The sequence below is a fragment of the Thiohalophilus sp. genome, assembly GCF_034522235.1.
In the GTDB taxonomy this organism is placed as follows: domain Bacteria; phylum Pseudomonadota; class Gammaproteobacteria; order UBA6429; family Thiohalophilaceae; genus Thiohalophilus.
Genome location: NZ_JAXHLN010000003.1, coordinates 115,343 through 170,186, shown reverse-complemented (window position 1 = coordinate 170,186; position 54,844 = coordinate 115,343). Strand labels below are relative to the sequence as shown.

61 protein-coding genes (1 of these 61 only partly in view) are annotated in these 54,844 nt (G+C 59.1%); 34 read left to right on the top strand and 27 right to left on the bottom strand.

Translation table 11 applies throughout. The features are described 5' to 3' along the window. From trxC to U5J94_RS03645, 5 genes are all read right to left on the bottom strand, one after another. Positions 1-323, bottom strand: partial view of a thioredoxin TrxC gene (gene trxC / locus U5J94_RS03665; RefSeq protein WP_322564281.1) — the 5' portion only. It extends 112 nt beyond the left edge of the window; the window shows 323 of its 435 coding nt (coding positions 1-323); the start codon lies at positions 321-323; its stop codon lies off the left edge, out of view. A 10-nt stretch (positions 324-333) separates the two neighbouring features. Continuing rightward, positions 334-597: a glutaredoxin 3 gene (grxC, locus tag U5J94_RS03660; protein WP_322564280.1), complete on the bottom strand. Its 264-nt coding sequence runs from the start codon at positions 595-597 to the stop codon at positions 334-336. A gap of 21 nt (positions 598-618) precedes the next feature. Beyond that, the gene (locus U5J94_RS03655; RefSeq protein ID WP_322564279.1) at positions 619-1,056 is read right to left on the bottom strand and encodes a rhodanese-like domain-containing protein; all 438 of its coding nucleotides are present in this window, start codon (positions 1,054-1,056) and stop codon (positions 619-621) included. A 23-nt stretch (positions 1,057-1,079) separates the two neighbouring features. Beyond that, complete coding sequence (locus U5J94_RS03650) at positions 1,080-1,292, bottom strand: DUF2892 domain-containing protein (RefSeq protein ID WP_322564278.1); 213 nt, start codon at positions 1,290-1,292, stop codon at positions 1,080-1,082. Between the two features lie 119 nt (positions 1,293-1,411). Further along, on the bottom strand, positions 1,412-1,735 hold the full coding sequence (locus U5J94_RS03645; protein ID WP_322564277.1) for a metalloregulator ArsR/SmtB family transcription factor: 324 nt from the start codon (positions 1,733-1,735) through the stop codon (positions 1,412-1,414). Positions 1,736-1,983: 248 nt separating this feature from the next. On the opposite strand from U5J94_RS03645, the gene gpmI reads away from it, so the two are divergent. The 6 genes from gpmI (at position 1,984) to U5J94_RS03615 (ending at position 8,696) form a co-directional block, all read left to right on the top strand. After that, positions 1,984-3,555 carry a 2,3-bisphosphoglycerate-independent phosphoglycerate mutase gene (gene gpmI, locus U5J94_RS03640; RefSeq protein WP_322564276.1) on the top strand — a complete coding sequence of 524 codons (1,572 nt, stop codon included), beginning with the start codon at positions 1,984-1,986 and terminating at the stop codon, positions 3,553-3,555. Between the two features lie 31 nt (positions 3,556-3,586). Further along, positions 3,587-4,879 (top strand): murein hydrolase activator EnvC family protein, encoded by a 1,293-nt coding sequence (locus U5J94_RS03635; protein WP_322564275.1) that lies wholly within the window; start codon positions 3,587-3,589, stop codon positions 4,877-4,879. Between the two features lie 112 nt (positions 4,880-4,991). Beyond that, a complete protein-coding gene (locus tag U5J94_RS03630; RefSeq protein ID WP_322564274.1) occupies positions 4,992-6,317 on the top strand; it encodes a S41 family peptidase in 1,326 nt (441 codons plus the stop codon). Between the two features lie 8 nt (positions 6,318-6,325). Further along, a complete protein-coding gene (locus tag U5J94_RS03625) occupies positions 6,326-7,162 on the top strand; it encodes a divergent polysaccharide deacetylase family protein (protein ID WP_322564273.1) in 837 nt (278 codons plus the stop codon). After that, positions 7,108-7,665, top strand: a complete 558-nt coding sequence (locus tag U5J94_RS03620; protein ID WP_322564272.1) for a DJ-1 family glyoxalase III — start codon at positions 7,108-7,110, stop codon at positions 7,663-7,665. The genes U5J94_RS03625 and U5J94_RS03620 overlap by 55 nt, the downstream gene beginning before the upstream one ends. A gap of 269 nt (positions 7,666-7,934) precedes the next feature. Then, positions 7,935-8,696 carry a hypothetical protein gene (locus U5J94_RS03615; protein ID WP_322564271.1) on the top strand — a complete coding sequence of 254 codons (762 nt, stop codon included), beginning with the start codon at positions 7,935-7,937 and terminating at the stop codon, positions 8,694-8,696. Between the two features lie 175 nt (positions 8,697-8,871). Here U5J94_RS03615 and U5J94_RS03610 read toward each other — a convergent pair whose 3' ends face one another. The 3 genes from U5J94_RS03610 to U5J94_RS03600 form a co-directional block, all read right to left on the bottom strand. After that, complete coding sequence (locus tag U5J94_RS03610) at positions 8,872-10,293, bottom strand: GGDEF domain-containing protein (RefSeq protein ID WP_322564270.1); 1,422 nt, start codon at positions 10,291-10,293, stop codon at positions 8,872-8,874. A 174-nt stretch (positions 10,294-10,467) separates the two neighbouring features. Beyond that, on the bottom strand, positions 10,468-12,126 hold the full coding sequence (gene ubiB / locus U5J94_RS03605) for a ubiquinone biosynthesis regulatory protein kinase UbiB (RefSeq protein ID WP_322564269.1): 1,659 nt from the start codon (positions 12,124-12,126) through the stop codon (positions 10,468-10,470). Positions 12,127-12,319: 193 nt separating this feature from the next. Next, positions 12,320-13,243 (bottom strand): SDR family oxidoreductase, encoded by a 924-nt coding sequence (locus tag U5J94_RS03600; protein WP_322564268.1) that lies wholly within the window; start codon positions 13,241-13,243, stop codon positions 12,320-12,322. A gap of 44 nt (positions 13,244-13,287) precedes the next feature. On the opposite strand from U5J94_RS03600, the gene U5J94_RS03595 reads away from it, so the two are divergent. Next, a complete protein-coding gene (locus tag U5J94_RS03595) occupies positions 13,288-14,304 on the top strand; it encodes a CDP-6-deoxy-delta-3,4-glucoseen reductase (RefSeq protein ID WP_322564267.1) in 1,017 nt (338 codons plus the stop codon). Between the two features lie 79 nt (positions 14,305-14,383). Further along, the gene (locus U5J94_RS03590; protein ID WP_322564266.1) at positions 14,384-14,650 is read left to right on the top strand and encodes a hypothetical protein; all 267 of its coding nucleotides are present in this window, start codon (positions 14,384-14,386) and stop codon (positions 14,648-14,650) included. On the opposite strand, the gene U5J94_RS03585 is transcribed toward U5J94_RS03590, so the two are convergent. Genes U5J94_RS03585 through hemC form a run of 4 tightly spaced genes read right to left on the bottom strand, consistent with a single transcriptional unit; the run spans position 14,633 to position 18,656 of the window. Further along, positions 14,633-15,805, bottom strand: coding sequence for a heme biosynthesis protein HemY (locus U5J94_RS03585; protein ID WP_322564265.1), 1,173 nt, complete (start codon positions 15,803-15,805; stop codon positions 14,633-14,635). The genes U5J94_RS03590 and U5J94_RS03585 overlap by 18 nt on opposite strands. Then, entirely contained in the window at positions 15,802-16,953 is a 1,152-nt protein-coding gene (locus tag U5J94_RS03580; RefSeq protein ID WP_322564264.1) for a uroporphyrinogen-III C-methyltransferase, read from the bottom strand. The genes U5J94_RS03585 and U5J94_RS03580 overlap by 4 nt, the downstream gene beginning before the upstream one ends. 7 nt (positions 16,954-16,960) lie before the next feature. Continuing rightward, positions 16,961-17,740, bottom strand: a complete 780-nt coding sequence (locus tag U5J94_RS03575; RefSeq protein WP_322564263.1) for a uroporphyrinogen-III synthase — start codon at positions 17,738-17,740, stop codon at positions 16,961-16,963. Continuing rightward, positions 17,730-18,656 (bottom strand): hydroxymethylbilane synthase, encoded by a 927-nt coding sequence (gene hemC / locus U5J94_RS03570; RefSeq protein ID WP_322564262.1) that lies wholly within the window; start codon positions 18,654-18,656, stop codon positions 17,730-17,732. The genes U5J94_RS03575 and hemC overlap by 11 nt, the downstream gene beginning before the upstream one ends. 115 nt (positions 18,657-18,771) lie before the next feature. Here hemC and U5J94_RS03565 point away from each other — a divergent pair, with 115 nt between their 5' ends. Next, positions 18,772-19,278, top strand: coding sequence for a thioredoxin family protein (locus U5J94_RS03565; RefSeq protein WP_322564261.1), 507 nt, complete (start codon positions 18,772-18,774; stop codon positions 19,276-19,278). Between the two features lie 8 nt (positions 19,279-19,286). Here U5J94_RS03565 and U5J94_RS03560 read toward each other — a convergent pair whose 3' ends face one another. Beyond that, positions 19,287-20,039 carry a LytTR family DNA-binding domain-containing protein gene (locus U5J94_RS03560; protein ID WP_322564260.1) on the bottom strand — a complete coding sequence of 251 codons (753 nt, stop codon included), beginning with the start codon at positions 20,037-20,039 and terminating at the stop codon, positions 19,287-19,289. Beyond that, positions 20,020-21,114 carry a sensor histidine kinase gene (locus U5J94_RS03555; protein ID WP_322564259.1) on the bottom strand — a complete coding sequence of 365 codons (1,095 nt, stop codon included), beginning with the start codon at positions 21,112-21,114 and terminating at the stop codon, positions 20,020-20,022. The genes U5J94_RS03560 and U5J94_RS03555 overlap by 20 nt, the downstream gene beginning before the upstream one ends. 206 nt (positions 21,115-21,320) lie before the next feature. Between U5J94_RS03555 and argH the strand changes: the two genes are divergently transcribed. Beyond that, on the top strand, positions 21,321-22,724 hold the full coding sequence (gene argH / locus U5J94_RS03550) for an argininosuccinate lyase (protein ID WP_322564258.1): 1,404 nt from the start codon (positions 21,321-21,323) through the stop codon (positions 22,722-22,724). A gap of 193 nt (positions 22,725-22,917) precedes the next feature. Here the strand turns inward: argH and U5J94_RS03545 are convergent, their stop codons facing one another. From U5J94_RS03545 to U5J94_RS03535, 3 genes are all read right to left on the bottom strand, one after another. Next, positions 22,918-23,811 (bottom strand): sensor domain-containing diguanylate cyclase, encoded by an 894-nt coding sequence (locus U5J94_RS03545; RefSeq protein ID WP_322564257.1) that lies wholly within the window; start codon positions 23,809-23,811, stop codon positions 22,918-22,920. 228 nt (positions 23,812-24,039) lie between these two features. Beyond that, positions 24,040-24,489: a DUF302 domain-containing protein gene (locus tag U5J94_RS03540; protein WP_322564256.1), complete on the bottom strand. Its 450-nt coding sequence runs from the start codon at positions 24,487-24,489 to the stop codon at positions 24,040-24,042. Then, a complete protein-coding gene (locus U5J94_RS03535) occupies positions 24,489-25,559 on the bottom strand; it encodes a c-type cytochrome (RefSeq protein WP_322564255.1) in 1,071 nt (356 codons plus the stop codon). Before U5J94_RS03535 ends, U5J94_RS03540 begins: the two co-directional genes overlap by 1 nt. A 131-nt stretch (positions 25,560-25,690) precedes the next feature. Between U5J94_RS03535 and U5J94_RS03530 the strand changes: the two genes are divergently transcribed. Next, the gene (locus U5J94_RS03530; RefSeq protein WP_322564254.1) at positions 25,691-26,290 is read left to right on the top strand and encodes a DUF938 domain-containing protein; all 600 of its coding nucleotides are present in this window, start codon (positions 25,691-25,693) and stop codon (positions 26,288-26,290) included. Here U5J94_RS03530 and U5J94_RS03525 read toward each other — a convergent pair. From U5J94_RS03525 to U5J94_RS03495, 7 genes are all read right to left on the bottom strand, one after another. Beyond that, entirely contained in the window at positions 26,287-27,561 is a 1,275-nt protein-coding gene (locus tag U5J94_RS03525; RefSeq protein WP_322564253.1) for a DNA polymerase IV, read from the bottom strand. The genes U5J94_RS03530 and U5J94_RS03525 overlap by 4 nt on opposite strands. 15 nt (positions 27,562-27,576) lie before the next feature. After that, positions 27,577-28,176, bottom strand: coding sequence for a transcriptional repressor LexA (gene lexA, locus U5J94_RS03520; RefSeq protein WP_322564252.1), 600 nt, complete (start codon positions 28,174-28,176; stop codon positions 27,577-27,579). Between the two features lie 154 nt (positions 28,177-28,330). Beyond that, positions 28,331-29,650, bottom strand: coding sequence for a tetratricopeptide repeat protein (locus U5J94_RS03515; protein WP_322564251.1), 1,320 nt, complete (start codon positions 29,648-29,650; stop codon positions 28,331-28,333). Between the two features lie 97 nt (positions 29,651-29,747). Beyond that, entirely contained in the window at positions 29,748-30,080 is a 333-nt protein-coding gene (locus tag U5J94_RS03510) for a hypothetical protein (protein ID WP_322564250.1), read from the bottom strand. A 23-nt stretch (positions 30,081-30,103) separates the two neighbouring features. Then, positions 30,104-30,781, bottom strand: coding sequence for an anti-sigma factor family protein (locus U5J94_RS03505; protein WP_322564249.1), 678 nt, complete (start codon positions 30,779-30,781; stop codon positions 30,104-30,106). An 11-nt stretch (positions 30,782-30,792) separates the two neighbouring features. Continuing rightward, on the bottom strand, positions 30,793-31,368 hold the full coding sequence (locus U5J94_RS03500; RefSeq protein ID WP_322564248.1) for an RNA polymerase sigma factor: 576 nt from the start codon (positions 31,366-31,368) through the stop codon (positions 30,793-30,795). A 37-nt stretch (positions 31,369-31,405) separates the two neighbouring features. After that, a complete protein-coding gene (locus U5J94_RS03495) occupies positions 31,406-31,783 on the bottom strand; it encodes a DMT family protein (protein WP_322564247.1) in 378 nt (125 codons plus the stop codon). Positions 31,784-31,987: 204 nt separating this feature from the next. Between U5J94_RS03495 and U5J94_RS03490 the strand changes: the two genes are divergently transcribed. Continuing rightward, positions 31,988-32,215, top strand: coding sequence for a DUF6316 family protein (locus U5J94_RS03490; protein ID WP_322564246.1), 228 nt, complete (start codon positions 31,988-31,990; stop codon positions 32,213-32,215). Between the two features lie 12 nt (positions 32,216-32,227). On the opposite strand, the gene U5J94_RS03485 is transcribed toward U5J94_RS03490, so the two are convergent. Then, positions 32,228-32,380, bottom strand: a complete 153-nt coding sequence (locus U5J94_RS03485) for a hypothetical protein (RefSeq protein ID WP_322564245.1) — start codon at positions 32,378-32,380, stop codon at positions 32,228-32,230. 41 nt (positions 32,381-32,421) lie between these two features. On the opposite strand from U5J94_RS03485, the gene U5J94_RS03480 reads away from it, so the two are divergent. Genes U5J94_RS03480 through U5J94_RS03465 form a run of 4 tightly spaced genes read left to right on the top strand, consistent with a single transcriptional unit; the run spans position 32,422 to position 36,849 of the window. Continuing rightward, positions 32,422-33,225, top strand: a complete 804-nt coding sequence (locus U5J94_RS03480; protein WP_322564244.1) for a hypothetical protein — start codon at positions 32,422-32,424, stop codon at positions 33,223-33,225. Between the two features lie 2 nt (positions 33,226-33,227). Further along, the gene (locus tag U5J94_RS03475) at positions 33,228-34,265 is read left to right on the top strand and encodes an extracellular solute-binding protein (protein ID WP_322564243.1); all 1,038 of its coding nucleotides are present in this window, start codon (positions 33,228-33,230) and stop codon (positions 34,263-34,265) included. After that, entirely contained in the window at positions 34,262-35,782 is a 1,521-nt protein-coding gene (locus U5J94_RS03470) for an iron ABC transporter permease (RefSeq protein ID WP_322564242.1), read from the top strand. The genes U5J94_RS03475 and U5J94_RS03470 overlap by 4 nt, the downstream gene beginning before the upstream one ends. Next, positions 35,782-36,849 carry an ABC transporter ATP-binding protein gene (locus U5J94_RS03465; protein ID WP_322564241.1) on the top strand — a complete coding sequence of 356 codons (1,068 nt, stop codon included), beginning with the start codon at positions 35,782-35,784 and terminating at the stop codon, positions 36,847-36,849. The genes U5J94_RS03470 and U5J94_RS03465 overlap by 1 nt, the downstream gene beginning before the upstream one ends. A gap of 289 nt (positions 36,850-37,138) precedes the next feature. Here the strand turns inward: U5J94_RS03465 and U5J94_RS03460 are convergent, their stop codons facing one another. Beyond that, a complete protein-coding gene (locus U5J94_RS03460; RefSeq protein ID WP_322564240.1) occupies positions 37,139-37,339 on the bottom strand; it encodes a bacterioferritin-associated ferredoxin in 201 nt (66 codons plus the stop codon). Between the two features lie 167 nt (positions 37,340-37,506). On the opposite strand from U5J94_RS03460, the gene mnmG reads away from it, so the two are divergent. Continuing rightward, a complete protein-coding gene (mnmG, locus tag U5J94_RS03455; protein WP_322564239.1) occupies positions 37,507-39,411 on the top strand; it encodes a tRNA uridine-5-carboxymethylaminomethyl(34) synthesis enzyme MnmG in 1,905 nt (634 codons plus the stop codon). 12 nt (positions 39,412-39,423) lie between these two features. Here the strand turns inward: mnmG and U5J94_RS03450 are convergent, their stop codons facing one another. Beyond that, positions 39,424-39,795, bottom strand: coding sequence for a response regulator (locus tag U5J94_RS03450; protein ID WP_322564238.1), 372 nt, complete (start codon positions 39,793-39,795; stop codon positions 39,424-39,426). 379 nt (positions 39,796-40,174) lie between these two features. Here U5J94_RS03450 and U5J94_RS03445 point away from each other — a divergent pair, with 379 nt between their 5' ends. The 17 genes from U5J94_RS03445 (at position 40,175) to U5J94_RS03365 (ending at position 54,751) form a co-directional block, all read left to right on the top strand. Further along, positions 40,175-40,630 (top strand): DUF302 domain-containing protein, encoded by a 456-nt coding sequence (locus U5J94_RS03445; protein ID WP_322564237.1) that lies wholly within the window; start codon positions 40,175-40,177, stop codon positions 40,628-40,630. Positions 40,631-40,648: 18 nt separating this feature from the next. After that, positions 40,649-41,290, top strand: coding sequence for a 16S rRNA (guanine(527)-N(7))-methyltransferase RsmG (gene rsmG / locus U5J94_RS03440; RefSeq protein ID WP_322564236.1), 642 nt, complete (start codon positions 40,649-40,651; stop codon positions 41,288-41,290). Positions 41,291-41,315: 25 nt separating this feature from the next. Next, positions 41,316-42,131 (top strand): ParA family protein, encoded by an 816-nt coding sequence (locus tag U5J94_RS03435; RefSeq protein WP_322564235.1) that lies wholly within the window; start codon positions 41,316-41,318, stop codon positions 42,129-42,131. A 2-nt stretch (positions 42,132-42,133) separates the two neighbouring features. Continuing rightward, positions 42,134-43,045, top strand: coding sequence for a ParB/RepB/Spo0J family partition protein (locus tag U5J94_RS03430; RefSeq protein WP_322564234.1), 912 nt, complete (start codon positions 42,134-42,136; stop codon positions 43,043-43,045). Between the two features lie 171 nt (positions 43,046-43,216). Continuing rightward, the gene (locus U5J94_RS03425) at positions 43,217-43,624 is read left to right on the top strand and encodes an ATP synthase subunit I (protein ID WP_322564233.1); all 408 of its coding nucleotides are present in this window, start codon (positions 43,217-43,219) and stop codon (positions 43,622-43,624) included. Between the two features lie 57 nt (positions 43,625-43,681). Next, on the top strand, positions 43,682-44,569 hold the full coding sequence (gene atpB / locus U5J94_RS03420; RefSeq protein ID WP_322564232.1) for a F0F1 ATP synthase subunit A: 888 nt from the start codon (positions 43,682-43,684) through the stop codon (positions 44,567-44,569). 54 nt (positions 44,570-44,623) lie between these two features. Beyond that, positions 44,624-44,857 carry a F0F1 ATP synthase subunit C gene (atpE, locus tag U5J94_RS03415; protein WP_134080306.1) on the top strand — a complete coding sequence of 78 codons (234 nt, stop codon included), beginning with the start codon at positions 44,624-44,626 and terminating at the stop codon, positions 44,855-44,857. A 60-nt stretch (positions 44,858-44,917) separates the two neighbouring features. Next, a complete protein-coding gene (locus U5J94_RS03410) occupies positions 44,918-45,388 on the top strand; it encodes a F0F1 ATP synthase subunit B (protein WP_322564231.1) in 471 nt (156 codons plus the stop codon). 16 nt (positions 45,389-45,404) lie between these two features. Further along, positions 45,405-45,941 carry a F0F1 ATP synthase subunit delta gene (locus U5J94_RS03405; RefSeq protein ID WP_322564230.1) on the top strand — a complete coding sequence of 179 codons (537 nt, stop codon included), beginning with the start codon at positions 45,405-45,407 and terminating at the stop codon, positions 45,939-45,941. Positions 45,942-45,963: 22 nt separating this feature from the next. Beyond that, positions 45,964-47,505 carry a F0F1 ATP synthase subunit alpha gene (atpA, locus tag U5J94_RS03400; RefSeq protein ID WP_416224147.1) on the top strand — a complete coding sequence of 514 codons (1,542 nt, stop codon included), beginning with the start codon at positions 45,964-45,966 and terminating at the stop codon, positions 47,503-47,505. Positions 47,506-47,520: 15 nt separating this feature from the next. Beyond that, positions 47,521-48,384: a F0F1 ATP synthase subunit gamma gene (gene atpG, locus U5J94_RS03395; protein ID WP_322564229.1), complete on the top strand. Its 864-nt coding sequence runs from the start codon at positions 47,521-47,523 to the stop codon at positions 48,382-48,384. Between the two features lie 33 nt (positions 48,385-48,417). Next, positions 48,418-49,794, top strand: coding sequence for a F0F1 ATP synthase subunit beta (atpD, locus tag U5J94_RS03390; protein ID WP_322564228.1), 1,377 nt, complete (start codon positions 48,418-48,420; stop codon positions 49,792-49,794). Positions 49,795-49,812: 18 nt separating this feature from the next. Beyond that, complete coding sequence (locus U5J94_RS03385) at positions 49,813-50,232, top strand: F0F1 ATP synthase subunit epsilon (RefSeq protein ID WP_322564227.1); 420 nt, start codon at positions 49,813-49,815, stop codon at positions 50,230-50,232. 229 nt (positions 50,233-50,461) lie between these two features. Beyond that, entirely contained in the window at positions 50,462-50,959 is a 498-nt protein-coding gene (locus tag U5J94_RS03380; RefSeq protein ID WP_322564226.1) for an FKBP-type peptidyl-prolyl cis-trans isomerase, read from the top strand. Positions 50,960-50,986: 27 nt separating this feature from the next. Further along, entirely contained in the window at positions 50,987-52,366 is a 1,380-nt protein-coding gene (gene glmU, locus U5J94_RS03375) for a bifunctional UDP-N-acetylglucosamine diphosphorylase/glucosamine-1-phosphate N-acetyltransferase GlmU (RefSeq protein WP_322564225.1), read from the top strand. Positions 52,367-52,391: 25 nt separating this feature from the next. Continuing rightward, entirely contained in the window at positions 52,392-54,224 is a 1,833-nt protein-coding gene (gene glmS / locus U5J94_RS03370; RefSeq protein ID WP_322564224.1) for a glutamine--fructose-6-phosphate transaminase (isomerizing), read from the top strand. 146 nt (positions 54,225-54,370) lie between these two features. Next, positions 54,371-54,751 carry a hypothetical protein gene (locus U5J94_RS03365; protein WP_322564223.1) on the top strand — a complete coding sequence of 127 codons (381 nt, stop codon included), beginning with the start codon at positions 54,371-54,373 and terminating at the stop codon, positions 54,749-54,751. Positions 54,752-54,844: the final 93 nt, after the last annotated feature.

Genomic DNA, 54,844 nt, shown 5'->3' with positions numbered 1-54,844 from the left:
TGGTACTGGGCCGCCAGTTGTTGCTGGGTCTCGGTGTTGATCTTGGCCAGGCGCATCTGCGGCTGCAATTGCGCGGCGGCCTGTTCGAACACCGGGGCCATCATCTTGCACGGTCCGCACCAGGGTGCCCAGAAGTCGACCAGCACCGGAATGTCGTTTTTGCTGATGTGCCGGGCAAAGTTGCCGGCGGTCAACTCAAGGGGACGGCCGTCGAACAGCGGCTTGCTGCATTTACCGCACTTGCCGCCGCTGCCGAGGCGTTCGGCCGGCAGCCGGTTGATGCTGTCGCAATGGGGGCAGACGATATGCAGGGAGTCGCTCATGAGACGGGCCTCAGGCGTTGTTCAGCCCCAGGCGGCTGTCCAGTTGGCCGGCGGCTTCCAGCGCGTAAAGTTCGTCGCAACCGCCGATAGACTGTTCGTCGATGAAGATCTGCGGGACCGTGTAGCCCTGGCTGCGTTCCATCATGATCTGGCGCTGCTCGCTGTCCGTATCCACCGGAATTTCGTGGTAGCCGACCTGCTTGCTGTCCAGCAGCCGCTTGGCGCGCACGCAGTAGGGGCAGAATCGGGTGGTGTAGATGGTCACCTCGGCCATGGCTATGTCTCCCTTTGCTTTTTATTTGGTTTGTTTCTTGTTCACCAGCGGCAGGTTGGCGCTCTTCCAGGCCAGAATGCCGCCGTTGAGGTTATAGACGTTTTCAAAGCCGGCCTTTTTCAGTGTGGAACAGGCCTGCCCCGAACGGTGGCCGGAGCGGCAGGCGGCGATGATCGGTTTGTTTTTGTGTTTTTCCAGGGTCGATAGCTTGTCGTTGAGCTGGCTGAGGGGCACATGCACGGCATTGATAATGTGACCCTCCTGGTATTCCGATTCCTCGCGAACATCCAGCACGACGGCATCGTCCCGGTTGATCATCTTGACGGCTTCGCTCGGCGAGGTGGTGGCAAAGTTTTGCAGCAGGCTGCCAAAATAGCTGTGTCCCAGCAGTGCCAGAACGACGACCAGGGCGCCGACTAGAATCCAGTTATTGCTGATGAAAGTAGCGAGTTGATCCACGAGGTCTCCTTGTGAGAGGTACTTCAGTTACTGCAGCTTTTGATGCCGAAGCGTTTTAACAGTTTTTCCGGCGGACAGAAATTGGTAAAGCCGCTTTGCAGCAGATTGAGGCTGACAAACAGCGCGAGCCACAACCAGTGAACGCTGTGATAGATCGGGCTGGCCTCGACACCCAGGGCCAGAGAGAGCAGCAGTAAAAAGCCGGCCAGGGAACGGATAATTCGTTCGCTCGTCATTGTCGGTGGTGCCTCACGTGTAAGTCAGAATGTTGTTACAGATAGGGCCGGGACGGCGGATTTCAAGCAAATCGCCGTCCCGGCATGTCAGCCGGTGTAAAATCCGCTGCGCAGCCGGATTAGCCGGCGTTGCAGAACACTTCGCGCATCATTTCGATCAGGCGCAGGGTCCGCGCATCCCCCACGCGGTAATAGACGCGGTTGGCGTCCTTGCGCGAGTCGAGAATGCCTTTGTCGCGCAGTATCGCCAGATGCTGCGAGATGTTGCTTTGCGAGGTGCCGACCTGTTCGACGATATCCTGGACACTGGTTTCCTGGTCGCCCAGGGTGCACAGAATCTTGAGCCGTAGCGGATGCGACATCGCCTTCAGCGAGCGGGAGGCGCGGTTGATATCCTCGTCGCGGGTCATGAGCCCGGGCAGTTCCATCGTGTTCGTATTCATGTGACCTTCCCAATGCTATACCTGTGTGATGTCAGGTCTTTAAAATTGCCATATGACACTATGGTGCCTTTTATTAATAAAACATTATACAATAATCTACCGTTTGAGAAGGCATTTCGCAGACGCAGTGCGGATTTCTGGCCCCCCGGCAGACCGTTTCCGGTAGAATGCTGGCGCCCCTGCGGGTAATCCGTTAGACTCCGTCTAAATGTAAAACTTGTTACAAATCGAGCGCTTACCTCTACTTTATGTCACAGAATCCGAAACCGATGCTGCTGGTCATCCTGGATGGCTGGGGCTACTCCGAAATCACCGAGGGCAATGCCATCGAGCATGCCGACAAACCGGTCTGGGACCGGCTGTGGGGTGAGTGCCCGCATACCCTGATCCGCGGCTCCGGCGCCGAGGTCGGCCTGCCCGCCGATCAGATGGGTAACTCCGAAGTGGGACACCTCAATCTTGGCGCCGGGCGCGTGGTCTATCAGGAATACACCCGGGTCAGCCGCTCGATCAAAACCGGCTCGTTTTTCGCCAACCAGACCCTGGTGGATGCCGCCCAGCTGGCGGTGGACACCGACAAGGCCGTGCACATTCTCGGCCTGCTTTCTCCCGGCGGGGTGCACAGCCACGAAGAGCACATCCATGCTATGGTCGAGCTGGCTGTCAAACAGGGCGCCAAAAAGGTCTATGTGCACGCCTTTCTGGACGGGCGCGATACCGCGCCCAAAAGCGCCATCGCCTCGATTGAGAAAATGGAGGCCCGGTTCGCCGAAATCGGCGGGGGCCGCTTCGCCTCAATCATCGGCCGTTACTTTGCCATGGATCGGGACCACCGCTGGCCGCGGATCCAGAGCGCCTACGATCTGATTACCCTGGGCAAGGGCGAGTTCAGCGCCGAGACGGCCCTGCAAGGACTGGAGATGGCCTACGAACGGGACGAGAGCGACGAGTTCGTCAAGGCCACGGCCGTCGTTCCCGCCGGCACCGAGCCGGTGAAAGTGGAAGACGGTGATGTGGTCGTGTTCATGAACTACCGTTCCGATCGTGCCCGTCAGATCACCCGGCCCTTTATCGAGCCCGATTTCGACGCGTTCGAGCGCGCGGCGATGCCGAAGCTGGGCCGCTTTGTCAGCCTCACCGAATACAACTCGGAATACGATATTCCGGTGGCCTATCCCCCCGATCGGCTGAAAAACGTGTTCGGCGAATACATCTCCGGCCTGGGCATGCATCAGTTGCGGATTGCCGAGACCGAAAAATATGCCCACGTCACCTTCTTTTTTAATGGCGGGCGAGAGGAGCCGTTCGAGTTCGAGGATCGGGTGCTGATCAACTCCCCCAACGTGGCGACCTACGATCTGCAGCCCGAGATGAGCGCGCCCGAGCTGACCGACAAACTGGTCGATGCGATCGAGGGCCAGGAATACGATGTGATCATCTGTAACTATGCCAACCCCGATATGGTCGGTCACAGTGGCGACTTCGATGCCACGGTCAAGGCTATCGAGGCCATCGATCAATGCCTCGCCCGGGTCGTCGACTCGATCCGCAAGGCGGGCGGCGAGCTGTTGATCACCGCCGATCACGGCAATGCCGAAATGATGCAAAACACGGAAACCAATCAGGCCCACACCGCCCATACCACCAACCTGGTGCCGCTGATTTATGTCGGGCGCGATTTCAAACTGGAAGCCAATGGGGCACTGTCCGACATCGCGCCGACCATGCTGGAACTGATGGGCATTCCCCTGCCCGCGGAAATGAACGGTCGTTCGCTTATCGCCAAACCGGAAGAGGCGGTCCAGCAGGACGCCGTCTGAACAGGTGTAATAAACACCGGATCGCTTTGCTTTGATTGTAATCCGGTGCGGCATCCGCGAAAGAGCCGCCGGCGATACGATCGATCACCTCCATCGCGCGGCAGATCGGGATAGCCTGGCTGGCGGCAACAGGGTTACTATTTTGAGCATGTTCACCGCGCTCCCTCGCTGGATACTGATCCTGATACTGGCCGTCCTGCCGGGCGGTGTGGTTTATGCCGATCTGACCGCCGCGCAGCAGGCGGAAAAGTCCCGTCAGCTTGAAAACCTGCGCCAGCGCATCGACCAGCTCAAGCAGGCGCTGGCCGCGCAGCGGGATCGGTACAGCGAGGAAGTTCAGCAACTGCAGACGATCGAAACCCGAATCGGCCAGCGCGTCAAATCGCTTCGCGAGATCAAGAATCAGCTGCAGACGCAAAACCGCAAACTGGACAACCTGCATGACGAACAGCGCCAGTTGCAAAACGAACTGGACAGTCAACGTGATCTGCTCGGTCAGCAGATCAAGGCCGCGTATGTCATTGGCCGCCAGGAATTTCTTAAACTGTTGCTCAACCAGGAAGATCCGGCCGCGGTCGGGCGGGTTTCCACCTATTACGATTATTTCAATCGCGCCCGCAGTGAGCAGATCAAGGCGGCCCTCAAGATCGTCGCCAGACTGGACAGCGTCGAACAGCAAATCGCCCGACGCAAGAGCGAGTTACAATCATTGCACGATCGTGAAGTGACGCAAAAACAGCAACTGGAACAACACTTTCGTCAACGCTCCCGGGCGCTGGCAAAACTGAAGCGCGAGATCGGCTCCAGGGATGAACAGCTGAGCCAGATGCAGGAAGACGAAAAGCAGTTGCAGAAGCTGTTGCGGGGGCTGAATCGGGAATTGGGTGATTTGCTGACGGGCAGGGATTCGCGCCTGAGTTTTGCCGAGCGGCGCGGCAAACTGACCTGGCCGGCGCGCGGCGAGGTGCAAAAACGCTTTGGTCAGTCGCGCAACGCCGGCAAGCTGCGCTGGAATGGCGTGCTCATCGGCAACAGTGAAGGCAACACCGTCTATGCCGTTGCCCCCGGCCGGATCGCCTATGCTGACTGGTTGCGCGGCTACGGGCTGTTGATCATCATCGATCACGGCGACGGTTATATGAGCCTGTACGGCCATAATCAGGGGCTGTTAAAAGAGGTGGGCGACTGGGTCCGGGCCGATGAGGCGATCGCCGAGGTCGGCAGCAGCGGCGGCCGGGATGAAGCCGGACTCTATTTTGAAATCCGTCACAATGGCACGCCGACCAATCCGGCCACCTGGTGCGGGCGCACCCGGCGCGGCTGAAGAATTGGCCGACAGGCCCGACAAATGTGTTAAAGTTAATACCTGAAAATTATCAGTGATGTAGCGTCACAAGTTCATGCCGGGGTTGCACTTGGCGCCAGGAGTTATAGCGATGAATTCCTTTACCCGAAATACCATTATCCTGCTACTCGGCCTCACCCTGGGTGTGACCCTGACCATGGCCGGCAGCGTGGTTGCCGAGCGTCAATCGACCTCCGCGCAGCTGCCCCTGGAGACCGTGCAGGCCTTGAGCGAGGTGTTCCAGCGCGTCAAGGAAAACTACGTCGAGGAAGTGGACGACAAAACCCTGCTGGAGAATGCCATTCGCGGCATGTTGACCGGCCTGGATCCCCATTCCACTTACCTGGATGAAAAAGCCACGACAGAATTGCGTATCGGCACCTCCGGCGAGTTCGGCGGCCTGGGTATTGTGGTGGGCATGGAAGACGGTTTCGTCAAGGTGGTCTCGCCAATCGACGACACCCCCGCCGCGAAAGCAGGCATCAGCAGTGGCGATCTCATCATTCGGCTCGACGACAAGTCGGTCAAGGGTATGAGTCTGGACGATGCGGTCAAGCTCATGCGCGGCAAGCCGGGGACCAGGATTGTACTGACCGTCATCCGCGAGGGGGAAGACAAGCCGCTGACCTTTGAATTGACGCGGGACAAAATTCGCGTGGAAAGCGTCAAGGCGCGTACGCTGGAGAAGGGTTTTGGCTATGTGCGGATCTCCAATTTTCAGACCCGTACCGGTTCGGATCTGCGCAAGGAGATCTCACAGCTGAAAAAAGACAACGACGGCAAGCTCAAGGGGCTGGTACTGGATCTGCGCAACAATCCCGGTGGCTTGCTGGATGCGGCCATTTCCGTCTCTGACGCCTTTATCAAGAAAGGCGATATCGTCTCAATAAAGGGGCGCACCGACGACAACAAGAAAACCGCCCAAGCCACACCGCAGGATATTCTTAACGGCGCGCCGATTGTGGTGCTGATCAACGGCGGTTCCGCCTCTGCCTCGGAAATTGTTGCCGGCGCACTCCAGGATCATCGCCGCGCGATCATCATGGGCGGCGAGAGTTTCGGCAAGGGTTCGGTGCAGTCGGTGATCGATCTGCAGAACAAGACCGCCATCAAGTTGACCACGGCGTTGTATTACACGCCGGATATGCGCTCGATTCAGGCCGAAGGCATCCAGCCGGATATCAAGCTGAGCGATGTGACCGTGGCGGCCAGGACCGATGAGGGTCTCAAACCCCTGCGTGAGGCGGACCTCGGTGGCCATCTGATGAACGGCAATGACAATGATGCCGAATCCGAGAGCGATGAGTCGACCGATGCCGAGAAGGAAGGGAATGACACTCTGGTCAGCAACGACTACCCGGTGTTCGAGGCGCTTAATCTGCTCAAGGGTATGGAGCTGATGGGTAACCGGAAGTAGGGCCGGGTATGTCCGGGTGCAAAAGCCTGCTGCTGCCGCTGTTGCTGGTTGTGGCAGGCGCGGCGTTTGCCGGCGACGCGCCCGTGCCGCAAACCGCCGCCAAACTGCAGCCGATTATCAGCATCATTATCGATGATCTGGGCAACCAGCAGCGCCATGGTCTGCGGGCTATCAGCTTGCCGGGTCAGCTGACCTACGCGATTCTTCCCCATCGTCCCTTTACCCGTCTGCTGGCCAACCAGGCGCACAGGCAGGACAAGGAAATTATGATCCACATGCCCATGGAGGCCGAGAGCGGCAAGGCGCTCGGTCCGGGCGCGCTGTTACACGATATGGAGGAGCGGCACTTCAAGACGGCAGTGCGGCATAATTTCAATGCGGTCCCGCACGCGGTCGGCTTCAACAATCACATGGGCAGTCGTCTGACGGCCAGTGCCAGTCGCATGCGCTGGTTGATGCAGGCCGCCATGTTTCGCGATGATCTCTACTTTATCGACAGCCGAACCACCCGTCACAGTGTGGCGCTGGAGCAGGCCGGTCAACGCAAAATCCGCAGCACCTCGCGGGATATTTTTCTCGATTATCGGGACGATGCACAGGTGGTGGCGGAGCAATTGACTAAACTGATAGAGCAGGCCCGGCGTAACGGCACGGCCCTGGCCATCGGTCATCCCTATCCCGCCACGTTAAGTGTGCTGGAGCAATGGCTGCCCGATCTGGCACAGCAGGGCGTGCGCCTGGTGCCGGTATCAAAACTGATTGAAATACGTCAACAACGGAGGGAGTCATCATGGCCAATGTACTCATCCCGCTCGCCCAGGGCTGTGAAGAGCTCGAAGCCGTAACCGTCATCGATCTGTTGCGTCGTGCCGGGGTCGAGGTGACCACCGTGGGCCTCGACGAACAGCCGGTACACGCCAGTCGCGGTACCGTCCTCATGCCGGATACCACCCTGGAGGCGGTGCTGGACAAGGATTTTGATATGATCGTACTGCCCGGCGGATTACCCGGTGCCGATCACCTCAACAATGACCCGCGCATTCACACTCTGTTATTGCAGATGACCGATGCCGGCAAATACACCGCGGCCATCTGCGCCGCGCCCAAGGTACTGGCCAGTGCCGGATTATTAAATGGCAAGCATGCCACCAGCTTCCCCGGGGCGCTGGACAATATTCAAACCGATAACATGCAATATGAGCAAACCGCCGTCGTGGTCGATGGTAAAGTGATTACCTCGCGCGGTCCCGGCACGGCAATGGATTTTGCCCTGACGCTGATCGAGCATCTGCTGGGCAGGGCCAAACGCGACGAGGTCGAAGCCGCCTTGCAGCGCCCGGCGGCCTGAAGCGGTAGACCGATTATCGTGGCCCTGCCCGGGGTTACGTCTGGATGGCGGGATTGGCCTGGCGGATATCCGCGGAGAGTGCGATCGCCCGATCGCAAAACAGACCCCGATCAGGCGCTGCCCGAAAACAGTACGCCTGCGACGTTTAAAAGCGCATAGCAACATTCATATCATGGATTCTGTAGCTGCATCCCATAAACCGGTATAATTGGCGAATTACGGTTTTTTTCATGATTTAAAGCAACTTAAAGTTACAAGGAGATCCCCCAATGGCCAAACCGGACGTTCGCACGGACGAGAAGAAGCAGCATTTTGATGATATTTACGTGGCCGAGAACCCGGTGCCGTTCAAGGAGCGGATCCTCGATGCGCTGGAATACGTTTCCGACAACTTCAATCGCCAGACCTTCGATCGACTGATATTGCCCTGGGCCCAGCAACAGGCCGCTGGCGACAAACCAATCCAGTTCGTGGATCTGGCCGGCTGTTTCGGCAACACCACTATGGCGACCCTCTACGGCATGGATTATGAGGCGATTCGCAACAACTGGTGCGATGCCGACGCCGCGCAACAGGTCGATGGCCAGCGCCGTTTTGCCGCCACCACCACCGGTATCGATATCTCCGCCAATGCCCTGGCCTACGGGCATTCCGCCGGCATTTATGACCAGACTATCGAGGCGGATCTGAATGCCGCCCCGGCCGAAGTTCAGTCGCAGGTGGAAACGGCGATGACAAACGCCGATATCGTGATCTCCACGGCCTCCCTTGTCTATCTGGAGCCCGAGGCGATTGCCAAACTGCTGGGTGCCTTTGCCGGCGGTTCGGGCGAGGGCTATATGCTGGTCAACTTTCTCAATCCTTTCGCGCTGGAAAAAGCCGACGCAACCAAGCGCATGCTGCTGGAGCACCTGGAGTTCGTCGGCAGCATGGCCTCCAGGCATCGCCGCCTGTCACCGCTGGAGCAGGAAAACTATCCCGGTGAAGAATGGGCGCTGCTGGAGATCTGGGTACTGCGTCGCAAGGGCTGATTAAACAACCCAACGGGGCAGGTCTTGCCTTTTGCCTTTCAGGAGGCAAAAGGCAAGACCTGGCCCTGATATGAGGCCCTGACTTCCGTGGGCCCTAAATTTCGTGAGACCTGATCCTTTCGACAAACCTGCTTCAGTTACAGCTGGATCCTGCCACGTTTGGTGGTTTGCCATATCAATTATCAGCAAGAAAGATACGGTTACGTCCACGATGCTTCGCCGTGTACATAGCTTTGTCAGCCCGGGCAATGAAGCCATCGGCGGTCTCGTCCGATTCTAGCGTTGCGAGCCCGGCGGAAAATGTCTGCCCGCGGGGCACGAGATTACGCAGGCGCTCCAATACGATCTGCGCTTGTTCGCTATTAGTATCTGGGAAAAGGATGAGGAACTCCTCGCCACCGATGCGGGCCACGACATCCGTCGAACGTAGCACCCCGCGCCAAACAGTTACGAGTTGTTTCAACAGGCTATCACCGACCTGATGTCCGTAGGTGTCGTTGAACTCCTTGAAGTGATCCAGATCGATGAAGGCGAGGCTCAGGTCCGTATGGCTGCGGACGGCACGAGATATCTCGCGTTTTAACTCATAATCCAATTGCCGGCGATTGACGGCACCGGTGAGGGGATCGATCTGCGATAGCCCTTCAAGCACTTCGGCCTGCCGGTGGGTCTCGCGTAGCAACCCGGCCATGCGGTGCATCACCAGAAGAAACAGCAGAATCGAAGCGAACGCGGCGATGCGGACAATTTCGAACTGTGTCCCGGAGGTGATCAGGATCACCATCGGCACGAGTACCGAGGCGGCGCCAAGGAGCAGAAGGCGCCGGCCGGATAACTCGGCGCGCGAGGCATGCGAGTCTGGTTCGACGGTAGCTGAGGGATGCCAGGCCGCCGCGATGAACAACGCGTAGGCGATCAGCCATAAGCCATCCGTTAAACCGCCAGGTGTGTACCAGCCAACGGAATTGCCGTGAGCATACAGGAGATCGGCGGTAAAGTAGGCAAACCAGCCGATAAGCAGCAGTCGATGGGCGGTTAGCCGTGTACGATGGAGAAATACCAGGCGCAGGATCAGCGGCAACAGGATCAGATCGGCGACGGGATAAGCCGCAGAAATGAACAGCTGGAGAAAAGTGAGATCAGGGTCATACATATACGGCGCGATCAGCAATGCCCAGCTGAGCACGGCTGCTGATATACCGATAATCAGCGCGTCGCTCAGTGCGCCATCGTCGCGAATGTCCTGGCTTCCGAGTAACCATAGCGATGTTGCAAACAGCGGGTAGGCCGCCAGATAAAAAACGTCAGCCAGTGATGGAAAGGGTTCAAGGCCATAAAGATCGAGCCAGTACCAGATTGCATGCCCCATTGCACACAGTGCAAGCCCGCACGCCAGTAACAGCCAGGCAAGTGGGTAAAACAGCGCGCGGCTCCGCACGGCGAATGCAACAGCGACGGCGGAAAATACACTGGCCGCGACATAGACGCTACTGGCAAATGTTCCGTAGGGTAATGCGACATACACGGCAAAAAACAGCAGCGCTATACCCAGCAGAATCTGCCAGGTATGCTCGATGCTCAGTGCTGATCGGTCCACGGGTTCGATATTCCTTCGCATCTCACACCCTGCAAAACTCCGGTTGTCGGAACAAACTACACGCTCTTTTATTCGTGTATCTCATTGTCGTTGTTGCGATTCGGGGATTACAAGGATATAACTTGAACATCGTTGCCCTGGTTTCAGAGTATGGAAAGCGGAAAAGCCGGGCAACTAATCATCCCGATAATCGGGCCAGGCCGCGAGCAGGATAGCCAGCCCGGCGCCGCCGAGTAACCAGGAGAAGACGGGTAAATTGCCGAGCATGGTTTTGGCATAACCGTCAAGAGCGGCGAGTATGGTGGCGGAGAGGATCAGGCTGGCGCCGACAATTGCGCTCCAGGTGCGGCGGTTGGCGCGACGCATTTCCCGGCGCAGCTGGCGCATCTGCCTGTCCTGTAATTCCACATTCAGGTTACCATCTTTGGCCTGTTGCAGCACATCGTAGACCATGTTGGGCAGTTGCGGCAGGCGTTCGGCCCACATGGGAAAGTTGATGCGCAGGTGTTTGATAAAGGCTTTGGGACCGATCTGCTCGCGTATCCAGCGCTCCAGAAACGGCTTGGCGGTTTGCCACAGATCCAGTTCAGGATAGAGCTGACGGCCGAGACCTTCGATATTCAACAGGGTTTTTTGCAGCAGCACCAGTTGCGGCTGCACTTCCATGTTGAAGCGGCGTGCAGTCTGAAACAGGCGCAACAGCAGATGACCGAAGGAGATCTGGCTCAGGGGTTTGTTGAAGATCGGCTCGCACACGGTACGGATGGCCGACTCGAATTCATCGATACGGGTATCCCGATCGATCCAGCCCGAGTCGATGTGCAGCTGGGCGACGCGGCGGTAATCGCGGTTGAAGAAGGCGTGAAAATTTTCTGCCAGATAGCGCTGATCGCTGGGGTTGAGCGATCCCATGATGCCAAAGTCCACCGCCAGGTACTGGCCGTCGTTGGCGACGAAGATGTTGCCCGGGTGCATGTCGGCGTGAAAGAAGCTGTCGCGAAACACCTGGGTGAAAAATATTTCCACGCCATGCTCGGCCAGAGCCTTGAGGTTGATATTGGCCTGGCGCAGCCGGTCGATATTGCCGATGGGAATGCCGTCGATGCGCTCCATGACCATCACGTTGCGCCGGCAATAGTCCCAGTACACATCCGGCACATATAACAATGGCGAGTCGATGAAGTTACGCCGCAGTTGCGAGGCATTGGCGGCCTCGCGGGTCAGGTCCAGCTCATCGAGAATGGTTTTTTCGAATTCGCTGACCACGTCGACGGCGTGCAACTGACGGCCGACGGACCAGTAGCGCTCGAAGGCGTTGGCAAACAGGTACATCAGGCCGATATCACGTTTGATGACCGGAAGAATATGGGGGCGCAGCACCTTGACCACCACTTCCTGTCCGTCGTACAAGGTGGCGCCGTGGACCTGGGCGATGGAGGCGGAGGCAAACGGCGTGGGCTCGAAGCGGGCAAAGATTGCATCGATCGATTCGCCCAGCTCACGCTCGATAATCGTGCGCGCCAGTTGATCGGAAAACGGTGGCACCTGATCCTGCAGTCGAGCCAGTTCATCGGCGATGTCGTCGGGCAGCAGATCGCGGCGGGTGGAGAGAATCTGCCCGAACTTGATGAAGATGGGGCCCAGATCCTCGAGCGCCAGGCGAATGCGTTCGCCGCGCGGCTGTTTGCGTGACCACCACAGCCAGGGCATGAAAATCTTGAGAACCCGAAACGGCCGAAACAACGGCGTATTCAGTACCAGCCCGTCCAGCCCGTGACGCATCAGCACAAAGCTGATGTAAAACAGGCGAAAGAACTGGCTAATGGGTTTCATGCGCAGACCGAACCGAAATCAAATCAACCCGCATTGTACGGGGAGAGCCAGACCGACACCAGTCGCCGATGCGTCACCTCCAATGCTCTTCGGACAGGAACGAGACACTAGGCAGGGTGGGCGTTCTTCAATGTGGGAGGCGATTCCATCGGCGACCTGCCTGAATTCAAGAAGTCGCGGCTACAAGCCCCTCCTACAACTTGTTCCTTGTCCCTCGTACCTCGTCCCTGTCTCGTAGGCAGGTTTCTTCGAGGCCGTTCTGCAATGTCGGGTAAAGTAACTCAACGCCGAGCTCTTCCCGCAAGCGGGTGGTATCCATGCGTCGCGATTCGCCCAGGTAGGAGAGCATGCCCTCGCTCAGGGTCTGTTGTGCTTCATCCATGTCGATTAAAGGCGGACGTGGCAGGCCGAGAAAATCGGCGACGGTATTGAAATAGGCGGTCATGTTGCTCTCATCGCCATCGCTGACATTGTAAATAGTATCCGCCCGCCCGCGCAGGGCGGCGGCCATGCAGATGACGGCCAGATCGGCGGCGTGAATGCGGTTGGTTTGCGGCGCCAGATCTTCATGCACCATCGGTACCTGTTCCCGGATCCGTTTGATCGGCAGGCGTCCGGGCCCATAGATCCCGCCGACCCGCAGGATCACCACCGGTACGTTCTGTTGGCGGCCCCACTCGCGCAGCGCCTGTTCGGCGGCATAACGGCGCCGGGCGCGATCCACCTGCGGGTAGGCCGGCGTTTGCTCACTGACGATACCGCCCTGCCGGTCGCCATAGACCCCGGAGGTGCTGATATAGACGATCCGTTGCGGCACGGTGCCATGTTGTTCCAGCGCCTGTAAAAAACCGGCCATGCGTGGATCCTCGCGGCCGTGCGGCGGGGGCGGGGCAAAGTAATAGACCAGCGCTTGATGGACCGGCAAATCGGTCAGGGTTGCCGGATCGTCCAGATCGGCCTGATACGGGATAATGTCAGCCGCCGTCTGTCGATCAGCGTGACGGGCCAGGCCGGTGACCGGGAGGCCATCGGCCTGCCACAGCCGGGCGACACGACGACCGATATCGCCACAGCCGACGATGAATACCTGTTCAGGGGGTTTTACTGCCGGGTTCATTAGGCGATAATTCCGCGCTTTGTGATGAGAAGTTGAGCAATTTTATGAGTTTTTCCGTTAAAGTCGAGCCCAGTGGCCACACCTTTCCTGTCGAAGAGGACGAGTCGGTGCTGGATGCGGCCCTGCGCCACGGTTTGACGCTGCCTTACGGCTGTCGCAACGGGACTTGCGGATCCTGCATGGGCAAGGTGGTCGAAGGCAAGATCGTCTATCCCGACGGTGAATTGCCGCCGGCGCTGACGGAAGAACAGGCGACCGCCGGTATGGCGCTGTTCTGCCAGGCCCGGGCTCTCGGGGACCTGGTTATTGAAACCCGCGAAGTGGCCGAGGGCCAGGATATCCAGATTAAAAAGCTGCCCACCCGCATCGCCGAGATGTCGCGACTCAATCACGATGTCATGCTGCTGAAACTCAAGCTGCCCGCCAGTGAGCGGTTGCAGTTTCTGGCCGGCCAGTATGTGGATTTCATTCTCAAGGATGGCCGGCGGCGCAGTTTTTCCCTGGCCAACGCGCCGCATGACGATGATTATCTGGTTTTGCACATTCGTCATGTCGAAGGCGGCCGTTTTACCGGTGAAGTGTTCGACAAGATGAAGGTCAAGGATATCCTGCGCATCGAAGGCCCGTTCGGGGGGTTTTATCTGCGCGAGGAGTCGGATCGGCCGATCATCTTCATGGCCGGGGGCACCGGCTTTGCCCCCATCAAGGGGATGATCGAACACGCCTTCACCTCGGGGATCGAACGGCCGATGCATCTGTACTGGGGCGCACGGGCGGCACGGGATCTCTATATGGCGTCTTTATCCGCGCAGTGGCTCAAGACACACCCCAACTTCAAGTATACACCCGTGTTGTCCGAACCCATGGACGAAGATAATTGGCAGGGTCGTACCGGTTATGTGCATGACGCGGTCATCCAGGATTATCCCGATCTGGGCGGCTACGATATCTATGCCTCCGGGCCCCCGCCGATGGTCTATGCCGGGCAAGAGGCATTTCCCGCTCACGGGCTGGATCTGGATCACTACTATTCCGATGCCTTTGAATACAACAAGGATTGATTCCACGCTTCGCAAATTCCCGTCGATCTGCTAAGTTTATTTTCAGGACAGCCGCGGGCTGCAAGACGGGATGACAGTAGTGACGGATTCAGTTGGAGAAAAGGGCAGCCGCTTGCTGGATGAGGCGGCCCATCTATGCGATATGTTGCGCATGGCTCATTCGACGGCGCATCGTATGCAAAAGGAGTTGCACGGCAGAAGTTACGACAAGGTCAGCGAAATTGCCGATCGGTTACATGATCTGCGGGTGGCATGTAACAGCCTGTTTGACGAGGTGGCTCAGGAGGTCGGTGAGATGGAATCCGGCGAGCATGACACCGGTTATTCCTCAGACACCCAAGAGTAATCCCTTGCGATAGTATTCCGCGGCCTGTTCCCGTTCATTGAGTTTATCCAGCAACTGACCCAGCTCGCGATAGGTTTCCGCCAGCTCGTGATTGCCCAGGCTGGCTTCCAGATAACTGCGCGCCTTGCCCCATAGCTCACAACGCCGCGCCAGGCGTCCCAGTGTGAGCAACAGATTGGCGTTGTTTTCCCGGCCCTTGAGCCAGTGTTCCGCCTGTTGTAACTGGCGTTCCGGCGTGCTTGATTTTGCCAGCCCGTAGAGACGTACCAGCTCACTGTTGTAGTCGCGTTTGATTGCATCGCGCAGAATCGCTTCGGCGGTGTCGTGTTGCGCCAGATCGATCAGGTGTCGGGCGTACTCCTCGATCAATGCATGATCATGGCGCAGATCGCGCGGCATCTGTTGCCAGATGTTATTGAGGCTCTCGGCCTTATGCTGGTTCATCTGTAGCAGATTCAGATAAACCTTTTTGCTGAGCTGATCATGCTCGCTCTCGCTGAGTACCTTGTACTTGTCCAGCTGGGGCAACAAAACCTGCAGATCGCCCCAGCTGTGCAGTTGTTCGTACAGTTGCACGAGCAGATACAACACATGCGGATGGTGCGGAGCCAGCGATTGCAGATGCATCAGGCTGGCCAGCGACTGTTCCAGCTGGCCGTGGGCCAGTTGCAGTTCCGCCTGGGTCAGCTCCACCGCGATGTCGGCGCCCGGGGCGCTGTTATGCGCCAGTGACAGATAGTGATCGCGACGCTCGTGGGCGTGCTGTTTTTGCGCGGCCCGCGCGGCGGAGAGGTAATTGAGCAGGGGGGTGTCGCTCTCCCTGACGTGTTTGATCAGCGCACGCTCGGCGCGGCGCCAGTTGCCTTCCGCCAGTTCGATCAGACCGCGGTTGGAAGACTGGCGTGCCTTGCGCCGACGGCGCAGTTTACGCCAGCGGCGCCAGCGTGCCGGGACATGCCAGCTGCGCACGACCGTCCGGATCAACATATAGAGCACAATAAAACCGATGACAATGGCACTGACAAACAGCGAGAGGGTCATTTCCACGGTGTGCTCTCCGCGGCTGATCAGCACATAGCCGGGATCCTGATAGGCGAGCAACCCGAGCAGGACACCACCGAGCAAAATCAAAAAGGCATAGAACAACCATTTCATGATGATGGGCTGTCCTGTTGATCACTGTCGTTGTTTGACTCCGGGGCGCCCGGCTGGCGTTGCTGACGAAATTCCAGCAAGGCCTGGTGCGTATCACTGATATCCGGCAGTTGCGGATGGATCTCCTGCCCGGCCAGTTCGCGCAGCTGTTCGATTGCCTGGCGGGTGGCGTTATGTTCGGTATCGAAATAGGTTTCCAGCCACTGACGGGCCTGTTGCAGTCGCTCCTGATAGACCCGGGTCTGGCCGTTGAGCAGCGCCAGGCGCGCCTGTTCCAGTTGCAGTTGCAGGTTCTGGGTCAGGAAGAACCGTTGTTCGGGCGCCAGTAGCGGTTGTATCGGCTCATCATGATGGCGAATCACCACCAGTGACTTGATATCGCGCCAGATCGCCGCCGGCAACTCTCGCCAGTTGTCGACCTTATCGGCGGTGGGCTGTTCACCCTGGCGGGTCTTGCTTTGCGGATCGGGGGTGGCCAGGGGTAAACGGGTGATATCCCCGGCCAGGCTGCTCAGGTTGAAGGAGAGCCCGGCGAGATCCGGCTGGGCAATGCTGCGCAGATCATTGATATCGGCCGCGATGCGCTTGCGGATTGTCAGCAGGCCGGGATCGGCCATTTCGCGTAGTCGGGCATCGGCCGACTGCAGGGCAACAATGGCGGTCTCGACATCCCGCTCGAGTAACAACCGATGGTTGGCCAGTTTGAGCAGGTACTCGGCCTCGGTCAGCAGCCAGTCGTTACGCAGATGACTGCGACTGGTGAGCAGGTTTTCCAGCGCGTTGTCCAGATTGCTCTGGCGTTCACGCAAATCAGCAAGTTGTTCACCCTGCTGTTCGTTGTTTGCGCGAAGTTCCTGCTGGAGGTTGGCAAGGTTATCCTGCAAGCTGCTGATCCGTTGCCCGCGCTCGGCGGCCAACTGTTGCTGATCCTGCCAGAGATAATAGCCGCCGCCGGCCAGGGCGATTAGTGCAAGCAGACTGAGCAGGGCGAAAAACAGCGCCACGGTGCCGCCACGTGCGGCCTTTTTCGGGGCAGGGGTTGTCTGCGCCGCTTCATCGGGGCCGGCCTCCTGTTGAGGTGCCTCGCCCGTCTCGTCGGCGCTGTCGGGCAGCGTGTTATTGGCTTCGTTGTCGTCTTTGTCGTTCATCGCGTTGTTACTCACCGTGGCGCCAGCGGCGCAGTGTCTCGAGCAACCCGTCGTCACCGGGTTGGTCACAGACCCGTAGCGGGCCGTGAAATCCGTGCCGCCGGGCGGCATCGGCAATCCGTTGATGAAACACCACCAGCGGGGTGCGTTGCAATGTCTCCAGCTCGGGCGCGCCGAATTCGATCAGATTATCCAGCGCTTCGCTGCTGGTAACACTGATAATATCGATCTCCCCCTGTCGCAACGGGTCGAGTAACCACTCGGGATCATTGTCGGGCCTGACCCGCCGATAGACCTCAGCATACCCCACCTGTGCGCCTCTGGCACGCAGGGTCTCGGCCAGCTGTTCGCGCCCTCCCTGGCCGCGAAAGATCACCACCCGCAGACCGTCGACCTGCTGCAGGGCCGGCAACGCCAGCAGCGCCTCGCTGTCGTCGCCCCCGGCGGGCAGGAGATCGGGGGGGCGTCCCGCCAGCTGTTCCAGCGCCCGGGCGGTCCCCTCACCGACGCAGGCGAGACGGCTGTTTGCCGGCAGGTCGCCGCCGTAGGCGGCCAGCTGTTCGAGGCCGTAGCGCACGGCGTTGGGGCTGACAAAGATCAGCAGATCGGTGTCGGAGAGTCGCTCGAGAAGGGGGCGAAGTGCCTCGGGATCGGCCGGACCGGTGATGGCCAGCAGCGGGAACAGCAGCGGTCGGCCGCCGGCCTGTTTGATGCGTTCTGCCAGGGCGGCGGCCTGGCGGGCCGGGCGGGTAACGACCACCCGCAGACCGCCCAGATCACGCCCCATACAGCTCCTCCAGGATCACGTCGGCACCGCGCGCCAGCAGATCCTCGGCCAGAACCAGGCCGAGTTCGGCGGCATCCTCCGGCGGGCCGGCGATCTCGCCGCGGACGATTTCACTGCCGTCGAGGCGTCCGACCAGGCCGCGGATCAGGATCACGCCGTGGGAAACTTCGGCATAGCCGGCGATCGGCACCTGGCAGCCGCCGTTGAGACGGTGGTTCATGGCCCGTTCGGCGCGTACCCGGGTGGCGGTGGTGGCGTGGTTGAGCGGGGCGATCAGGCGGTTGATTCGCTCATCGTCGCGGCGACACTCGATGCCGACGGCCCCCTGGCCAATGGCCGGCAGGCTGATCTCCGGGCCGAGGAACTGGGTGATACGATCCTCGAAGCCGAGCCGCTTGAGCCCGGCGGCGGCGAGGATGATGGCGTCATACTGGCCGTCATCGAGTTTTTGCAGGCGGGTATTGACGTTGCCGCGCAAATCGAGAATCGCCAGATCCGGCCGCAGTTCGGCGATCTGGCACTGGCGGCGCAGGCTCGAGGTGCCCAGCCGGGCGCCCTGGGGGAGTTGTTCCAGCGCGGTGTAAGTATTGGAGACAAAGGCATCGCGCGGATCCTCGCGCGGGCAGATGACCGGCAGATGCAGGCCGTCGGGCAGTTCCACCGGCACGTCTTTCATCGAGTGGACAGCGATATCGGCGTCACCGTTGAGCAGGCCGTTTTCCAGCTCCTTGACGAACAGCCCCTTGCCGCCGACCTTGGCCAGTGGGGTATCGAGGATCTTGTCCCCCTGGGTGGTCATTTTCAACAGCTCGACCTGCAGATCGGGATGGAGTGCTTCCAGCGCGGTTTTGACATATTCGGCCTGCCAGAGGGCCAGCTGACTTTTGCGTGTCGCAATACGGAGGGTTTCGCTCATGCCTTGCTCTTGATTAAGATTTAATGGGGGTATAAAAAGAGATTATAAAACTTATGCGGAGAAAATCGCACAAACCTCTATACTACACCAAATCCCGGTCGTACCGATGCCCCTGATGTTAAGACGTTTTCTTGCCACATCGCTGCTCCCCCTGTTGCTGACGCTGCCGTTGAGCACGACAGCTCAGGTCGCGCCTGCCTACAAGGTACCGCTCACCACGGATCTGCACGCCGACGGGCAGTTGGCCCGGGAGAAGAACCTGCCGCTGCTGATCATGTTTTCGCAGGATGGTTGCAGCTATTGTGATCAGGTCCGCGAACAGTTTCTCGAACCCATGCGCAAAAGTGGTGAGTACACCGACAGGGTGATCATGCGCATTATCAAGGTCGATCGATTTTCGGATATTCGGGATTTCGACGGCCGGATGCGTGAACCCTCCGATATCGCTACGCGATACCGGGCCAGTGTCACGCCGACGGTGATCTTTGTCGATTATCGCGGCCACGAACTGGCCGAGCGGGTGCTGGGTATCACCACCCCGGCGTTCTACGGCGGTGAACTGGATGATGCCATTGAGGTCTCGTTGCAGCACCTGCGGCCGATGAACGTCTCCCTGCAGTAACGCCGCTTTCACCCCCCTGCGATCGCCATCGATCGAATCAGTTGACGGATCGCCGGCAGGTGCCGGCGACTGACTTCCAGGGTTTTCTCCCCATGCTGCAGACAGAGCAGCATGCGCCCCTGGCCATCCTTGCGCAGCGCCTTGATATAGCGCTGTGCCACCAGGGCATTGCGATGCACGCGGATGAATTGATCGGCAAACTTGTGCTCCAGGGATTTGAGCGACTCCTCGATCAACACCTCTCCGCCCCGGTAACAGACCGTCACATATTTGTCTTCGGCCAGAAAATAGAGCACCTCGTTGACCGGAATCAGTCGCACGCCGCCCTGAACGCGGGCACTGATATGTTGTGGTGTGGTGGCGTGCTCTTCCTGTAGTTGTGCCAGTGATTGCAGCTGGGCGCGGGTCAGCCGGGTGGCGGCCTGCAGGGCGTGTTGCAGTTGTTGCTGCTTGATCGGCTTGAGCAGGTAATCGACCGCGTGGCTTTTGAATGCCTGCAGGGCGTATTGATCGTAGGCGGTGGTAAAAATGATTGCCGGCGGATTGGCCAGTTTGTTCAGGTGAGTAGCGGCTTCCATGCCGTCCATCCCGGGCATGCGAATGTCCAGCAACACCACATCCGGCTGATGCTGTTGTACCAGCTCCAGCGCCTGTCGGCCGTTACGGGCTTCACCGACGACAGTGAGATCGGGCAGCGCCTCCAGCAGATTTTGCAGACGACTGCGGGCCAGCGGTTCATCATCAACGATCAGAATTTTCATGCCAGGGCTCATAGGGAAAACTCAAGCAGACTTTAAAACGCCGTTCATCCTCGTCAAGTGAAAGCTGTGTGGGGCCATCGAAGCCGGCCGCCAGCCGATCGCGAATGTTCTGCAGGGCCAGCTGATTACCCGGGCGAAACGGCCGGGATGAATCGGTCTCGGGTAATGGATTGCGAATAATAACCTGCAGTTGTTGCCTGTCCACAACGCCCTCTACCTCGATCGTGCCGCCCTCGGTGCGCGGTTCGATGCCGTGATAAATGGCGTTTTCGATCAGTGGTTGCAGTAACAGGGCGGGGACCTGTGCATCATCCGGCAGTTCACCGACCCGCCAGTGCACCTTCAGTCGATCACCCAGACGCAACTGTTCTATCTGTAAATAACGTTCGCACAGTTCCAGCTCTTCGGCCAGCGTCACGCGTTGGCGGGCGTCGCTGATCGAGGCGCGAAACAGATCGGCGAGATTTTCCACCACCTGTTCGGCCTGTTCCGGTTTCTGCCGGATCAGGCTGACGATGGTGTTCATGCTGTTGAACAGGAAATGCGGTCGAATACGGGATTGCAGGGCCTGCAGACGGGATTCCGATTCGGCGCGGACCTGGCGTCGCCATTGCTGCTGGACATAGAAGTAGCGCAGCAGCGGGCCGGTGATGATCAGGCCGATGAGCAGATTGCGCGCCAGAAACTTGCTGTGCCAGAGAGTATCCAGGCCGCCGGGATAATAGATCAACCAGTAGGCGCCTTCACTGACCAGGATAATGATCAGCAGAATCAGCAGATAACTGTAAAGACTGGCCTTCCAGATGGGCAGCAGACCCAGGTGCCGACGCAACAGGCATAACACGGCGCAACTGGTCAGGGCACACCACTGCACAAACAGGGAGATCAGTCCCAGTCGTGCCCAGCGTTCGGTCAGGGTGGTCTCCAGCGGCGCCAGGGCGATAACAATCGCGGCGAGCTCGGCGATAATCACTATCAGAAACACCATGCGGATGCCGCAAAAATCCGGCAGGAACAGGTTGCCCTGCTCCGTGACAGAGGTAGGTGTACGGGTGTTATCCGCGGTGCCCGGCATAGTCTGTTCCGCAGTTGGCCTGTCTGTCATTTTAGCTGAACCCCGTTATTGCGGAAAGTTGGCAGTGATGAGAAAACAGCCCGGACAACCGCTAGCCGTGAGTGTAGGCAATAACGGGGTGAATTAAAGCACAAATTGCGCGAACTCATGCGCAACCAGAGTGAAACCGTTATAATCGAAGCAGTTGAATGAATGGATGAACCGTCATGAGTGATACCAGTTGGACCGGTAAACCCTGGGCCGGGCGCTTTACCGCGCCCACCGACGCCTTTGTCGAGGTGTTTACCGCGTCAGTCGGTTTTGACAAGCGCCTGTACAAACACGATATCGCCGGTTCCATCGCGCATGCCCGCATGCTGGCGCATGTCGGGGTGTTGAGTGAAGCCGAACGGGATGCGATTGTCGACGGCTTGCAGGTGATCGAGCAGGATATCGAACGGGGTGAGTTTGCCTGGTCGACGAGCCTGGAAGATGTGCATATGAACATCGAGGCGCGCCTCACCGATCGTATCGGCGATATTGGCAAGAAACTGCACACCGGCCGTTCGCGCAACGATCAGGTGGCAACCGATATCCGTTTGTATCTGCGCGATGAGATGCGCGAGATTCAGGCCGAAGTCACCCGTCTGATCGAGGGGTTGCTGGGACTGGCCGAAGCGGAGGCCGAGACCATCATGCCCGGCTTTACCCACCTGCAAACCGCGCAGCCGGTGACCTTCGGTCATCATATGCTGGCCTGGGTGGAGATGCTGCTGCGGGATCTGGCACGGCTCAAGGATGCCTATCAACGCGTCAATGTCATGCCGCTGGGTGCCGCGGCGCTGGCCGGAACCACCTATCCCATCGATCGCGCCTTTACCGCCCGGGAACTGGGTTTTGAGGCCGTGGCGGAAAACTCCCTGGACGCGGTCAGTGATCGGGACTTTGCCATCGAGCTGGTGTCAGCCGCCTCGGTATTGATGATGCATTTGTCGCGCTTTTCCGAGGAGTTGATTCTCTGGTCTTCGGCACAGTTTGATTTCGTCGATCTGGGCGACAGTTTCTGTACCGGTTCGAGCATCATGCCGCAGAAGAAAAACCCCGACGTGCCCGAACTGGTGCGCGGCAAGACCGGGCGTATCTACGGCCATCTGATGTCGTTGCTGACCCTGATGAAGGCCCAGCCGCTGGCCTATAACAAGGACAACCAGGAAGACAAGGAGCCGCTGTTTGACACCATCGATAATGTCAAAGGGTGTCTGAAACTGTATGCCGACATGATGCCGCAGATCCAGGTCAAGCGGGATAACATGATCGATGCGGCCCGGCGCGGCTTCTCCACCGCCACCGATCTGGCCGATTACCTGGTCCGCAAGGGTGTGGCGTTTCGCGACGCGCACGAAATCGTCGGCAAGGCGGTACGTTACGGTGTGGACAATGACAAGGATCTGTCCGAGATGAGTCTCGATGAGCTGCAACAGTTTTCCAAAGTGATCGAGCCGGATGTGTTCGAGGTGCTGACTCTGGAAGGCTCGGTCGCCGCGCGCAACCACGTCGGTGGAACCGCGCCCGACCAGGTGCGGGCTGCTGTCGGCCGGGTCCGCCAACGACTGGATCAGCTCGCGTTCTAAAAAGGGACGAGTAACGAGTTACGAGGGACGAGGAAAATATTCACCACGAAGACACCAAGACACGAAGGAAGAATGAATCTTCGTGGTTTCGGATTAGAATCGGTAACTGAGGGTGCTGCCCGTAGACGTGTCCTTAAGAAGCCTTTCCTCGTAACTCGTCACTCGTTACTCGGCCCTGCCCGAAGGGCCGGGCCTAGCCGCTTGCGGCGGGTTGCGGGCCGGTGTCGTCGAGCATCTGGCGGGCGCGCATCAACAACAGCCCCATGTCATCGCCCTTGCGCCATTCGGCAACCCCGAACCGGGCGGTGATCGCAAAATCGGCGGGTTCCAGATCGGGAATGGTCAATGCATCGATCTGCTTGCGCAGATTGTCCACGACCTTGCTGGTGTCCTCGGCGTGGGTTTCCGGCAGTACCAGCAAAAAGTCGTTTTCTGACAGGCGTCCGGCGATGTCCGCCCAGCGCAGTTGATCGCTGAGCAGACGGCTGACGGTGGTCAATAACGGCAGGGCGTCATCACGCTGATAACGCTCTTTGAAATGTTTCAGACAATCGAGCCGCAAAATGATAACCGAGAGCGGGCGGTCATAACGGCGGCTGCGCGAAAGTTGCGGTTCGAGACTGTAGTAGAGCCCCTTGCGGTTGCGCATGCCGGTTTCGTTATCGACCATAATGATATCGTTGAGTTCATCCTTGAGTTGATCGCGCTCCTGCATCACCCCGTGCCACGGTGTGATATCGATAAAATAGTGAACCGTACCCTGCGCATCGGGCAGGGTTTGTTGCTGACCCATCAACCAGCGATCCTCGTCGGCTTCGTCACCCGGTAGATGCAGGGTCGTATTCAGGTTGAGCAGCTCGGACAGGGGCGCGGGGAGTTCATCGGCGCGCTGGTTGAGCAGTTGCGCCCGGCGTGTTTCACCCAGCATTTGCGCCAGGGTATCGTTGACCCAGCTGATCCGCCCGTGGTTGTCCTGCAGCAAAATGCCGATGGGGCAGGCGCTGATGATCTGCCGCAAGTGGGGAGTGTCGAGTTTGTCCAGCATGATTCGGTAGTCCGTTAGCCGTGCCGTGATGACGGGAAACATAAGCTACCGCCACGACGGCCGATGTGCAAGTGCCGGCAGGGCCATAAGTCCCCGGGCCGCGTGGGTCACCATTTCGGGCGATTGAAATCCTGACAGTTTATGGGTTTGGCGTCTGTGGCCGGATTTGGTGATGGCCGCCGCAAACTGCCATGAGCCTGGCGCGTACTATTTGCGGGTCGAGAAAATGATCGAGTTGCCCCCGGCTGTTGCGGCGCAATGAGCGAATGGCTACTCGCTACTGCGCATGTCGGCAAGCATGGCCTGCAGATCGGCGGCCCACTTTTCCAGTACGCTGTTGAGCTCCGGCTCGTCGGTTTCCAGCAGTTGCAAGGGACTGAAAGAGACCAGCAGCGTGTCTTCCTCTTCGGCGAAGATCGCAATCTTCAACGGCAGGTACGGTATCAGCTGCGGATACTCTTTGCTCATGCGACGGATCTCTTCCGCCTTGCCGAAGAAAACCACCCGGTACTTGTCAGTCTTGTAACCAAACTGGGTCAGACCGATATCGACCCGTTGTACCCGGCTGACGGTGTAGCCGTGTTTTTTGATGGTCTCCTGCAGCTTCAACATGGCCTCGGGAAAGGCCTGTTCGGTACGGGCCATCAGCAGGCGGTCGGCGCTGTAGGCCGGTGCCAGCACGATTAACAGGCTGAATAATAGAGCAAGTCGTTTCATCATCAGAATGTCGCTTCTTCGATAATCAGATTGTAGGTTTTCGCCATTTCGTCGCAGAGCCGGTTGAGCTCGGCATTGTTAAACAGATAGGCCAGACGCTTGGGATTGATAGCCGTGACTTCGACCGTGCCTTCGTGTTTCGCCACCGTGACCCGGCAGGGCAAAAACAGTCCCACACGCGGGTCGATGGCCAGAGCACGATTGAGGAAATCAAAATTACAGAAATGGACAATCACCTGATCGGGGTTTTGCTCGTCCTCCGCAAAAAAGCCGTCCTCGAGCTTCTGGGTCCGGATAATACGAAAGTTTCTGCCCACGGCGGCCCGCTTCAGGGCTTCAACGGTCTCCTCGACGGAATAGGGCGATTCGTAGCTGATGGTCAGCGGTTCATCATCCGCGCTGCCCACGGTATTGGGATCCGGCTGCTGTTCGAAGCTGCGGACATAACTGACGATGTCGTCGATCTGTTGTTCGCTGAGTCCCTGTTTGCGAAACGACGGCATCGGGGTGCCTTCGCGACCGTTCATCAGCGCGGCCTTGATCAATTTGTCCGAGGCGGCAGCCAGAAAGCCGCTGTTGTTGAGCGCCGGCGCGATAACGGGCAGATCGCGTGGCCGGGAGAATGTCACGCCGGTGCCTTCGCCGCCCTCGCCCTGCGCGCCGTGGCAGCTGACACAATGTTTGGCATAGAGCGCTTCGCCCCGCCGGGGATCGCCCTCGATCGTCTCATCTGTTGGCGTAAGCGGTTTGCCCGGCGCCCAGCTGCGCAAATGTCTGACCAGGGCATCGACTTCGGCTTCACTGAGTGTGGGGAACGCCGGCATAACCCGCCCCGGGCGACCATGACGAATCGTCTCTTTTAAAAATCGATCACTGACCCCATATTGGAAATCGGGAAGATTCAGCGGGACGCCCACCCCGCCGTCACCCTCGTCACCATGACAGGCGGCACAGTATTGCGTGTACAGCCTGGCGCCGTCGGGCCGTGCCGCCGCCTTGTCAGCCGGCGAGGGGCCCTCCTGACAACCGGCCAGAACGGTTGCCAGCAGGCCAAATAACAACACGATGCGCATGCCAACTCCAATATCGCTTGATAACCCGGTAATTAATATAATACTAATATAAATAGCCAGTATTGATACATATCAAATATTGATACATATCTAACGCACAGCAAGTGCCCAACCGAAATGAGTCCTGTCTGATGAAGCCTTTTGCCGAAGCCTGCGAGGAGAACAAGCAGCCGATCCTGGCGGTGTTGCAGCAGCAGTTTGCCGACTGTCGAACGATTCTGGAAATCGGCAGCGGCACCGGTCAGCATGCGGTGTTTTTTGCCGAGCAGTTGTCGCACCTGCACTGGCAGCCCAGCGATGTGGCGGAGAACCTGCCGGGAATCCGCCTCTGGCAGGCGGAGTCGCAAAACGACAACCTTGCGGGGCCTTTTGTGCTGGATCTGCGTAAACCCGCCTGGCCTGAAGATACCTACGACGGCGTATTCAGTGCCAACACCGTGCATATCATGGGCTGGCCTGCCGTGGAAATCTTGTTCGACGGAGTGGGGCGCGTGCTGGCGCCCGGCGGTCGCTTCTGTCTTTACGGGCCGTTCAAGTACGACGGTGTCCACACCAGTGAAAACAATGCGCGGTTTGATACCGGGTTGCGCCAGCGCGATCCCGTCAGTGGCGTGCGCGACGTCACCGATCTGCAACGGCTCGCGGAGGCGGCGGGCCTGTCCCTGATAGAGGATATCGAAATGCCGGTCAACAACCGCACGCTGGTGTGGCAGAGAAATCGCCAGGGTTAATTGTCCGGGATGGTTTGTCGATGGCCGAAGGGCTTCCAGGCCGGCGAGATCACGTTCGGCATCTCGGAGCGGCCCAGCAGCCGGGCCGGGGCCAGGGTAAACTCGCCATAGCGCTGATTGATCGCATCCATCACTTCATTACTGGCACGTTGCTGGACAGGTTCGGCCTCGAACAGTTGCAGTTGTCGTTCGCCATTGCGGGGATCCAGCGCGGTGATCTGGACCTGATGGATGCCTTCGCCCTGCCAGTGAGAACGCAATACCTGACGACCCAACTGGTAGATCGCCCCGCCGTCGTCGGTCGGCAGGCGGGTCGACGATTTGGCGCCGAGCCAGCCCTGGGCGCAACGCAGGCCGATAAAAAAATGCTGCGCCTGCAGATTATGACGGCGCAGCCGTTCGCCCACTTTCTCGCTCATGTGCAATAAGAAGGTCAGCAGTACCTCCCGGTTGCGTGTATCGGGCGGGATGACCTTGCCGTGGCCAATGGTTTTGGGCGGGGCCACATTGACGTGGACCGGATCGGGATCGGTCCCCTGGGCCATGTACCAGATGCGCCGCCCGGGATTGCCGAAACGCTGTGCCAGTACCCCGATGGGCAGTTTGGCCATGTCGCCGCAGACGTGGACGCCACGGGCGGCCAGAAACTCGCCAATGCCGCGATTGATGCCACACAGTTCGGTGACGGGGACATTGGCCAGTCGTTGTTTTGCCTCGTCCGGCGGGATGACCGTCAGCCCGTCGGGTTTGTTGAGCTTGGCGGCATATTTGGCCGTGGTCTTGTCGCCGCTGAGCCCCACCGAACAGCGCAGGTTGGAGGCCTCGAAGACCACCTGTTTGGCGCGCTGCGCGATATCGGCCGGATGACCCAGCAGGTTTTGACAGCGAGTGATGTCAAGAAAGGCCTCGTCCACCGAAAAGATTTCCATGTCGGGACTGATCGCCGCCTGCAGCGCGGCCATGATCGTCGTGGAAACCGCGGCGTAACGTTGCGGCCGGGCCGGGATCTGGATCAGGGCGGGGCATAACTGCCAGGCCTCTTTAAGGCGCATGCCGGTGTGCACGCCCTGGCCGCGGGCTTCATAGGAGCAGGTAATAATGCAGGTGCCCTGCTGGCCGTTGGTAATGGCCACCGGTCGATCACGCAGCTCGGGTCGGTCCAGCTGCTCCACCGAGGCGAAAAAGGCGTTCATGTCCACCAGCAGGATGGCGCGCGGCCAGGCTTTGAAGGCAGGTGTGGCGGCGGACGGGGAAGGGGATCGATCCGGCATGATCCACCGGGAGCTTTATTGGTAAGTGCGCAGCTGGCCGACCAGGATGCCCTGGATGCGGACCCGGCGCGGATCGAAGACCATGGGTTGCAGGTCCGGATTTTCCGGGCTCAGTTCCACGCGGCCGTCGGCATAGCGTTTATAACGTTTGAGAGTGGCTTCCTGTTCGTCGATCAGCGCCACCACAATGTCGCCGTACTCGGCCTGGTCGCGGGGTTCAATGATCACCAGATCGCCGTCGAGAATGCCGACACCGATCATGGAGTCGCCCTTGATCTGCAGGGCATAGCGGTCGCGACCGACGAACATGTCGCTGAGATTCAATTCTTCCTGGCCGGGAATGGCCTCGATAGGATGGCCTGCGGCGATCCGGCCCACCAGCGGGAGGGTTGTGGATCGAGTGGGAGTGGGACTGACAAGCCGAATGCCGCGCCAACCACGTTGAACATGCTCCAGCTCGCCCTTCTCGATCAGCGACTGCACATACCGGTGTACCGTGCCCTTGGAGCTGATCTCCAGGGATTGGCCGATCTCGCTCAGGGTCGGTGCGTGCTCATGGTCACCGATATAGTCCCGAATGAAATCCAGTATGCGCTGTTCGAGTTGAGTGAGCATATGTTCTCCTAACGTTCTCTAACTGTAGAGAACTTTTGGAGAACGATCAAGCCCGCCGGAGAAAAAATTTTTCAGCCATCTTGTTGATCGGCCATCTCACTTCGGCCGGGGACAGCAGCAGTCCCAACGATATCGACAAGGCCATAACAAGCGGTTAATACCGTGCCTCGATCCCGCCCATAACCTGGTGGCGGGCATAGTCATACGCCGTGATGTTGGAATCGTTGTCGATATAGCGATAGTCGACAAACAGCGCTGTCCTGTCGGCCAGGCGTTGCTGCGCCCGGATCCCGACCAGATAGCGGTGATCCTCGCGGGGCACTTCGGTGGTGCCGGTGCCGTTGCTGATCCGATAGGGATCGTCGTAATCGCTGTAGCGGTATTCCCCGCGCAGGGTGTAACGCCAGTGGCCGGCGTCGGGAAGGGTGAGGCGCGCGAACAGGCTGTGGCGGGTCGGTGAGTAGCTGAAGAACTCGCCATTTTGTTCGAGATCGTCCCGATCATTGAGTTCAAGCTGATAACCGAAACGTAACCAGCCCGCGCCGGTCGGCAACAGACTGTCGATGCCGAGCCGCTGTTCCCAGCCATCAAGATAGGCATAACGGGCGCCGCCGTCGATCAGCCCGGCCTGATAATGCAGCCGCAGATCGCGACCGCCGCCGAGGGTGCGGCGTGCGTTGGCGGCGATATTCAGCGATTGTTCAAAACGGTCCGAGTCGACATGGATATTGTCCAGATAGGCGCGCAGATCCAGTTGCCAGCGCTGCAGGATCTGCTCCTGGTTGAACCCCAGGCGCAGGCTCTGCTGATCGAATTCGCTGACATCCAGGTACTGGCGCAGGTGCAGGCCGCCGAACAGATACCGGGCGCGGGTACTGTCGGCGCTGAGACGGTGATTGACCACCGCCCCGGCCTCAATGAACAGATCGCTGTTGTCGCTCAGGTTAACGGTCTCGGCATCGGGGGCCAGCGCCACGTTGCTGTCGTAACCGGCGGCAACGGTCGCTGACAATGTGGTGCCGGCATCCGCGCGGGTGCCAGGCAGCCGATCCAGCGCGCTGGCGGCCAGCGCGCGCAACCGGGCGTTATCGCTGCGCCGGTAAGCCTGTTCGAAATGATCCGCGGCCCGGTCGGGTTGATCCAGACGCCGGGCCACCAGCCCCAGGTTGTAATGGGCCAGCGCGGCCCATTGTGGATCGCGGGTCAGTTGCGCGAACTGTTGCGCCGCTTTGGCGTAGTCCCCGAGCCGGAAGTAGCTGACGCCCAGATTGTACTGCAGGGCGGGTTGATCGAAGCCGGCGCGTTGCGCCTGCAGATAGGCCTGGATCGCCTGTTGATGTTCCCCGCGTTGCGAGGCCGCCACCCCCCGTTCGAACTCGGCCTGACCGACGGGCGCGGCAAAGGCGCCGGTGAGGGCGCTGAACAGGAGCAGGCATAGCGACAGTGAAAAGCGGACGGTCCGTCCCGGTGGCATGACAGAATCCTCAATATATTGTGTAAATATAATAAAACAAACCACGCCGGTAAAATACCGACGTGGTTTGCGTGGGGGGTTGTTGTTGCGGCGTTATTTACGGACGATCACCCGGGACCTGAATATTCTGGTTCCGCTCCTCGGCCCGATCCCGGGCGGTGTCGGAGACATCCTGGCCGAAGTCCTCGTTCATTTCCTCGCGCAGGCGACGTGCCTTGTTGGCCGTGTCGATGCCGAACTCGGCGTTTTCGTGCGCTTCAGGCGCGGCGTCCTCGGGTAGCCGGATGTCAGTGACCGCCGCATCGGCGGAACTGTCGGCCGGGACCGCTTCGAGGGTGACCTCGAGATCGTCCTGCTCCTGGGCCTGGACACCGAGCGGCAGCAGCAGTGCTGCCATCAAGGTCAAGAAATAAGGTTTCAGTGTTTTCATCGTCGTGCTCCTGTCGGGGTGGGTTAGAGTGTCTGTTGCGGTGTGCCTGAATTGACAGGCGGTTCAATGACTCGGGTCTGGATGCGAAACTCTCGCCGGCCGCTGGGGTGCTCAAGCCTGGCGATCAGCTCGCCGCGCTGCCAATCGTTGTCGCGAACAATCAGCGGCAGTTGCAGGCGGTTGCTGCCCTGTGCCAGGTCGGTCTGCCAGCTCAGCTCGCGGCGACCCGGGTAGCCGTCGATCTCGACGTGTTCGGGTAACTGCAGGGTCAGCCGCACATCTTCCAGCGCCCGTTGGCTGTGAAAGGCCAGCTGTACGGTCCGGGTTTGCTGTGGCGCCAGCGTGACCATGATCGTCCCGTCAGTCTCGCCGCTGCCGGAGAGGTTACCGGCCAGATAACCGGCGAACAGGGCGGTGACCAGCGCGCCGGCCGCGATCGATCCTTTCAGCCAGCCGCTTGTGGCGGTGCGCCGCGGCCGGGTGGCGTGTTGCATGACGCGCCGGGCAAAGTCGGGCGAGGGCGGGACCACGGGCAGATCGTGCAGCGCCTGCTGCAGCTCCCGGGCCCGGGCGTACTGCTGCCCGCAGCGCTCGCACTGTTGCAGGTGATCCTGCAGCGCATCCTGAACGGTGGGCGGCAGCTGGCCGTCAAGCCAGTCATCCAGTTGCTGTTGAAAAGTGGTGCAGTGGGTCATCGTCATCGGTTCGCTCCTTACCCGTTAACACGCTCGACGGGCGTGGAAGGTTCCCGCTCGGACGAAAAAATCTCACGCAGGCGGGCGCGAGCGCGGTGCAGGCGCGACTTGAGCGTGCCGCCGGGAATATCCAGCACCGCCTGCAACTGTGGCAGGGTGAACCCCTCCACATCGTGCAGCAGCACGACCAGGCGCTGCTCCTCGTTCAGTGAATCGATGGCCTGTTGCAAGTCGTGTTGCAGGCGGGTCTGTTCCAGGGCGTGTTCGGGGGTATCCCGACTCTGGTGCAGGTTGTCCAGAATCTCGTCACTGTGTGCGTCGTTCAGATCGGTGGGGGTGCGCTGCGATTTGCGCCACGTATCGATGTACTGGCGGTAGAGGACGGTCAGCAGCCAGGTCTGCGGGTTATCCAGATGATCGAGGGGGGTCTGTTTCTCGAACAGGCGGGTCAGCAGTTCCTGGACCAGATCCTCGGCATCGTCGCGGTTGCCGCACAGTCGAAACGCATAGCGGTACAGCGCCGGCAGGTGCGGGCGCAGCTGTTGCTCAAACTGGCGGGCGCGCTGCCCGGCTAGCAGGGGGATTATGGCCATACCCTGTTACACGTTCGTGCGCGGCAAAAGGTTCCCCTCAGCTTTGTAAAATACTATGCAAATGGGGACGGAAGATAAAATAGACCGCTCCCAGCAAGCAGAGACCGGCCCACAGAAAATCCAGCCGCAGCGGCTCTTTCATATAAAAGTAGGCAAAAGGAACGAATACCGACAGGGTGATCACTTCCTGAAGAACCTTCAGCTGGCCCAGGTTCATCACCGTGTAGCCCGTGCGGTTGGCCGGAACCTGCAACAGGTATTCGAACAGGGCGATGCCCCAGCTGATCAGCGCCGCGACGATCCAGGGCTTGTGGGTCAGATCGCGCAGATGAGCATACCAGGCAAAGGTCATAAATACGTTGCTGGCCAGCAGCAGGCTGACGGTGATGCCGATGGGCGGTAAATTCAGGGACATGACGTTTACACTCCTTGAAGCGAGAGGTAGGAGAGGGTCCGTAGCGGACAGGATTGAATCTGTCCAGGAGGCGGACAGCCTGTCGGCGAATTCTGACAGGAATCAGAGAAAAACCCTACGCGATTTTCAGCCTGGTCTGACAGGCAAAAAAGATCGCACCCGCTATGCTTTTCGACTCTGACAAGGCATAAGGCGGTGATCACCATGTACCGGTTTGATGACGAAAAGGAACAGGCGCCGGTCCGCTCGGAGCGTTTTTACGAGGGGAATGGCGAATGGTTTTTTGCGGTGCGCAAGGGTCCGGATCGCGGTCCCTTCGCCAGCAAGGAGGAGGCCCGTGCCGCGCTGCGGACTTATATCGTGGAACAACTCGCCGAAGAGAAACATCGCCACCCGTCAGGGCGGCGATTCTGGTTGCGTTCACCGGCCTGAGAAGGCAAGACCTTACAGCCGGTAGCGCGTCATCATGTCGCGCAGTTCGCCGGCGAGGCTGCCCGGCTGTTGCGCCGCTTCGGCCATGGCATGGGCGTTGCCGCCGGTAACATCGGCCATTTCGGTGAAATGCGCGATTCCTCTTTGAATGAAAATGAATATCATTTAGAATATCACTCCCTTATTTGTCGAGTTCAGGAGTGACCATGTTTCAGTCTGTGACAACCCGCTTTTCGTGGCTGCTGGCGGCGGCCTTTGCCGCGGTCCTGGTCAGCGGTCCGGCCCAGGCCAGCGGCGAGATCGGCGATCACGTCAAGGATCTCAAGGCCCACATCAATGAGTACACCGACGAGGTGCACTGGTTGTTGGAGAAGGTGCACGGCATCGTGGCCACCTATAAAGAGCAGGGCGCCACGGCTGCCAGGCCGACACAGCTGGTGGATCACTGGGAGGCGGTAAAATTCCACGCCGCCATCGAGACCAACTATGTGCCGCTGTATGCCAATATCTGGCAGGGGTTGTATGGCTTGCAGGAAGCGATCCAGAAAGAAAAACCAATCGCCGAAGTGCGCCGGCAGCAGGCGGCCCTGGAACAGGCACTCTGGCAGTCGCTGGGGGCGGTCAAACTGGCCGCCAAATTTCAGACCGAAGGTCGGACCCCCTCCGGGGGCGGTAAGGCCATGGGCCCGGTGGCGACTATCGACGCGATCAAACATAACCTCAGTGAGGTGGTGATCGAGTTTGCCGAGAAAGAGTATGACGAGGCGAAAGAGCTGGTATACGAGACGTACCAGACCCGCTTCGAAGGCATCGAGGGCGCGCTGATTGAACAGGACGCCGAGCTGGTGGAAGATCTCGAGAAAGACTTCAACGTTACCCTGCCGCAGCAACTGAATGCCGACGGTTCCATGGAGGCGGTGAAGCAGATCGTCGATGCCATGCAGAAAAAACTGGATCGCGCGCGGGAGTTGCTCAAGCAGGCCGAAAAGAACAAGCGGGACGTCTTTTAAAGATGCAACGCCGAACCTTCCTGCAAAGTCTTGCGGCGCTGGTTGCCAGCGGTGCATTGCCACCAGCGATAAGTCGGGCACTGGCCGCTGATCGTGGCGCGGTGTCGGTGGATGCCCTGCCGGCCCTGGAAGGGGATCTGACTCTCTATCTGGGACGCGGCGAGGGTGGTCTTTACGAAGACGTGCTGGGTGCGATCAAGCAACGCAATCCGCAACTGAACCTGCGGATCCGTCGCGGTCCGACTGCGGCACTGGCCAATACCCTGGTGGCCGAGGCCAGGGCCGGGGTCAAACGGGCCGATCTGTTCTGGGCGGTCGACTCCGGCGCGCTGGGACTGGTTGATGATGCCGGTCTGGCCCGACCCCTGCCAGAGGATATTCGCAACCAGTTGAAACCCGGCTTTCGTTACCCGAGCTGGTCGCCGGTCACCGGTCGGATCAGGACCCTGCCGTATAATACCGAACGGATCGCGCCTGAGCAGATCCCCGATGACATCATGACGCTGGCCGACAGTGATCTGAACGTCGGCTGGGCCCCGGCCTATGCCTCGTTCCAGTCCTTTATCACCGCGATGCGCCTGCTCGAGGGCGAGCAGGCCACCCGTGACTGGCTGCAAAAGATAAAGAAAAAGTCACGCAGCTATGCCGGCGAGCTGGGCGTGGTGCTGGCGGTCGAGCGCGGCGAGGTGGATGTCGGTTTTGCCAATCACTATTACACCCTGCGCCTGAAAACCGGCAAGCCGGACGCCAGGGTGGATCTGGCCTTTACCCGGGATGATGCCGGCTGCCTGCTCAACGCCTCCGGCGTGATGGCACTGAGCGAGGGCGAGACGCCGATGAACTTCATCCGTTACCTGCTGAGCCAGGAGGTGCAATCCTATCTTGTCGAGGAGGCTTACGAGATCCCGATGGTACAGGGCGTGGCGATGCCTCAAGGCTTGCCGCCGCTCCAGGACATTAATCCGCCCGAAATCGATCTGACCCGGCTGGCCGATCTGCGCCCCACCCTCGATCTGATGCGCGATGTCGGGGTGCTATGATCCGCTTTCCCCGTTCCTATCCGGTGGCGGCCCTGGTGGCGCTGGCAGCGCTGGCGCCCATCGGGGTGCTGATCGTGCTGGGCGCCGATGCCGCGCAGTTTTTCGACAGCCATTCCCTGGGCATTTTGATCAACACGCTGTTGCTCACCCTGTTCACGGTGATCGGCTCCGTGCTGCTGGGCGTGCCGCTGGCGCTGCTGACGGCCTATGTGGAACTGCCGTTTCGTCGCCTGTGGCTGATCGCCCTGGCTGCGCCGCTGGCCATGCCCAGTTACATTGGCGCATTTACCTTTTATGCGGCTTTTGGCCCCGGCGGCGAGATCGAAAACCTCATCGGTCTGCCAATGCCCGGTGTGCATGGCCTGGCTGGCGCGACCCTGGTGATGACGCTCTATACTTTTCCGTTTGTCCTGCTGACGACCCGCGCCTCATTGCGCAGTCTCGATGGCAGTCTGGTCAATGCATCGCGGATCCTCGGGTTGTCGTTGTCCATGAGCCTGTGGCGGGTGGTGCTGCCGCGGGTGCGCAACGGGATTGCTGCCGGGGCCTTGCTGGTGGCGCTGTATACGCTATCCGACTTTGCCACCCCGGCGATCATGCGTCTGGATACCTTTACCCGGGTGATCTTCGTCGAATACAACGCCTTCGGTCTGGCCCAGGCGGCGATGCTTTCGCTGCAGTTGCTGGTCATCGTCGCCGTGGTGCTCTATCTGGAATCGCGGGTGGGGACGTCGCGTGAGCGGCCCGGGCGCACCCTGTCGTTGTGGCCCAATCGCTGGCACATTGCCGGGGCCTCGGTGGCGGTGTTGATCGTGGCGGGCCTGGCTATCGGGCTGCCATTGTTCATCTTTGCCCAGTGGCTGATCCGCGAGGGCAGCGGCGGCTTCGACTTTGTCTATGCCTGGAACTCGGCCTACAGCTCGCTGCTGGCGGCGCTGGTGGCGGTGGTGCTGGCGGTGCCGGTGGCCTATGCGGCGATTGCCGGGCGTGCCGGGCGGTTGATGGAGCGGATCACCTATCTGGGCTTCGGCGTGCCGGGCATCGTGATGGGGACGGCACTGGTCTATGTGGGCCTTCAGTTGCCGTTGCTTTATCAGACGCTGGCCCTGCTGGTGCTGGCCTATGTCATGCGCTTCATGCCGCTGGCGGTGGGTTCGGTGCGCTCCACCGCCGAGCGCATGGACAACAGTTTGATCTATGCGGCCCGCACTCTGGGTGCCACGCACCGTGAAGCGTTCCGCCGTGTTACGCTACCTTTGACCCTGCGCGGCATCGTGGCCGGCGCGGCGCTGGTCTTTCTGGAGGCGATGCGCGAGCTGCCGGCCACCCTGATGTTGCGCCCCACCGGTTTTGAAACCCTCTCCACCTATCTGTGGCGGGTGTACGAGGCCGGGTATTTCGGGCGGGCCGCGGTTCCCGGGCTATTGCTGGTATTGATCTCCGGGATTGCGCTGGCCTTCATGCTCTCGGGCGAACGCCGCGCCGAGCTGACCATGTTAAACGACGAGCGATCCTGATGCTGAATGTAGAGAACCTGTGCGTGCGCTATGGCGATACGCCGATTGTCAAACACCTCGATGTCAGCCTGGCCGAGCACGAGATTCTGATGCTGGTCGGACCCACCGGTTGCGGCAAGACCACTGTGCTGTATGCCCTGGCCGGGCTGGTCCCCATGTGCGACGGCACCATCCGCCTGGGTAACCGGGTTATCACCCCGCGCCAGCATGTGCCGCCGGAGAAGCGCCACGTGGGGATGGTGTTCCAGGATTTCGCGCTGTTTCCGCACCTGAACGTCGAACAGAACATCGCCTTTCGGCTGAACGATACCGCCAGTGTCGATCACTGGCTCGAACTACTCGGCCTGCAAGGGCTGCGTTACGCCATGCCCGGTAATCTCTCCGGTGGTCAGAAACAGCGCGTTTCGCTGGCACGGGCCCTGGCCCATGAGCCGGCGCTGTTGTTGCTGGACGAACCGTTATCCAACCTGGATGCCGCGCTCAAGGACAGTCTGCGCTGGGAGATCCGCAGCGTGCTGAAAGAAGCGGGCGTGCCGGCCATCTGGGTCACTCATGATCAGGAAGAGGCCCTGTCAGTCGGGGATCGGGTCGGGATCCTCAATCAGGGCAATCTGGAGCAGGTCGATACCCCCGAGGCCTGTTTCACCCGGCCGACCAGCCGCTTCGTGGCCCGGTTTCTGGGCGAGGCCAGTTTTCTGCCCGGGCAACTGGAAAAGGATCGGGTCCACACCTGGCTGGGCGCGGTGCCGGCGGCTCCGGTGGGCGGCGCCTCGGGCGAGGTGGACCTGTTATTACGCCCGGACGATCTGTCATTGACACCTTCAGCCACCGGCAACGCTGTCATCGAATGGGGACGTTATGAAGGCGGCAGCCGGCTGTACGGCGCCCGGGTGGATGACGGGCCGGTGCTGCAGGCGCGGGTTAATCACGAGATCCATCTGGCGCCCGGCGATCGGGTAGCACTGGAAGTGGTGACCACGCATCCACTGGCGGTGTTCGAGCGCACGGATGGCGAGACAATCACATCGAATGTCGACGAGACGCCGCGCGTTGCCACTGTCGGCTGACAGGGTTTGGTGAAGAATACCCCGCGACCAAACACGTTACCAACACGGCAAAGAGAGGCCATTGTAATCTTGTTTGGATTCGCAATAGTCGACCGCCTAACGCAGCAGCGGCACGGCTTCCTGTTCGATGGTGAGATCGCCTTTGAGCATTTCGGTGACGTTCTCGCCTTGTAGACAGGCCGGAACCTGGCTGGTCAGAGGGGTGGCGTCGCCCCGGTTGGGGGGAGTGAAAGTAGAGGAAAGGTAGCGGGCCGGGTCGCGGGCGGCAACCCGGCAAAGTTTGGGGTGATCAGGCGACCTGACAGGCGGCGTCGAGACTGGCGAGCTCTTGCTTTGTTTGCCGGATGACCTCGCGGGCGCACTGGGCACAGCGGCCGCAGTTGCTGGCCACGCCAAGTTGCTGGCGTACATGGCGCAGGCTGTCAGCGCCGTCGATCACGGCGTCGCGGATCTGGGTGTCGGTAACGCCTTTGCAAAGACAAACATACATTGTGTATTCCTGCCCGGTGGTGAATCTTGATTTCTACTATATCTAAATGAGAATGATTGTCAATACTATTTTTTAAACAGTTTTAATTCGGCCGCCAGCGCGGGATGATGGCCAATTTCCGTCCAGCGGCGTACAATGGCGCCCCTTGTTAATAAGGCTCCAAGCACATGTTTTATCAGGATAAATTCGATGTCATCGTAGTCGGTGGCGGGCATGCCGGGACCGAGGCGGCGCTGGCCGCGGCCCGGGCCGGCGTGCGCACCCTGCTGCTGACCCACAATATCGAGACCCTGGGCCAGATGAGCTGCAATCCGGCCATCGGCGGCATCGGCAAGGGCCATCTGGTCAAGGAAGTGGACGCGCTGGGCGGGCTGATGGCGCGCGCCACCGACCGGGCCGGAATCCAGTTTCGGATCCTCAACGCCAGCAAGGGGCCGGCGGTGCGCGCCACCCGCGCCCAGGCCGATCGCGCGCTGTACAAACAGGCGGTGCGGCTGGCGCTGGAGAACACCCCCAACCTGACCCTGTTCCAGCAGGCGGTGGAGGATCTGATCGTCGAGGGCGATCGGGTGGTCGGGGTCGAGACCCAGATGGGGCTCAAGTTCGCCGCCCGGGCGGTAGTGCTGACCGTGGGCACCTTTCTGGGCGGGCGCATTCATATCGGCGAGTCCAATTATGAAGGCGGCCGCGCCGGCGATCCGCCGGCCAATGCGTTATCCCGGCGTCTGCGCGAGCGGCCGTTCACGGTCGACCGGCTCAAGACCGGCACGCCGCCGCGACTCGACGGCAAGAGCATCGATTTTTCCCAACTGGAAACCCAGCATGGCGATGATCCGCTGCCGGTCTTCTCTTATAGGGGTGATGCCGAAGACCATCCGGCGCAGGTGCCCTGCCATATCACCTACACCCGCGAGCGGACCCACGAGATCATCCGTGGCGGACTGGATCGCTCGCCCATGTACAGCGGCGAGATCGAAGGGGTCGGGCCGCGCTATTGCCCGTCGATCGAGGACAAGGTGGTGCGCTTTGCCGACAAAAATGCCCACCAGATATTCGTCGAGCCCGAGGGGCTGAGTACCCACGAGGTCTATCCCAATGGTATCTCCACGAGCCTGCCCTTTGACGTGCAGCTGGCGCTGGTGCGTTCGATCAAGGGGTTTGAAAACGCCCACATTACCCGTCCCGGCTACGCGATTGAATACGATTATTTCGATCCGCGCGATCTGCGGCCTTCCCTGGAAACCAAATACATGCCGGGGCTGTTCTTTGCCGGTCAGATCAACGGCACCACCGGCTACGAAGAGGCCGCCGCGCAGGGGTTACTGGCGGGCCTGAACGCGGCCTTGCAAGTGCAGGAAAAAGATCCCTGGTGCCCGGGGCGTGATGAAGCCTATCTGGGCGTGCTGGTGGACGATCTGATCATCGCCGGCACCCAGGAGCCCTATCGCATGTTCACCAGTCGCGCCGAGTACCGGCTGATGCTGCGCGAGGACAATGCCGATCTGCGCCTGACCGAAAAAGGTCGCGAACTGGGGCTGATCGATGACGCGCGCTGGGCGGCGTTCGAACAAAAACGCGAGGCGGTGGAAAAAGAGCTGCAACGGCTGCGTTCGACCTGGGTGCATCCGGACAAGATCCCGGTAGAAAAACAGGAACAGTTACTGGGTAAGAAACTGTCGCGCGAGGCCACCCTGCACGATCTGCTGCGCCGCCCCGAGGTGCGTTATGCCGATCTGGCTTTACTGATGGACGGCGGTGAGCGCGTCCTGGATCCGGTGGTGGCCGAACAAGTCGCGATCCAGGCTAAATACGCCGGCTATATCCAACGTCAAAAAGATGAGATTGCCCGTCAGCGAGATCACGAGGAGACGGCCCTGCCCGATGATATTGATTATCATGTGGTCAAGGGGCTGTCAGCCGAGGTGTGTGAAAAGCTCAACCGTATTCGCCCCGCGACCCTGGGCCAGGCGGCGCGCATTTCCGGGATGACGCCGGCGGGTATCGCCCTGCTGCTGGTCCATTTAAAAAAGCGGAGCAACAGCACGGCCACTATTAAGCAGGACGCGGTCTGAACGACGGCACTGTCAGGCCAATGCCTCAAGCACCAGGGGCTTGAGTTCGTTCGGATCGACCGGCTTGTTCAAAAAGCCCGAGGCACCCTGACGTATTGCCCAGATGTTGTCGGAAACCTGTTCTTTCGTGGTGACGATCAGGATCGGAATATGAGCGGTTTGCTCCGCGCGCACAATCTCACGGGTGGCGCGAAACCCGTTCATTCCGGGCATCACCACGTCCATCAGAATCAGATCCGGCACCAGTTCTATCGCCATCTTGACCCCTTCGGCACCATCGGTGGCAACGCTGATTTCATATTCACCAATCTGCTTGAGCAACTCCTTCAGCGCCTGCACATCGGTGGGGGAGTCATCCACAATGAGAATATGTTGACTGGCCATAGTTCACCTCGTTTGCGTGTGGCCGGTGATTTCGCTCACCCCGTTCCCTTGATCGCTGTTTTATGTGCCAGTCCTGAAATTGGCCGGGGTGAACCCCGCTGCTTGTCCGGCAGGCGGTGCGTCACCGGGTTACAGGTTGTATCGGCCGATTCACGGAAACTTTAAAGGGGAATACCAGCCGGGGTGGAGTCAAAAGCGTTCGCGGGAGCAGTGACAGGCCTGGATTTTGTATCAGATTACAGCGATAGGAATTGCCGGCCGGGAGTTTTACAATGGTTGCGGCAGACCGGGAGAGGGTCTGCGGCGAAGTCAGGTTGTCTCTGGTGCCCCCGCCATTCGGCTTCGCCATAACAACAATCAATCTGGAGGAGGAAATTCCATGAAACGTCTATTTGTCTTTATTCTGGGCCTTTGTCTGCTGCCGGCTGCCTGGGCCGGGGATGTGCCGGGACTCGTCGTCAAGCAAAGTCCGCACAGTGCTGCCGAAACCCTCGATCGGCTGGAGAATGTCCTGAAGCAAAAAGGGATCAGCATCGTCACCCGCTGGAACCATGCCGAAAAAGCTGCGGGAGTTGATATCCCGTTGCGGGATACCGAACTGTTGCTGTTTGGTAATCCGGCTCTGGGCAGCCACATGTTCACCAGTGAACAGACCTCGGGTATCGACTTGCCGATGAAGGCGCTGGCCTGGAAGGATGCCGATGGCCAGGTCTGGCTGGGCTATAACGATCCGCAATACATTGCCGATCGGCACGGCATTCGGGATCGCGGTGAAGTGATCAAGAAGATGCAGGGCGCGCTCGACAAGCTGAGCGACGCGGCAATCGCCCGCTAGTGCCCGGAACGCCGCACAGTGAATAACACACTGTCGGATCAGCTGGCGCGGCGGACGGGGGAACTCCCCTTCTCTCTGCCGCCGCAGGCTGAACAAAAGCTGCTGGATTTCATTGCCTTACTGGAAAAATGGAACCACGCTTACAATTTGACGGCGGTGCGCCAGCCGGCGCAGATGATCCCCCGCCACCTGCTGGATTCACTGGTGGTCGTGCCCTATCTGCACGGCCAGCAGATTCTCGACGTGGGCAGTGGCCCCGGCCTGCCGGGTATTCCCCTGGCGCTGGCCTGCCCCGATCGGCAATTTACCCTGCTCGACAGCAATGGCAAGAAAATCCGCTTTTTGCGCCAGGCGCTGGCGGAACTGGGGCTGGAAAATGTTTCTGTGGTACATTCGCGGGTGGAGCAGTTCCAATCCTCAGCGGGCTTCGATACTATCATTGCCCGCGCGTATGCGACCCTGGGGGAACTGATCAGGGGGGCGCGGCATTTGTGCCGGCCAGACGGCCAGTTTCTCGTCATGAAGGGCGCCTGTCCGGTAGCGGAACTCGATGATCTGCCGGATGATTTCGAGCTGGACACGATCCACCGACTGACGGTGCCCGGGCTGGATGCGGAGCGCCATCTGTTAGTGGTCCGGCACGTCGCCGACCGGCAATGACGCCGGGATACAGGGGAATCAGATCATGGGCAGAACTATCGCCATTGCTAATCAGAAGGGCGGGGTCGGCAAGACCACCACCTGCATCAATCTGGCGGCATCCTTAGCGGCCACCAGGCGCCGGGTCTTGCTGGTGGACATGGATCCCCAGGGCAATGCCACCATGGGCAGCGGTGTCGACAAAAACGATCTGCCCCTGACGACCTGTGATCTGTTACTGGGGGAGGCGAGTGTCGAGCAGATTCTGCAGCGTCCCGACGGCATTAACTATGACGTGCTGCCGGCCAACAGCGATCTGACGGCCGCCGAAATTTCGCTGATGAACAGCAGTGAGCGTGAGCGTAAGCTACGCGACTGTCTGCAAGGCGTACGCGATCAATACGATTATATTCTGGTCGACTGCCCCCCTTCACTGAACATGTTGACGCTCAATGGCCTGGTGGCGGCGCAGTCGGTGATGATTCCCATGCAGTGTGAATACTATGCCCTGGAGGGGTTGTCGGCTTTGCTCAATACCATCGAGCGGGTCCGCGGCAGCGTCAATCCGGAACTCAAGGTCGAAGGGCTGCTGCGTACCATGTTCGATCCGCGTAACAATCTGGCCAATGATGTCTCCGGCCAATTGCTTGTGCACTTCCCGCAGCAGGTCTATCGCACGGTGATCCCGCGTAATGTGCGCCTGGCCGAGGCGCCGAGCCACGGCCTGCCGGTCATCACTTATGATAAAACCTCGCGCGGGGCGCTGGCCTATCTGGCGCTGGCCGGGGAGATCCTGCGCAAGGATCAGGATCTGCAGGCAGCCCAGCAGGCCAATCTGATGGGTGCTGGAGGAGTGGTTTAGGCATGGCAGGTAAAAAGCGCGGACTGGGGCGGGGACTGGATGCCTTGCTGGGCGCGGCCAGCTCACCGCCGGTACAGACGACTCAGAACGAGGCCGGCGAAGCGGCCCTGCCGGAGCCGGATCAACACCCCCAGGGTGATCACCTGCGCATGTTGCCGGTGGATGTGATTCACAAAAGCCGTTATCAGCCCCGCCACGATTTTCCCGAAGAGAGTCTGCAGGAGCTGGCCGACTCCATCAAAGCCCAGGGCGTGGTCCAGCCCATCGTGGTGCGCCCGCATACCCAGGCCGGTCACTTTGAACTGATCGCCGGCGAGCGCCGCTGGCGCGCCTCGCAACTGGCCGGGTTACACGAAATCCCGGCAGTGGTGCGCGATGTGCCGGATCAGGCCGCCATGGCCATGGGGTTGATCGAGAACATCCAGCGCGAAGAGCTCAACCCGGTCGAGGAGGCGATGGCGCTGCAACGCTTGATCGAAGAGTTCGGCCTGACCCATCAGGAGACAGCCGATGCGGTGGGCCGCTCGCGGGCCGCGGTCTCCAATCTGCTGCGTCTGCTGAGTCTGGAGCCGGCGGTCAAGGAGTTGCTGGAAGCGGCACAGATGGAGATGGGCCATGCCCGCGCGCTGCTGGCGTTGCAGGGCGGGGCCCAGATCGAGGCGGCCCGGCAGGTGGCCCGGCGCGGCCTGTCGGTGCGGGAAACCGAAAACCTGGTGCGCAAACTCTCGCAGCCGGCCAAACCGAAAAAAAGCGTGCAGAACCAGGATCCCGACATTCGTCGTTTCGAAGAAGACCTGTCGGAAAAACTGGGCGCGAAGGTGCAGATCCAGTCCGACAACAAAGGCAAGGGCAAACTGGTGATTCAGTACAACAGCCTGGATGAGCTGGACGGGATCCTGGCCCATATCAAATAGTGATAGCCACTATACCCGTTTGGCTATCGAGTCTGTTACTCACTGATAGTTATTGGCTTTTGTTAAAAGGCGGATAAATTCCAGTGATACACCCATCATTGACCCTGTCGGGTCGACCCCATATACTACGCGCCCCTGATACCTGAGGTCCCGTTCGGAGGGCAGGCGCAAGTGACCCACTTCGGCATGCCCAATGCGGCGAAGATTGCCTTCCGACGCACACTCCTGAGGTTGATCCTGATTCAGGTGGCGCTGGCTGTAGCGGCCGCAATCGTGATTTTTCTGAACAAGGGGACGGATTTTGGCCTGGCGACGCTGTACGGCGGCGCCGTGGGTATCGCCGGCGCCCTGGCGGGTGCCTGGCGCATCAGCCTGGCGACAGAAAGCGATAACAACGCGACGGATAATGTGTTGCGTATGGCCGAGTTCTACAAGGCCACGCTGTTTCGTCTGATCACCATTATCGCCTTGCTGGCGCTGGGTATGGCGGTCCTGAAGATAGAAGCCGCGGGAATATTGATCGGCTTTATCGCTGCCCAGTTCGGCTACTTTTTTGCCCGCCCGTTACGCGCCCGATAGCCCGGCGCGGCGGCGGAGAACGGTTTCTCGTAATAAAAATTTGGGTTTGACACAACCATGGCAAGCGAAACGACGACTTCAAAAGAGTATATACAGCATCACTTGCAAAACTGGACCTATGGGCAGCATCCCGACGGAAACTGGGGCTTCGCCCATAGCGCTGCCGAAGCCCGGGAAATGGGTTTCTGGGCGATTCATGTCGATACCATGCTCTGGTCGATTGTGCTGGGTGCGCTGTTTTTATGGCTGTTCCGCAAGGCGGCCAAAAGCGCCAGCGCCGATACCCCGAGCGGCTGGCAGAACTTTGTCGAATGGATTGCCGAGTTTATCGATACCAGTGTAAGAGGCTCCTTCCACGGCAAGGATAAACTGGTTGCCCCGCTGGCCCTGACCATATTCATCTGGGTCTTTTTGATGAACCTGATGGATCTGGTGCCGGTCGACTGGCTGCCCTCGCTGGCCGGCTGGGTCGGCTCCACCGTGTTCGGCGTCGATCCCCATCACGTTTACTTCAAGGTGGTTTCCACCACCGATCCGAACGCCACCTTCGGTATGGCTTTCGCGGTGTTCTATCTGATTTTGCACTACAGCATCAAGAACAAGGGTGTGGGCGGTTTCCTGGGCGAACTGACCATGATGCCGTTTCAGGCCAGGAATCCGCTGGTGCAGGCGCTGTTTATTCCGGTCAACTTTATTCTGGAATTCGTGTCCTTGATTTCCAAGCCGATTTCACTGGCCCTGCGACTGTTCGGCAACATGTACGCGGGTGAGATGATCTTCATCCTGATCGCGCTGATGTACAGCGGCGGTCTGGCGATGGGCATTTTTGGCGGCTTCCTGCAACTGGGTTGGGCCATTTTCCATATCCTGATTATCACGCTGCAGGCGTTCATCTTCATGACCCTGACCATCGTGTATCTGGATATGGCGCAGTCGGAACACTGACGTAAACAATTTTTATTTTTTATTATTTAACGTTTAAAGCTACAGGAGAAGACAATGGAACAAGCTCTGTTATACATCGCAGGTTCTCTGATGTTGGGTCTGGGTGCACTGGGTGCCGCGGTTGGTATCGGTGTTCTTGGCGGCCGTTTTCTTGAGGGTGCTGCCCGTCAGCCGGAACTGATTCCGATGCTGCGTACCCAGTTCTTCATCGTCATGGGTCTGACCGACGCGGTTCCGATGATTGCCGTGGGTATCGCCCTGTATATTCTGTTCGCCGTTGCGGCCTGAGTTTAAGAATAGTCGAGTACCCGAGACAGACATTCGAACTAATCAACCAAGGTTCTGGCGATGAATATCAACTTAACTCTCATAGGCCAAACGCTTACGTTCATCGTATTCGTGTGGTTCTGCATGAAATTCGTGTGGCCGCCGATTATGAACGCGCTGAACGAGCGCAAGAAGAAGATAGCCGATGGCCTTGCCGCAGCCGAGCGCGGCGCGCATGAGAAAGAGCTGGCTGAAAAGAAGGCGGCGGAAGTTCTGCACGAAGCCAAACAGCAGGCTCAGGACATTATCAACCAGGCTCAGAAGCGTGCTTCGGAGATCGTTGAAGAGTCCAAGGAAACAGCGCGCGCTGAAGGCGAACGCATTATTGCAACGGCCAATGCCGAAATCGAACAGGAAGTAAACCGGGCGCGCGAAGAATTGCGCGGTCAGGTCGCATCCCTGGCGGTTGCCGGTGCCGGCAAGATTCTCAAGCGGGAAATCGATGCCAAGGCCAACGAAGATCTGCTCAAGGATCTGGTCGCGCAAATTTAATCCAGGGGTCTGAACTATGGCAGAGAAAAGCACCATTGCACGTCCCTATGCGCAGGCCGCCTTTGATCTGGCACAGCAGCAGGGCAAACTTAAAGAGTGGTCCGAGATGCTGCAGTGGCTGGCTGCCGTGGCGGCGGATGATGCCGCGATGGATCTGGTCGGTAACCCGGAGGTCAGTCAGGACGCCAAGATCAAGCTGTTCACGGATGTATGCGCCGACAAGATCAACGATTACGGCAAGAGCATGCTCAAGGTCCTGGCTGAAAACAAACGCCTGACGGTGCTGCCCGAAATTGCCCAGCAGTTCGAAGAACAGCGTGCAGAAGCAGAAAAGACAGTCGAAGCAGAAGTGACAACGCCGTATCCCCTGTCCGATGAGCAACAGCAGGCCATGATCGCCGCGTTGAAAAATCGCCTGGGACGTGAAGTGACGCTGGTCAACAAGACCGACGAATCACTCATAGGTGGTGCGATCATCCGAGCCGGAGACCTGGTCATTGATGCTTCTGTCACAGGTCAGTTAGAGCGGCTGACTAATACACTGATGCATTAAGGTTTTAACAAGGATATCAATCATGCAACTGAATCCATCTGAAATCAGCGACCTGATCAAGAAGCGCATCGAAGGTTTCGAAGCCGCTTCCGAGGCTCGCAATGAAGGCACCATCGTCGCCCTGGCGGATGGCGTGGTCCGCATTCACGGTCTTGATGACGTAATGGCGGGCGAGATGATCGAATTTCCCGGCAACACCTTCGGCATGGCGCTCAACCTCGAGCGTGATTCCGTCGGCGCGGTTATTCTGGGTGACTACAAACACCTCACCGAAGGCGACAAAGTCAAATGTACCGGTCGTATCCTCGAAGTGCCGACCGGCGAAGCCCTGCTGGGCCGCGTGGTCGACGCCCTGGGTAATCCCATCGACGGCAAGGGCCCGATTGAAAACGCCGTGCCCGCCCCGGTCGAGAAAGTGGCACCGGGTGTGTACTGGCGTAAGTCGGTTGACCAGCCGGTACAGACCGGCCTGAAGGCCATCGACGCGATGGTGCCGGTCGGCCGCGGTCAGCGTGAGCTGATCATCGGTGACCGTCAGACCGGTAAAACCGCCGTTGCGGTCGATGCCATCATCAACCAGAAAGGCACCGGCGTTAAATGTATCTACGTTGCCGTCGGTCAGAAACAGTCTTCCGTGGCCGGTGTGGTGCGCAAGCTGGAAGAGCACGGTGCCCTGGAACACACCATCGTGGTCACCGCCGGCGCGTCCGAATCGGCCGCCATGCAGTTTCTGGCTCCGTATGCCGGTTGTTCCATGGGTGAATACTTCCGCGATCGCGGTGAAGACGCCCTGATCATCTATGACGATCTGACCAAACAGGCATGGGGTTATCGCCAGGTTTCCCTGTTGCTGCGTCGTCCGCCGGGTCGTGAAGCCTATCCCGGTGACGTCTTCTATCTGCACTCCCGTCTGCTGGAACGTGCCGCGCGGGTTAACGAGGAATTCGTCGAAAAGGCCACCAATGGTGAAGTCAAAGGCAAGACCGGTTCTCTGACCGCGCTGCCGATCATCGAAACCCAGGCCGGCGACGTCTCCGCTTTCGTCCCGACCAACGTGATCTCCATCACCGACGGTCAGATCTTCCTCGAATCGGATCTGTTCAACGCGGGTATCCGCCCGGCCATCAACGCCGGTCTGTCGGTTTCCCGTGTCGGTGGTGCCGCCCAGACCAAAATCATCAAGAAGCTGGGTGGCGGTGTGCGCCTGATGCTGGCCCAGTATCGCGAGCTGGCGGCCTTCGCCCAGTTTGCTTCGGATCTGGACGAGTCCACCCGCAAGCAGATCGAACGGGGTCAACGCGTAACCGAGCTGATGAAGCAGAAGCAGTATGCGCCGATGAGTGTGGTCGAACAGGCGTTCTCTCTGTACGCCGCCAGTGAAGGCCTCCTGGATGACGTGGATGTCAAAAAGGTGGTCGACTTCGAACAGGCCATGCTGGCCTATTTGCGGTCGAACCAGTCGGATCTGCTCAAGCAAATCAATGACAGCGGCGACTACAACGACGAGATTGCAGCGACCATGAAGGCAGCAATCGAAAAATTCAAAGCCACCAGTACCTGGTAAGCGGGGTTTATCGCGATGGCGAGCGGCAAAGAAATACGCACTCAGATCAACAGCGTTAAAAATACGCAGAAGATCACCAGCGCCATGGAAATGGTGGCGGCGAGCAAGATGCGCAAGGCTCAGGATCGGATGTCCAGCTCACGTCCCTACGCGGACAAGATGCGGGGCGTTATCGATCATCTGGCCTTCGCCCATCCCGAGTATCACCATCCGTATCTGCAGGAGCGCGAGGTCAAGCGGGTCGGTTACATCATCATCTCGTCCGACCGCGGTCTGTGCGGCGGCCTGAACAACAACATGTTCAAGGTCGTGCTCAAGGACATGAAGCAGTGGCAGGACCAGAATGTCGAGATGGACTTCTGTACCGTTGGCCAGAAGGCACTGGGTTTTTTCAAGCGACTGACCGGCAACATTAAAGCGCAGACCACCCATCTGGGTGACGCCCCGTCGCTGACCGATGTGATTGGCACCGTCAAGGTGATGCTGGATGCCTACGATAACGGCGAAATCGATCGCCTGTTCGTGGTCTATAACCGCTTCGTCAATACCATGACCCAACAGCCGACGATTGAACAGTTGCTGCCGGTGGCTTCTGCCGAGAAGCATGAACAGCTCGAATACCACTGGGATTACATTTACGAACCGGATGCCAAGGAAGTACTCGACGGCTTGCTGGTGCGCTATATCGAGTCCCAGGTTTATCAGGGTGTCGTGGAAAACGTCGCCTGTGAAATGGCAGCCCGGATGGTGGCCATGAAGGCCGCTTCCGACAATGCCGGCAACCTGATTGATGACCTGCAGCTGGTCTATAACAAGGCCCGCCAGGCCGCCATCACCCAGGAATTGTCCGAGATCGTATCGGGCGCCGCGGCGGTATAACAGATTTTAAGCAAAGTTACAGGGGAACTGACAATGAGTTCTGGAAAAATCGTACAAATCATCGGTGCGGTCATCGACGTGGAATTCCCGCGTGACCGGATGCCGAAAGTGTATGACGCACTGACAGTCGAGGAAACCGGCCTGACGCTGGAAGTTCAGCAGCAGCTGGGCGACGGCGTGGTACGGACCATCGCCATGGGCAGCTCGGAAGGGATCAAGCGTGAAACCGCGGTGACCAATACCGGCGCGCCGATCACCGTGCCGGTGGGTCTCAAGACCCTCGGTCGCATCATGGACGTGCTGGGTAATCCGGTGGACGAACAGGGTCCGATCGGTGCCGACGACGCCATGCCGATTCATCGCAAGCCGCCGACCTATGCCGAACAGGCCACCGGCATCGAGATTTTCGAAACCGGGATCAAGGTTATCGACCTGGTCATGCCCATCGCCAAGGGCGGCAAGATCGGGCTGTTCGGGGGCGCGGGTGTGGGCAAGACCGTTACCCTGATGGAGCTGATTCGTAACATCGCCATGGAACACAGCGGTTACTCCGTGTTCGCGGGTGTGGGCGAACGGACTCGTGAAGGTAACGACTTCTATCACGAAATGACCGAATCGGGCGTACTCGACAAGGTTGCCCTGGTTTACGGGCAGATGAACGAACCGCCGGGTAACCGTCTGCGTGTCGCCCTGACCGGTCTGACCATGGCCGAGTACTTCCGTGACGAAGGCCGTGACGTACTGATGTTTATCGATAACATCTACCGTTACACCCTGGCCGGGACCGAAGTCTCCGCCCTGCTGGGCCGTATGCCTTCTGCGGTGGGCTATCAGCCGACACTGGCCGAGGAGATGGGCGTGCTGCAGGAACGCATCACCTCTACCAAGACCGGTTCCATCACCTCGTTCCAGGCCGTTTACGTTCCCGCGGACGATTTGACCGACCCGTCACCGGCGACCACCTTCTCGCATCTGGACGCGACTCTGGTACTCTCCCGTCAGATCGCCGAGCTGGGTATCTACCCGGCGGTGGATCCCCTCGATTCCACCTCCCGCCAGCTGGACCCGCTGGTTATCGGTGACGAGCACTACGACGTGGCTCGTTCGGTCCAGGGAACCTTGCAGCGCTATAAAGAGCTGAAGGACATCATCGCCATTCTGGGGATGGACGAGCTCTCTGAAGAAGACAAGCTGGCCGTGTCCCGCGCGCGTAAAATCCAGCGCTTCCTCTCCCAGCCGTTCTTCGTAGCGGAAGTGTTTACCGGTGCGCAGGGTAAATATGTCTCCCTGAAAGACACCATTCGTGGCTTTAAAGGGATTGTCGACGGGGAATACGACAGCATCCCGGAGCAGGCTTTCTACATGGTTGGCACCATCGACGAAGCCCTGGAAAAAGCCAAGTCCCTTTAAGCGGGCGAGGAGTGAAACATGGCCATGACCATGCATCTTGATATCGTAAGCGCCGAAGCGGCGATTTTCTCCGGCACGGCGGAAGTCGTGGTGGCGCCGGCCAGCACCGGTGAGGTGGGGATCTATCCCCGCCATACCCAGCTGCTGTCCCCCCTCAAGCCCGGCGAGGTCCGCGTGACCAAAGAGGGTGGCGAGGAGGAAAGCTTCTACGTCTCCGGCGGGATCCTCGAGGTTCAGCCGCATCACGTGACCGTGCTGTCGGATACCGCCGTGCGGGCTCACGACCTGGACGAAGCCGCGGCCCTGGAAGCCAAGCAGGCCGCCGAGCAGGAGCTCAAGGATCGCTCCGGCGAAATGGAGCTGGCCGAGGCCCAGGCCCAGCTGGCCGAGGCGGTCGCCCAGCTGCAGACGATCCAGAAGATGCGCAAAAAACGCTGATCGTCACCCGACAATGGATGTGTCAGAGCAAAGGGGCAGTTGTTATACTGCCCCTTTGCTATTTTGGGGATGGCGCAGCGCTACCTGACATTCTACGTATTGGCCGGGTGTCACGCAGGCTGGCGCCAGCGTGACCTGCAGAATTAGCCAGAGTATAAGGTACGCATGAATCTGGAACAGTTGTTTAGATTGCACTGTCCAGCTTCGTTTATGATCAAGAGAAGGTGTCATGGCTGAAGAACGGGTGGAAAAAAATAAAATCGTGACTTTTGTTTACACGATTACCGATGAGGCCGGCGAGGTCCTTGAGCAGTCCGATATCCCCCACGACTACCTGCACGATCAGGATGAGCGGATGTTTCCCAGGGTGATCCAGGCGCTGGAGGGCCACCAGGTGGGGGATGTAGTGAAGGTGACCCTGACCCCGGAAGAGGGGTTTGGTCATTATGACCCGGGTCTGACTTTTTCCGATGATATGAAGAATGTTCCCCGCGAGTATCAGCGGCTCGGTGCCGAAGCCACGTTCAATGACGCCGCCGGCGAGAGTGTGACCATGCGCGTGACCCGAATCGAGGACGGGCGCATCGAGTTTGACGGGAATCCGCCGTTTGTCGGCAAGACAGTGGTCTTTATCATCAACATCCTGGGCATTCGCGATGCCTCCGAGCAGGGGATCGGTACGGGCCAACCGACGGACGCCCCCACGCAAAAGCCCACGCTGAATTAATTCGTCCGGCGCGCTACAATCTCTGTCATGGGCAAATCTCAACTGAATATCGTCATCCTCGCTGCGGGGCAGGGTACTCGCATGTGTTCCGGACTGCCCAAGGTGCTGCATCCACTGGCCGGCAAGCCCATGTTGCAACATACGATAGACACAGCGCGCGAATTGCTGCCGGCCAAACTGAGCGTGGTCTACGGTCACGGTGGCGAGCAGGTGCCGCAACAGATTGCCGATCCTGCCATCAACTGGGTTCTGCAGGCGGAACAACTGGGCACGGGTCATGCCGTGATGCAGGCATTGCCCGAGGTGGAGAATGACGATATCGTCCTGGTGCTCTATGGCGATGTCCCGTTGCTGTCGGCGGAGACCCTGGCCCTGTTGACCGAATATGCCGATCGCGAGCTCTGTTTATTGACTGTCCACCTGGAGGATCCAACCGGTTACGGGCGTATCGTGCGTGATGAACACGGGCAGGTGACGGCGATTGTCGAACACAAGGATGCCGATGATAATCAGCGGCGTATCAGCGAGGTGAATACCGGCATCCTGGCCGTCAATGGCGGCAAGTTGAAAGCCTGGCTCGGGTGCCTGGAGAATAACAACGCCCAGGGTGAATACTACCTGACTGATATTATTGCCATGGCGGTGAATGACGGGATTGCCGTACGCGTCAGCCATCCCGCCGAGTCTTTTGAGGTGCTGGGCGTCAACAGCCGCCAGCAACTGGCGCAACTGGAGCGCATCTATCAGCAGCAGCAGGCTGAACGCTTGATGCAGCAGGGTGTCACGCTGGCCGATCCGCAGCGCTTCGATATCCGCGGCAAGCTGAGCAGTGGCCAGGACGTAACACTGGATATCAACGTCATCATTGAGGGCAGCGTCACACTCGGTGATAACGTGTCGGTGGGTGCCAATTGCGTGCTGAAGGATTGCGAGCTGGCCGACGGCGTGCAGGTGCTGCCCATGAGCGTGATCGAAAACGCCCGTATCGGTGCCGGCAGCCGTATCGGCCCCTTTGCCCGGATTCGTCCTGGCACTGAGCTGGCGGCGCAGACCCATATCGGCAATTTCGTCGAGCTGAAAAACAGCCAGGTCGGCGCAGGCAGCAAGATCAATCACCTGAGTTATGTCGGCGATACCACCATTGGCGAGCGCAGCAACATCGGTGCCGGCGTGATCACCTGCAACTACGACGGCGCCAACAAGCACCGCACCGAAATCGGCGATGACGCCTTCATTGGTTCCGACTGTCAGCTGGTGGCGCCGGTGAAGATCGGTGACGGCGCCACCATCGGCGCCGGCACGACCCTGACTGGCGATGCCCCGGAAAACACCCTGACCCTGAGCCGGACCAAACAGAAAACTGTGATGGGCTGGAAGCGACCGACTAAAAAAGGTTCTAGTGACTAGGACCTAGCAGCTAGGAACTGATTGTATGTGTGGAATCGTTGGCGCTATTGCAAACCGTGACATTACCCCGATCCTGGTCGAAGGGCTAAGGCGACTGGAGTATCGCGGCTATGATTCCGCCGGCGTGGCGGTACTGGACGAAAAGGCCTGTCTGAACCGGGTGCGCACGGTGGGCAAGATTGCCAATCTGCAAAAAGAGCTGGAGAAGACCCCGGCGGCGGGACATATCGGCATTGGACATACCCGCTGGGCGACTCACGGTGAGCCGGCTACGCACAATGCCCATCCGCATATCTGCAAGCAGTCGGTTGCACTGGTGCATAACGGCATCATCGAGAATTTCGAGGGCCTCAAGCATGCCCAGATTGCCGAGGAGTATCTGTTTACCTCGGATACCGATTCCGAGGTAATCGTTCACCAACTGCATAAACATCTCAATCAGGGCAAGGATCTGTTACTGGCCGTGCAGGATACGGTGGATGATCTGGATGGCGCCTATGCTCTGGGTGTGGTGTATAACGCGGAGCCGGACAAACTGGTGGCGGCGCGACGCGGCTCACCGTTGGTCATTGGCATCGGCGAGGAGGAGAATTTCATTGCCTCGGACATGGCCGCGCTGTTACCCGTCACCAACCGTTTTTATATTCTCGAGGAAGGTGATGTCGCGGTGCTTGGCCGCGATGGTGTCGAGATCTATGACAGCCGGCGCCAGCCGGTCAGTCGCCCGGTGCATGAGAGCAAACTCAGCAGCGATGCAGTCGAGCGAGGCGAGTATGCGCATTACATGCTCAAAGAGATTTATGAGCAGCCGCAGGCCATTGCCGAAACACTCGAAGGCCGGTTGAGTGAAGACAAGGTACTGGAAGCCAGCTTCGGCCCGAAAGCGGCGACCATTTTCGAGCAGGTACGCAATGTGCAGATTGTCGCTTGCGGGACCAGCTATCACGCCGGAATGATTGCCAAATACGGTTTCGAATCAGTTACCAGCCTGCCATGCAATGTCGAGGTTGCCAGCGAGTTTCGTTATCGCAAGCACGTCGTCCAGCCCGATACCCTGTTTATCACCATTTCCCAGTCCGGCGAGACCGCCGACACCCTGGCGGCGCTGCGCCTGGCCAAGGAACTGGGTTACGAACATACCCTGGCGATCTGCAATGTGCCGGAAAGTTCGCTGGTGCGTGAGTCGGAGCTCTCACTGATGACCCGGGCAGGTCCCGAGATCGGTGTGGCCTCTACCAAGGCCTTCACCACGCAGCTGGTAGCGATACTATTATTATTGGTAGTACTGGCGCGCCGCCATGGCTTGTCCGAAGAACTGGAAGCCAAGGTCGTGGATCAGCTGCGCCATCTGCCGGGAATGATCGAGGAGGTCCTCAAGCTGGACGGCGAGATCAGGCAATTGGCGGAGCAATTTGTCGATAAGCAGCATGCCCTGTTTCTCGGTCGCGGCATGATGTACCCGGTGGCGCTGGAGGGCGCACTCAAACTCAAGGAGATCTCCTACATCCATGCCGAAGGTTATCCCGCCGGCGAGCTGAAGCACGGTCCGCTTGCCCTGGTCGATGCCAACGTGCCGATCGTCGCCGTCGCGCCCAACGATAAACTGCTGGATAAACTCAAATCCAACCTTCAGGAAGTCCGTGCCCGCGGCGGTAAGTTGTTTGTATTTGCCGATCAGAACGCGGGGATGAGTGCCGACGAAGGGGTTACGATCCTGGAGATTGCACCGGTAGATATCGCCATCTCACCCATTATTTATAGCGTACCGTTGCAATTGCTGGCCTACCATGTGGCGTTACTCAAGGGTACCGACGTGGACCAGCCGCGCAATCTCGCCAAAAGCGTGACCGTCGAATGACGAAAATCCTGAAATTCGTCTTAATGTCCGGGGAAAAAAATGTTCTTACCTGGAAAATAAAGTCTTTACCTGAATAAAAAAGTTCTTACCTCAGCGGGTGTAGTTAAGTAATTGATTAAAAATGAGTTATCCGAAGAAGCAATTATTTGGTCCGTTTAGAGGCTGGTCAGACCGAGATTAGCCAGGAGCTCTGCAAAGAGTTCGGTTCTGTGCAATTTTTAGCTTTTTCTGTGTTGCCATATTTAGCTTATTGTGCAGGATTGCACCAGGTGATTGTTTTTAAACATAGTTATTTGGTTCATCCCCGCCATCCCCCCTTACCCCGGACCGCCCTGTCTCATCCATCCACTAACGCGGCGGCTGATTTATTACCAGAACTTGCGTGCAGCCGTTATACAGCGGTATACATTGGTATAAATGCCTCCAGTAGTCATAACTTTCTGATTTCATTTGATTTTATAGTTGAAAATTCGCGGCATACGGGCTGGCCGGAACATGGTCAAGGCACAGCTGCGGGTTATCCCTGATATGTTTGAGCGTTATGGTGATCTAGGATAAAGGGTGACGGCTATCGACCCGAAGCGGTGTGCGCCAGGACAAGCTGGCAAAGGATAGGAGGT

What these genes read in the sequence shown, in the direction of transcription:
- grxC (WP_322564280.1), bottom strand. Translation starts at nt 597, where the DNA reads ATGGCCGAGGTGACCATCTACACCACCCGATTCTGCCCCTACTGCGTG.
- U5J94_RS03650 (WP_322564278.1), bottom strand. Translation starts at nt 1,292, where the DNA reads ATGACGAGCGAACGAATTATCCGTTCCCTGGCCGGCTTTTTACTGCTG.
- U5J94_RS03645 (WP_322564277.1), bottom strand. Translation starts at nt 1,735, where the DNA reads ATGAATACGAACACGATGGAACTGCCCGGGCTCATGACCCGCGACGAG.
- gpmI (WP_322564276.1), top strand. Translation starts at nt 1,984, where the DNA reads ATGTCACAGAATCCGAAACCGATGCTGCTGGTCATCCTGGATGGCTGG.
- U5J94_RS03630 (WP_322564274.1), top strand. Translation starts at nt 4,992, where the DNA reads ATGAATTCCTTTACCCGAAATACCATTATCCTGCTACTCGGCCTCACC.
- U5J94_RS03625 (WP_322564273.1), top strand. Translation starts at nt 6,326, where the DNA reads ATGTCCGGGTGCAAAAGCCTGCTGCTGCCGCTGTTGCTGGTTGTGGCA.
- U5J94_RS03620 (WP_322564272.1), top strand. Translation starts at nt 7,108, where the DNA reads ATGGCCAATGTACTCATCCCGCTCGCCCAGGGCTGTGAAGAGCTCGAA.
- U5J94_RS03615 (WP_322564271.1), top strand. Translation starts at nt 7,935, where the DNA reads ATGGCCAAACCGGACGTTCGCACGGACGAGAAGAAGCAGCATTTTGAT.
- ubiB (WP_322564269.1), bottom strand. Translation starts at nt 12,126, where the DNA reads ATGAAACCCATTAGCCAGTTCTTTCGCCTGTTTTACATCAGCTTTGTG.
- U5J94_RS03600 (WP_322564268.1), bottom strand. Translation starts at nt 13,243, where the DNA reads ATGAACCCGGCAGTAAAACCCCCTGAACAGGTATTCATCGTCGGCTGT.
- U5J94_RS03595 (WP_322564267.1), top strand. Translation starts at nt 13,288, where the DNA reads ATGAGTTTTTCCGTTAAAGTCGAGCCCAGTGGCCACACCTTTCCTGTC.
- U5J94_RS03585 (WP_322564265.1), bottom strand. Translation starts at nt 15,805, where the DNA reads ATGAAATGGTTGTTCTATGCCTTTTTGATTTTGCTCGGTGGTGTCCTG.
- U5J94_RS03580 (WP_322564264.1), bottom strand. Translation starts at nt 16,953, where the DNA reads ATGAACGACAAAGACGACAACGAAGCCAATAACACGCTGCCCGACAGC.
- U5J94_RS03575 (WP_322564263.1), bottom strand. Translation starts at nt 17,740, where the DNA reads ATGGGGCGTGATCTGGGCGGTCTGCGGGTGGTCGTTACCCGCCCGGCC.
- hemC (WP_322564262.1), bottom strand. Translation starts at nt 18,656, where the DNA reads ATGAGCGAAACCCTCCGTATTGCGACACGCAAAAGTCAGCTGGCCCTC.
- U5J94_RS03565 (WP_322564261.1), top strand. Translation starts at nt 18,772, where the DNA reads ATGTTAAGACGTTTTCTTGCCACATCGCTGCTCCCCCTGTTGCTGACG.
- U5J94_RS03560 (WP_322564260.1), bottom strand. Translation starts at nt 20,039, where the DNA reads ATGAAAATTCTGATCGTTGATGATGAACCGCTGGCCCGCAGTCGTCTG.
- U5J94_RS03555 (WP_322564259.1), bottom strand. Translation starts at nt 21,114, where the DNA reads ATGCCGGGCACCGCGGATAACACCCGTACACCTACCTCTGTCACGGAG.
- argH (WP_322564258.1), top strand. Translation starts at nt 21,321, where the DNA reads ATGAGTGATACCAGTTGGACCGGTAAACCCTGGGCCGGGCGCTTTACC.
- U5J94_RS03545 (WP_322564257.1), bottom strand. Translation starts at nt 23,811, where the DNA reads ATGTTTCCCGTCATCACGGCACGGCTAACGGACTACCGAATCATGCTG.
- U5J94_RS03540 (WP_322564256.1), bottom strand. Translation starts at nt 24,489, where the DNA reads ATGATGAAACGACTTGCTCTATTATTCAGCCTGTTAATCGTGCTGGCA.
- U5J94_RS03535 (WP_322564255.1), bottom strand. Translation starts at nt 25,559, where the DNA reads ATGCGCATCGTGTTGTTATTTGGCCTGCTGGCAACCGTTCTGGCCGGT.
- U5J94_RS03530 (WP_322564254.1), top strand. Translation starts at nt 25,691, where the DNA reads ATGAAGCCTTTTGCCGAAGCCTGCGAGGAGAACAAGCAGCCGATCCTG.
- U5J94_RS03525 (WP_322564253.1), bottom strand. Translation starts at nt 27,561, where the DNA reads ATGCCGGATCGATCCCCTTCCCCGTCCGCCGCCACACCTGCCTTCAAA.
- lexA (WP_322564252.1), bottom strand. Translation starts at nt 28,176, where the DNA reads ATGCTCACTCAACTCGAACAGCGCATACTGGATTTCATTCGGGACTAT.
- U5J94_RS03515 (WP_322564251.1), bottom strand. Translation starts at nt 29,650, where the DNA reads ATGCCACCGGGACGGACCGTCCGCTTTTCACTGTCGCTATGCCTGCTC.
- U5J94_RS03510 (WP_322564250.1), bottom strand. Translation starts at nt 30,080, where the DNA reads ATGAAAACACTGAAACCTTATTTCTTGACCTTGATGGCAGCACTGCTG.
- U5J94_RS03505 (WP_322564249.1), bottom strand. Translation starts at nt 30,781, where the DNA reads ATGACGATGACCCACTGCACCACTTTTCAACAGCAACTGGATGACTGG.
- U5J94_RS03500 (WP_322564248.1), bottom strand. Translation starts at nt 31,368, where the DNA reads ATGGCCATAATCCCCCTGCTAGCCGGGCAGCGCGCCCGCCAGTTTGAG.
- U5J94_RS03495 (WP_322564247.1), bottom strand. Translation starts at nt 31,783, where the DNA reads ATGTCCCTGAATTTACCGCCCATCGGCATCACCGTCAGCCTGCTGCTG.
- U5J94_RS03490 (WP_322564246.1), top strand. Translation starts at nt 31,988, where the DNA reads ATGTACCGGTTTGATGACGAAAAGGAACAGGCGCCGGTCCGCTCGGAG.
- U5J94_RS03485 (WP_322564245.1), bottom strand. Translation starts at nt 32,380, where the DNA reads ATGATATTCATTTTCATTCAAAGAGGAATCGCGCATTTCACCGAAATG.
- U5J94_RS03480 (WP_322564244.1), top strand. Translation starts at nt 32,422, where the DNA reads ATGTTTCAGTCTGTGACAACCCGCTTTTCGTGGCTGCTGGCGGCGGCC.
- U5J94_RS03475 (WP_322564243.1), top strand. Translation starts at nt 33,228, where the DNA reads ATGCAACGCCGAACCTTCCTGCAAAGTCTTGCGGCGCTGGTTGCCAGC.
- U5J94_RS03470 (WP_322564242.1), top strand. Translation starts at nt 34,262, where the DNA reads ATGATCCGCTTTCCCCGTTCCTATCCGGTGGCGGCCCTGGTGGCGCTG.
- U5J94_RS03465 (WP_322564241.1), top strand. Translation starts at nt 35,782, where the DNA reads ATGCTGAATGTAGAGAACCTGTGCGTGCGCTATGGCGATACGCCGATT.
- U5J94_RS03460 (WP_322564240.1), bottom strand. Translation starts at nt 37,339, where the DNA reads ATGTATGTTTGTCTTTGCAAAGGCGTTACCGACACCCAGATCCGCGAC.
- mnmG (WP_322564239.1), top strand. Translation starts at nt 37,507, where the DNA reads ATGTTTTATCAGGATAAATTCGATGTCATCGTAGTCGGTGGCGGGCAT.
- U5J94_RS03450 (WP_322564238.1), bottom strand. Translation starts at nt 39,795, where the DNA reads ATGGCCAGTCAACATATTCTCATTGTGGATGACTCCCCCACCGATGTG.
- U5J94_RS03445 (WP_322564237.1), top strand. Translation starts at nt 40,175, where the DNA reads ATGAAACGTCTATTTGTCTTTATTCTGGGCCTTTGTCTGCTGCCGGCT.
- U5J94_RS03435 (WP_322564235.1), top strand. Translation starts at nt 41,316, where the DNA reads ATGGGCAGAACTATCGCCATTGCTAATCAGAAGGGCGGGGTCGGCAAG.
- U5J94_RS03430 (WP_322564234.1), top strand. Translation starts at nt 42,134, where the DNA reads ATGGCAGGTAAAAAGCGCGGACTGGGGCGGGGACTGGATGCCTTGCTG.
- atpB (WP_322564232.1), top strand. Translation starts at nt 43,682, where the DNA reads ATGGCAAGCGAAACGACGACTTCAAAAGAGTATATACAGCATCACTTG.
- atpE (WP_134080306.1), top strand. Translation starts at nt 44,624, where the DNA reads ATGGAACAAGCTCTGTTATACATCGCAGGTTCTCTGATGTTGGGTCTG.
- U5J94_RS03410 (WP_322564231.1), top strand. Translation starts at nt 44,918, where the DNA reads ATGAATATCAACTTAACTCTCATAGGCCAAACGCTTACGTTCATCGTA.
- U5J94_RS03405 (WP_322564230.1), top strand. Translation starts at nt 45,405, where the DNA reads ATGGCAGAGAAAAGCACCATTGCACGTCCCTATGCGCAGGCCGCCTTT.
- atpA (WP_416224147.1), top strand. Translation starts at nt 45,964, where the DNA reads ATGCAACTGAATCCATCTGAAATCAGCGACCTGATCAAGAAGCGCATC.
- atpG (WP_322564229.1), top strand. Translation starts at nt 47,521, where the DNA reads ATGGCGAGCGGCAAAGAAATACGCACTCAGATCAACAGCGTTAAAAAT.
- atpD (WP_322564228.1), top strand. Translation starts at nt 48,418, where the DNA reads ATGAGTTCTGGAAAAATCGTACAAATCATCGGTGCGGTCATCGACGTG.
- U5J94_RS03385 (WP_322564227.1), top strand. Translation starts at nt 49,813, where the DNA reads ATGGCCATGACCATGCATCTTGATATCGTAAGCGCCGAAGCGGCGATT.
- U5J94_RS03380 (WP_322564226.1), top strand. Translation starts at nt 50,462, where the DNA reads ATGGCTGAAGAACGGGTGGAAAAAAATAAAATCGTGACTTTTGTTTAC.
- glmU (WP_322564225.1), top strand. Translation starts at nt 50,987, where the DNA reads ATGGGCAAATCTCAACTGAATATCGTCATCCTCGCTGCGGGGCAGGGT.
- glmS (WP_322564224.1), top strand. Translation starts at nt 52,392, where the DNA reads ATGTGTGGAATCGTTGGCGCTATTGCAAACCGTGACATTACCCCGATC.